Origin of the sequence: Streptomyces sp. NPDC006193, assembly GCF_040613915.1 — a bacterium.
Classification (GTDB): domain Bacteria; phylum Actinomycetota; class Actinomycetes; order Streptomycetales; family Streptomycetaceae; genus Streptomyces.
This window is the reverse complement of record NZ_JBEXTB010000008.1, coordinates 1-57,342: the sequence shown is the minus strand read 5'-3', so window position 1 is coordinate 57,342 and position 57,342 is coordinate 1. Positions and strand designations below refer to the sequence as shown.

General features: G+C 73.9%; 46 protein-coding genes. 29 read left to right on the top strand and 17 right to left on the bottom strand.

Translation table 11 applies throughout. From position 1 onward, the window contains the following. Window positions 1-260: 260 nt before the first annotated feature. The gene (locus ABZ261_RS11110; protein WP_356857666.1) at window positions 261-1,244 is read right to left on the bottom strand and encodes a hypothetical protein; all 984 of its coding nucleotides are present in this window, start codon (window positions 1,242-1,244) and stop codon (window positions 261-263) included. Window positions 1,245-1,318: 74 nt separating this feature from the next. Then, window positions 1,319-1,783, bottom strand: coding sequence for a hypothetical protein (locus tag ABZ261_RS11105; RefSeq protein WP_356857664.1), 465 nt, complete (start codon window positions 1,781-1,783; stop codon window positions 1,319-1,321). 262 nt (window positions 1,784-2,045) lie between these two features. On the opposite strand from ABZ261_RS11105, the gene ABZ261_RS11100 reads away from it, so the two are divergent. From ABZ261_RS11100 to ABZ261_RS11090, 3 genes are all read left to right on the top strand, one after another. Further along, the gene (locus ABZ261_RS11100; protein WP_356857662.1) at window positions 2,046-5,825 is read left to right on the top strand and encodes a helix-turn-helix domain-containing protein; all 3,780 of its coding nucleotides are present in this window, start codon (window positions 2,046-2,048) and stop codon (window positions 5,823-5,825) included. A 111-nt stretch (window positions 5,826-5,936) separates the two neighbouring features. After that, window positions 5,937-6,494 carry a hypothetical protein gene (locus ABZ261_RS11095; protein ID WP_356857660.1) on the top strand — a complete coding sequence of 186 codons (558 nt, stop codon included), beginning with the start codon at window positions 5,937-5,939 and terminating at the stop codon, window positions 6,492-6,494. Window positions 6,495-6,619: 125 nt separating this feature from the next. Further along, window positions 6,620-8,134: a serine/threonine-protein kinase gene (locus tag ABZ261_RS11090; protein WP_356857658.1), complete on the top strand. Its 1,515-nt coding sequence runs from the start codon at window positions 6,620-6,622 to the stop codon at window positions 8,132-8,134. A gap of 172 nt (window positions 8,135-8,306) precedes the next feature. Here ABZ261_RS11090 and ABZ261_RS11085 read toward each other — a convergent pair whose 3' ends face one another. Next, on the bottom strand, window positions 8,307-8,747 hold the full coding sequence (locus tag ABZ261_RS11085) for a MarR family winged helix-turn-helix transcriptional regulator (RefSeq protein ID WP_356857656.1): 441 nt from the start codon (window positions 8,745-8,747) through the stop codon (window positions 8,307-8,309). Between the two features lie 758 nt (window positions 8,748-9,505). Between ABZ261_RS11085 and ABZ261_RS11080 the strand changes: the two genes are divergently transcribed. The 6 genes from ABZ261_RS11080 (at window position 9,506) to ABZ261_RS11055 (ending at window position 21,510) form a co-directional block, all read left to right on the top strand. After that, a complete protein-coding gene (locus ABZ261_RS11080) occupies window positions 9,506-11,335 on the top strand; it encodes a non-ribosomal peptide synthetase (protein WP_356857654.1) in 1,830 nt (609 codons plus the stop codon). 70 nt (window positions 11,336-11,405) lie between these two features. Continuing rightward, complete coding sequence (locus tag ABZ261_RS11075) at window positions 11,406-16,016, top strand: amino acid adenylation domain-containing protein (RefSeq protein WP_356857652.1); 4,611 nt, start codon at window positions 11,406-11,408, stop codon at window positions 16,014-16,016. A gap of 116 nt (window positions 16,017-16,132) precedes the next feature. After that, entirely contained in the window at window positions 16,133-17,353 is a 1,221-nt protein-coding gene (locus tag ABZ261_RS11070) for a 3-deoxy-7-phosphoheptulonate synthase (protein ID WP_356857650.1), read from the top strand. After that, window positions 17,350-19,335 carry an anthranilate synthase family protein gene (locus tag ABZ261_RS11065; protein ID WP_356857648.1) on the top strand — a complete coding sequence of 662 codons (1,986 nt, stop codon included), beginning with the start codon at window positions 17,350-17,352 and terminating at the stop codon, window positions 19,333-19,335. Before ABZ261_RS11070 ends, ABZ261_RS11065 begins: the two co-directional genes overlap by 4 nt. Then, entirely contained in the window at window positions 19,332-19,934 is a 603-nt protein-coding gene (locus ABZ261_RS11060) for a flavin reductase family protein (RefSeq protein WP_356857646.1), read from the top strand. Before ABZ261_RS11065 ends, ABZ261_RS11060 begins: the two co-directional genes overlap by 4 nt. Before the next feature lie 4 nt (window positions 19,935-19,938). Continuing rightward, window positions 19,939-21,510 carry a 4-hydroxyphenylacetate 3-hydroxylase N-terminal domain-containing protein gene (locus ABZ261_RS11055; protein ID WP_356857644.1) on the top strand — a complete coding sequence of 524 codons (1,572 nt, stop codon included), beginning with the start codon at window positions 19,939-19,941 and terminating at the stop codon, window positions 21,508-21,510. Between the two features lie 78 nt (window positions 21,511-21,588). Here the strand turns inward: ABZ261_RS11055 and ABZ261_RS11050 are convergent, their stop codons facing one another. After that, entirely contained in the window at window positions 21,589-22,257 is a 669-nt protein-coding gene (locus tag ABZ261_RS11050) for an O-methyltransferase (RefSeq protein WP_356857642.1), read from the bottom strand. Window positions 22,258-22,286: 29 nt separating this feature from the next. Between ABZ261_RS11050 and ABZ261_RS11045 the strand changes: the two genes are divergently transcribed. The 8 genes from ABZ261_RS11045 (at window position 22,287) to ABZ261_RS11010 (ending at window position 30,373) form a co-directional block, all read left to right on the top strand. Beyond that, a complete protein-coding gene (locus ABZ261_RS11045) occupies window positions 22,287-22,457 on the top strand; it encodes a hypothetical protein (protein ID WP_356857640.1) in 171 nt (56 codons plus the stop codon). 53 nt (window positions 22,458-22,510) lie between these two features. Beyond that, window positions 22,511-23,011 (top strand): VOC family protein, encoded by a 501-nt coding sequence (locus ABZ261_RS11040; RefSeq protein WP_356857638.1) that lies wholly within the window; start codon window positions 22,511-22,513, stop codon window positions 23,009-23,011. After that, entirely contained in the window at window positions 23,008-23,961 is a 954-nt protein-coding gene (locus ABZ261_RS11035; protein ID WP_356857636.1) for a hypothetical protein, read from the top strand. Before ABZ261_RS11040 ends, ABZ261_RS11035 begins: the two co-directional genes overlap by 4 nt. Before the next feature lie 47 nt (window positions 23,962-24,008). After that, window positions 24,009-24,908, top strand: a complete 900-nt coding sequence (locus ABZ261_RS11030) for an LLM class flavin-dependent oxidoreductase (protein WP_356857634.1) — start codon at window positions 24,009-24,011, stop codon at window positions 24,906-24,908. Next, window positions 24,905-25,780, top strand: coding sequence for a PhzF family phenazine biosynthesis protein (locus tag ABZ261_RS11025; RefSeq protein ID WP_356857632.1), 876 nt, complete (start codon window positions 24,905-24,907; stop codon window positions 25,778-25,780). The genes ABZ261_RS11030 and ABZ261_RS11025 overlap by 4 nt, the downstream gene beginning before the upstream one ends. A 136-nt stretch (window positions 25,781-25,916) precedes the next feature. Beyond that, window positions 25,917-27,710: a gamma-glutamyltransferase family protein gene (locus ABZ261_RS11020; protein WP_356857630.1), complete on the top strand. Its 1,794-nt coding sequence runs from the start codon at window positions 25,917-25,919 to the stop codon at window positions 27,708-27,710. A gap of 65 nt (window positions 27,711-27,775) precedes the next feature. Beyond that, window positions 27,776-30,073 (top strand): excinuclease ABC subunit UvrA, encoded by a 2,298-nt coding sequence (locus tag ABZ261_RS11015; protein ID WP_356857628.1) that lies wholly within the window; start codon window positions 27,776-27,778, stop codon window positions 30,071-30,073. Window positions 30,074-30,166: 93 nt separating this feature from the next. Further along, window positions 30,167-30,373 (top strand): 2-hydroxymuconate tautomerase, encoded by a 207-nt coding sequence (locus ABZ261_RS11010; protein WP_356857626.1) that lies wholly within the window; start codon window positions 30,167-30,169, stop codon window positions 30,371-30,373. Between the two features lie 31 nt (window positions 30,374-30,404). Here ABZ261_RS11010 and ABZ261_RS11005 read toward each other — a convergent pair whose 3' ends face one another. Further along, window positions 30,405-31,565: an FAD-dependent monooxygenase gene (locus ABZ261_RS11005; protein WP_356857624.1), complete on the bottom strand. Its 1,161-nt coding sequence runs from the start codon at window positions 31,563-31,565 to the stop codon at window positions 30,405-30,407. Window positions 31,566-31,891: 326 nt separating this feature from the next. Beyond that, on the bottom strand, window positions 31,892-33,337 hold the full coding sequence (locus tag ABZ261_RS11000; protein WP_356857622.1) for an NAD(P)/FAD-dependent oxidoreductase: 1,446 nt from the start codon (window positions 33,335-33,337) through the stop codon (window positions 31,892-31,894). A 203-nt stretch (window positions 33,338-33,540) separates the two neighbouring features. Between ABZ261_RS11000 and ABZ261_RS10995 the strand changes: the two genes are divergently transcribed. The 3 genes from ABZ261_RS10995 to ABZ261_RS10985 all read left to right on the top strand — a co-directional run bounded on the left by ABZ261_RS10995 (window position 33,541) and on the right by ABZ261_RS10985 (window position 36,734). Further along, the gene (locus ABZ261_RS10995; protein WP_356857620.1) at window positions 33,541-34,383 is read left to right on the top strand and encodes an SDR family NAD(P)-dependent oxidoreductase; all 843 of its coding nucleotides are present in this window, start codon (window positions 33,541-33,543) and stop codon (window positions 34,381-34,383) included. A gap of 304 nt (window positions 34,384-34,687) precedes the next feature. After that, complete coding sequence (locus ABZ261_RS10990) at window positions 34,688-35,605, top strand: Ku protein (protein WP_356857618.1); 918 nt, start codon at window positions 34,688-34,690, stop codon at window positions 35,603-35,605. Window positions 35,606-35,720: 115 nt separating this feature from the next. After that, complete coding sequence (locus ABZ261_RS10985) at window positions 35,721-36,734, top strand: hypothetical protein (RefSeq protein WP_356857616.1); 1,014 nt, start codon at window positions 35,721-35,723, stop codon at window positions 36,732-36,734. A 405-nt stretch (window positions 36,735-37,139) separates the two neighbouring features. On the opposite strand, the gene ABZ261_RS10980 is transcribed toward ABZ261_RS10985, so the two are convergent. Both ABZ261_RS10980 and ABZ261_RS10975 read right to left on the bottom strand, forming a co-directional pair. Continuing rightward, the gene (locus tag ABZ261_RS10980; RefSeq protein WP_356857614.1) at window positions 37,140-37,403 is read right to left on the bottom strand and encodes a hypothetical protein; all 264 of its coding nucleotides are present in this window, start codon (window positions 37,401-37,403) and stop codon (window positions 37,140-37,142) included. A gap of 238 nt (window positions 37,404-37,641) precedes the next feature. Then, window positions 37,642-38,265, bottom strand: coding sequence for a TetR/AcrR family transcriptional regulator (locus ABZ261_RS10975; protein ID WP_356857612.1), 624 nt, complete (start codon window positions 38,263-38,265; stop codon window positions 37,642-37,644). A gap of 111 nt (window positions 38,266-38,376) precedes the next feature. Between ABZ261_RS10975 and ABZ261_RS10970 the strand changes: the two genes are divergently transcribed. After that, complete coding sequence (locus ABZ261_RS10970) at window positions 38,377-39,435, top strand: aldo/keto reductase (protein ID WP_356857610.1); 1,059 nt, start codon at window positions 38,377-38,379, stop codon at window positions 39,433-39,435. A gap of 201 nt (window positions 39,436-39,636) precedes the next feature. On the opposite strand, the gene ABZ261_RS10965 is transcribed toward ABZ261_RS10970, so the two are convergent. Continuing rightward, a complete protein-coding gene (locus tag ABZ261_RS10965) occupies window positions 39,637-40,848 on the bottom strand; it encodes an MFS transporter (RefSeq protein WP_356857608.1) in 1,212 nt (403 codons plus the stop codon). A 55-nt stretch (window positions 40,849-40,903) separates the two neighbouring features. Here ABZ261_RS10965 and ABZ261_RS10960 point away from each other — a divergent pair, with 55 nt between their 5' ends. After that, window positions 40,904-41,779, top strand: coding sequence for a helix-turn-helix transcriptional regulator (locus tag ABZ261_RS10960; RefSeq protein ID WP_356857606.1), 876 nt, complete (start codon window positions 40,904-40,906; stop codon window positions 41,777-41,779). 117 nt (window positions 41,780-41,896) lie between these two features. Then, complete coding sequence (locus ABZ261_RS10955) at window positions 41,897-42,535, top strand: HD domain-containing protein (RefSeq protein ID WP_356857604.1); 639 nt, start codon at window positions 41,897-41,899, stop codon at window positions 42,533-42,535. A 161-nt stretch (window positions 42,536-42,696) separates the two neighbouring features. Here ABZ261_RS10955 and ABZ261_RS10950 read toward each other — a convergent pair whose 3' ends face one another. Then, window positions 42,697-43,083: a hypothetical protein gene (locus ABZ261_RS10950; protein ID WP_356857602.1), complete on the bottom strand. Its 387-nt coding sequence runs from the start codon at window positions 43,081-43,083 to the stop codon at window positions 42,697-42,699. Between the two features lie 507 nt (window positions 43,084-43,590). Here ABZ261_RS10950 and ABZ261_RS10945 point away from each other — a divergent pair. Further along, complete coding sequence (locus ABZ261_RS10945) at window positions 43,591-44,313, top strand: helix-turn-helix domain-containing protein (RefSeq protein WP_356857600.1); 723 nt, start codon at window positions 43,591-43,593, stop codon at window positions 44,311-44,313. A gap of 27 nt (window positions 44,314-44,340) precedes the next feature. Then, complete coding sequence (locus ABZ261_RS10940; RefSeq protein WP_356857598.1) at window positions 44,341-45,255, top strand: helix-turn-helix domain-containing protein; 915 nt, start codon at window positions 44,341-44,343, stop codon at window positions 45,253-45,255. A gap of 15 nt (window positions 45,256-45,270) precedes the next feature. On the opposite strand, the gene ABZ261_RS10935 is transcribed toward ABZ261_RS10940, so the two are convergent. Next, window positions 45,271-46,311: a vWA domain-containing protein gene (locus tag ABZ261_RS10935; RefSeq protein ID WP_356857596.1), complete on the bottom strand. Its 1,041-nt coding sequence runs from the start codon at window positions 46,309-46,311 to the stop codon at window positions 45,271-45,273. A 424-nt stretch (window positions 46,312-46,735) separates the two neighbouring features. Between ABZ261_RS10935 and ABZ261_RS10930 the strand changes: the two genes are divergently transcribed. Then, window positions 46,736-47,698 carry an alpha/beta hydrolase gene (locus ABZ261_RS10930; protein WP_356857594.1) on the top strand — a complete coding sequence of 321 codons (963 nt, stop codon included), beginning with the start codon at window positions 46,736-46,738 and terminating at the stop codon, window positions 47,696-47,698. A 297-nt stretch (window positions 47,699-47,995) separates the two neighbouring features. Here ABZ261_RS10930 and ABZ261_RS10925 read toward each other — a convergent pair whose 3' ends face one another. Continuing rightward, complete coding sequence (locus tag ABZ261_RS10925; protein WP_356857592.1) at window positions 47,996-48,928, bottom strand: alpha/beta hydrolase; 933 nt, start codon at window positions 48,926-48,928, stop codon at window positions 47,996-47,998. Here ABZ261_RS10925 and ABZ261_RS10920 point away from each other — a divergent pair. Further along, a complete protein-coding gene (locus ABZ261_RS10920) occupies window positions 48,923-49,915 on the top strand; it encodes a MerR family transcriptional regulator (RefSeq protein ID WP_356857590.1) in 993 nt (330 codons plus the stop codon). The genes ABZ261_RS10925 and ABZ261_RS10920 overlap by 6 nt on opposite strands. Window positions 49,916-50,050: 135 nt before the next feature. On the opposite strand, the gene ABZ261_RS10915 is transcribed toward ABZ261_RS10920, so the two are convergent. Further along, window positions 50,051-50,794 carry a VOC family protein gene (locus ABZ261_RS10915; protein WP_356857588.1) on the bottom strand — a complete coding sequence of 248 codons (744 nt, stop codon included), beginning with the start codon at window positions 50,792-50,794 and terminating at the stop codon, window positions 50,051-50,053. Between the two features lie 205 nt (window positions 50,795-50,999). Next, complete coding sequence (locus ABZ261_RS10910; RefSeq protein ID WP_356857586.1) at window positions 51,000-51,377, bottom strand: STAS domain-containing protein; 378 nt, start codon at window positions 51,375-51,377, stop codon at window positions 51,000-51,002. A 395-nt stretch (window positions 51,378-51,772) separates the two neighbouring features. On the opposite strand from ABZ261_RS10910, the gene ABZ261_RS10905 reads away from it, so the two are divergent. Next, window positions 51,773-52,417, top strand: a complete 645-nt coding sequence (locus ABZ261_RS10905) for a dihydrofolate reductase family protein (RefSeq protein WP_356857584.1) — start codon at window positions 51,773-51,775, stop codon at window positions 52,415-52,417. Window positions 52,418-52,532: 115 nt separating this feature from the next. Here ABZ261_RS10905 and ABZ261_RS10900 read toward each other — a convergent pair whose 3' ends face one another. After that, window positions 52,533-53,711, bottom strand: a complete 1,179-nt coding sequence (locus ABZ261_RS10900; protein ID WP_356857582.1) for a Cmx/CmrA family chloramphenicol efflux MFS transporter — start codon at window positions 53,709-53,711, stop codon at window positions 52,533-52,535. A 378-nt stretch (window positions 53,712-54,089) separates the two neighbouring features. Beyond that, on the bottom strand, window positions 54,090-55,580 hold the full coding sequence (locus tag ABZ261_RS10895; protein ID WP_356857580.1) for an MFS transporter: 1,491 nt from the start codon (window positions 55,578-55,580) through the stop codon (window positions 54,090-54,092). 126 nt (window positions 55,581-55,706) lie between these two features. On the opposite strand from ABZ261_RS10895, the gene ABZ261_RS10890 reads away from it, so the two are divergent. Beyond that, complete coding sequence (locus tag ABZ261_RS10890) at window positions 55,707-56,702, top strand: Lrp/AsnC family transcriptional regulator (RefSeq protein ID WP_356857578.1); 996 nt, start codon at window positions 55,707-55,709, stop codon at window positions 56,700-56,702. Window positions 56,703-56,760: 58 nt separating this feature from the next. Here the strand turns inward: ABZ261_RS10890 and ABZ261_RS10885 are convergent, their stop codons facing one another. Continuing rightward, window positions 56,761-57,138: an antibiotic biosynthesis monooxygenase gene (locus ABZ261_RS10885; RefSeq protein ID WP_356857576.1), complete on the bottom strand. Its 378-nt coding sequence runs from the start codon at window positions 57,136-57,138 to the stop codon at window positions 56,761-56,763. Window positions 57,139-57,342 lie beyond the last annotated feature (204 nt).

Sequence of the window (57,342 nt, the reverse complement as noted above, 5' to 3'; positions counted from 1 at the left end):
GGACGACGACGAACGGCCAGACCGTCTGCCTGCGGGGTGACGTGCCGGCGGGGGTGGAGGACGGCCACGCGAGGGCCGCGGCGAACGAGCCGGTGCACGCGCACCTCGACGCCGCACCGCCCCACCGGACGGGCGGCCTGCGCGTCGGCCCGCACCCCGGTACGGACCCCGGTCGGTCGGCCGGCGCTGCGGCGGCATGCGCCTCACGCCCGTCCGGACGCCGGGGGCTCGACAGCGCCCGGTGCGGCTCCGGGCGTACCTCAGGACGTCCCCTCGCCGCCGCGGTGCGTCAGCCGGCCGATGGCGCGGACGGTGAGGTCGCGGTCCTTGGCCACCTTGCCGAGTTCCGCGCCGTGCCGGGCGATCGCGGCCTCCTGGTAGGCCGACTCGACCGCGAACCAGACGCCCACCAGATTGGTGCGGGCCTTGCAGGCGACGTCCGCCCGCGCCTGGGCGATCTCCGGCCGGGACGGACGCGCGGAGTTCGCCGACGGCACCTCGTCCATGGGGGTGGACATCGTGAAGCCCCGGGCACGCAGGCACGCCGACCAGGCGGAGAAGACCTTGCGCACGCGCGGGTCGGCCATGGACCGCTCGAAGCCGTCGGCCTTGATGCGGGTGACGATCCCCTCCGGATCGGTGCCCGGCCCCTGCGGACCGGCGGCGCCGAGCAGCCGCTCGGCCTCGCCGAGGCACCCGCCCTGCGGGACCGGCCGGCCGCGGTACGACGTGAGGGGCGCGCCCGAGGTGTCCGTCCCCGTCAGGACGCCGCGGGAAGCCCGCGACGGCGGCTTCGGCTGCGACGGCCCCGCCGCGCCGGAGCCGGCGGCCACCCGGGTGGGGGCGTGGTATCCCCAGGTCCGCGCCTCCACGGCGTCCGTGAGCCCGTACCGCCGGTACAGCACCGTGTAGGCGTCCAGGGCCTCCCGCTCCGCCGCCGATCCGGCCGGAAGGCGGACCGCGGGCGGGTACGGCATGGACAGCCGCCGCATGCAGGCCCGTACGGCCGCGTCGCTCGCGCGGTCGAAGTCCAGCGCCTGCCGGGGCGTCAGCATGTAGCGCTCCACGGGCAGGCGGAGGTGCGCGACCCCGACCGTGCGCGGGACGGCGCCCAGCGCGGGCGGCCCGGCGGGACGGGACGAGGGGGACGAGCAGGCGGTCAGGGCCGCCAGCAGCAGCGCGCCACCGGCGAGCGCGGCGCGCCGCGCTCGCCGTGCGCGGGCGGGAGGGGAGAGGTACGCCATGGTCATCGCTTCCTTCACGGGCGATGCGGTGCCCCGTCCGCGACGGGGCACCGCGTGTTCTCGCAACTACCGGTTCAGTGGCCGATGCCGGGGCAGCGGGTGTGGTCCGAGATGGCGATGGACGCCTCGTTGTTGCGCAGCCAGCTGGTCAGGTTCCCGCCCTTGAGCGGCGACAGCCAGTTGGAGTCACCGCGGTACTGCGGGGAGTACCAGATGCCCACGTTGCACTTCGTGCCGTTCTGGGCGGAGGCGGCGTTGTTGCGGACCTTCTTGCCGTGGCCCGGCTTGCTGCCGGTGAACCGCTTGGTGCCCAGGTCGCCGATCTTCGTCGACGTGCTGCGGTAGGGGGCATTCTTGGCGTTGGGGGAGTAGTAGAGGCAGAAGTTGTACCGGCTGTTGAGGTCGCAGTCGGACCTGCTGTTCCAGCTGGAGATGTTCGCGCTGCGGGCCTCGGCGTGCGTGGCCACTCCGGCCAGCGCCATCGCCGCCGTGGCCATGAGCACGCCGGCGCGGGTCGTGGCCTTCCTGGTGATCGTCATGTTCGCTTCTCCTGGCGTCCGTGTGTCGGGTTCCGCACGGGACAGCGGTGCGGAAGCGGCCCTCCGGTGGAGGCCCGTGACGACGACTACAGCCGCCGGCGCGTTGTTCAGCAGCCACCGATCGCCGGACAGAACAAAACGACGAGGCGAGGTCGCGTCGGCCGACGACGCCCTTGCGGCCGGTCCGGGCGGCTTCCTAGGGTGGCGGGCCGGGGGAGGCGCCGTGCCGCGGGCGCCGACGGGGGAACGGGGGCGGTACAGCATGGGCCGTAGGGAGAATCCCGTCGATCCCGCCGCCGGGCCGGTGCAGCGCTTCGCCTACGAGCTGCGCAAGCTCCGCCAGGAGGCCGGCGGCCTCACCTACCGCGAACTCGCCCGCCGGGCGCACTACTCGGTGACCGCCCTCTCGCAGGCCGCGGCCGGCGACCAGCTGCCCTCCCTCCAGGTGACCCTGGCCTACGTCCGCGCGTGCGGCGGCGACCCGGAGGAGTGGCAGCGGCGCTGGCGGGAGGCGGACCGCGAGGTCCGTGAGGCGGCGGCCGGCGCCGACGACGGCGCCGAGCCGCCGTACCAGGGCCTGGCACGGTTCGAACCCGGCGACCACGACCGTTTCTTCGGCCGCGACCGGCTCCTGGCCGTCTTGCGGCGCCGGGTGGCCGACCAGCGGTTCACCGCCCTCTTCGGCCCGTCCGGAAGCGGCAAGTCGTCGCTGCTGCGGGCCGGACTGATCCCCGCCCTGCGCGCCGGGAGCGACCTGGCGGTGATCCGCGTCATCACCCCGGGCGAGCACCCGGCGCGCACGCACGCCGCCGTCCTGCGGCCGGGCGGAAACGGCGACACGCTGATCGTGGTCGACCAGTTCGAGGAGGTCTTCACCCTCTGCCGGGACCCGCGGGAGCGGCGGGAGTTCATCGACCTGCTGCTCGCCGCCCGCCGGCCGCGGTCCCGGCTGCGGGTCGTCATCGCCGTGCGGGCGGACTTCTACGGCCGCTGCGCCGAGCACCGCGCCCTCGCCGACGCCCTCGGCGACGCCGGCCTGCTGGTCGGCCCCATGGAACCGGACGAGCTGCGCGAAGTGATCGTCAGACCGGCCCAGGCAGGCGGCGCCATCGTCGAACGCGCCCTCACCGCCCGCCTCGTCCAGGAGGTCGCCGGCGAACCGGGCGGCCTTCCGCTGCTGTCGCACGTGCTGCGCGAGACCTGGCGCCGCCGCCGCGGCCGGGCGCTGACCCTGGAGGCGTACGAGGCGGCGGGCGGCGTCCGCGGCGCCATCGCCCAGACCGCCGAGGACGTCTACACCGCGCTCTCCGCCGAACACGCCGCACTGGCCCGCCTGCTCCTGCTGCGGCTGGTCACCCCCGGCGAAGGATCCCCGGACACCCGCCGACCCGTGCACCGCCGCGAACTCGACCTCGCCGGCCCGGCCACCCCCGCGGACGTCTCCCTGGTCCTGGACCGCCTGGCCCGCGCCCGGCTGATCACCCTGGACCGCTCCACCGTCGACCTCGCCCACGAGGCGCTGATCACCGCATGGCCCCGGCTGTCCCGCTGGATCGACGAGGAACGCGAGAACCTGCGGCTGCACCGGCGGCTGACGGAGGCCGCCCACGCCTGGCACGAACTCGGCCGCGATCCCGGCACCCTGTACCGCGGCGCCCGGCTCGCCGCGGCCCTGGAACAGCTCGCCGCGCCGGCCCTCACCCCGCTGGAACAGGCGTTCCTCACGGCCAGCCGCACCGCCCGCCGCAACGAACTGCGCCGGCGGCGCGTACTCGCCGGCGCCCTCGCGACGCTGGCCGTCCTCGCCCTCGTCGCGGGAGCGGTCGCCTGGCAGCAGAACCGCACCGGCGACCGCCGCCGCCTGGAGTCCGAGGCGCGCCGCGTCGCCGCGGTCGCCGACGGCATGCGGTTCTCCGACCCGGTCACGGCGATGAGGCTCAGCGTGGCCGCATGGCGGCTGGCCGACACCACGGAGACACGGTCGGCGCTGATCGCCGCCATGGCGCAGCGGGAGGACGACGTGTTCCCGGTGCCGGGCGCGGACTCGGGGCCGAACGACCGGTCCGGCAACGAGGTGCGCCGGCTGACGGCGGACGGCAGGCACGTCGTGTCCGTCACCGCGGACCGGGTCGCGATCTGGGACCTGCGCACCCACCGCCTCGTCCACTCCGCCCGCGCCCCCGAGGACGTGGCGGACGGGGCCTTTCCCGCCGTGAGCCCGGACGGCCGGACCCTCGCCGTGCCGGCGGACGACGCGATCACCCTGCGCGACGTGCGCACCGGACGGCTGACGGGCAGGCTCGGGGGAGTCCTGGCGACGGAGGTGTACTTCAGTTCCGACGGGCGCACGCTCGTCGCCGAGGACTGGACCGGCGACCTGGACAACGACGTCCTCGTGTGGGACCTGCGCACCCACCGCCGCATCCTGCGCGTGCGGGAGCACGGCGACGAGACCCTGCAGGCCGTCGCGCTCAGCCCCGACGGGCGGACGCTCGCCCTGTGCACCGGCGAGCGCGGACTTCAGACCTGGGACACGGCACACCGCCGGAGGCTCCCCGCGCCCAGGACGGTGCCGGCCCGCCCCGCGGACTGCGGCTCGGGCAGGCTCGCCGTCTCGCCGGACGGCCGGACGCTGGTCCTCCCCGGCGACACCGGCGTGCGCAGATGGGACGTCCGCACCGGGCGGCCGCTGCGGACCCTGGACGCGGACGGGGTGAGCGACGTCCGCTTCAGCTCCGACGGCGACTACCTCGTGGCCACCGGGAGCAGGGCGCTGTACATGTGGCGGCCCGCGCGACCCGACACGCCCGTGCTGACCCAGCGGCTGCAGGGCGAGGCGCTCGGCGACCTCGCCTTCGACCGGGCGACGGGAGCCGTGCGCTACCTCAACGCGACGGGAACCGTGGTGCGGTCGCTGACCCTGGGGCGGCCGCCGACGCGCCGGTGGGAGACGCAGCCGGCCCACCTGGCGCAGCTCTCCGCGGACGGCGGGGTGCTGGCCCGCTTCCGCACGGCGGACGGCGCGCTGCGCCTGCAGGCCGTGGACACCCGCAGCGGGCGGGTCCTCTTCCAGAGTCCCGAGGACACCTGTCCCCGCAAGGAGCAGGAGGACGGGGTGACCTGCTCCGACCTCATGGCGCTCAGCCCCGACGGCAGATACCTGGCGTACAGCAGGGGCTGGGACGCCGCCGGTCCGGGCCACCCGGACCGGGTGGACGTCACCGTCTGGGACGTGCGGACCCGCCGCGTGCACGCCGCCGTCGGCATCCGGCCCGCGCGGGCGCGGCCCGGCGCCGCGTTCGGGGTGAACGGCCTGGCCCTGGACGGCCACGCCCGCACCCTCGTGGTGTACCGGGCCACGGACCCGGCGTCCGCGGAGGTCTGGGACCTGCGCCGGGAGAAACGCGTGCGCGCGGTGCGCGGCCGCCGGGCCGGCGGCTCCGTCAGCTTCAGCTCCTTCGGCGTCGGCCCGGTGCTGAGCCCCCGCGGGGACAGACTGGTCACCACGGAGGGCGTGGTGGCCGAACTCAGGGCGGGAGGGCGGGTCGAGCCCCGCCTCCTCGGGGAGGACATGAACACGGCCGCCGCCTTCAGCTCCGACGGCCGCTTCCTCGCCGCGGGCGACGGACTGGGCCGCGTCACCCTCTGGGACGGCGCACTCCGCAGGCGCCTCGGCGTGCTGGACGGCAACGCGGCGGACACCGAGGCGGACCTGGTCGGCTCGGTGACCGCGCTGGCCTTCTCCCACGACGGCCGCACCCTGGCGGTCGCCGGGGACGCCGGCACCGTGCAGCTGTGGGACGTCGCCTCCTCGCGGCTCCTCGGCTCCACGCTGCCGACCCCGGACGACCAGGCCCTGGCACTCGCCTTCGGCCGCGGCGACCGGACCCTGTACCTCGCCGGCCGCGACGTCCCCGTCCAGACGTACGACCTGACCCCCGGGCACCTGGCCGCGTCGGTGTGCGCACGCACCGGGTCCGCCCTCTCCCGGGGCGACTGGAGGACCTACCTCCCCGGCATCCCCTTCCGGCACACGTGCTGACGGAGACACAGGGGGCCGGTCGGACGGCGCGCGGCCGAGGGCGCGGCCGCGGAACACCGGGCATGCGACAGTGGGAGGCCGGTTACGCCGAGCGGCCCAGGGGGGACTGCGATGGGCATCGAACTCGTCATCACGCTGGTCAGGGGGGCGGGGACCGTCGCCGCCGTGCGCAGGCTGCTGTTCCAGCCGTCGTTCGCGCGCCAGGCCGGCCAGGCCCTGGCGGCGGTCGGCCAGGAGTCCGCGACCAGGCTGTTCCAGGAAGCGGTGGTGCTGCCGCCGCGCGAACAGCAGTCGGCGCTCCACCAGGTGGCGGCGCTGCTCGAGGCCGCCTCGACAGCCGACGACCCGGCGGGGCCGGCGCCGGTGCTCCGCACCCCGGCAGCGCACGTGTTCGCCCTCCGGCGCCACATCGAGCGGCTCATGTGGCTCGCCGTCGTCTACCGGGCACTCGGCCACCGGGCCAGAGCCGACCGCCGTGTCGAACAGGTCCGCCGCACCCTCCCGGTGCTCGCCGAGGCGATGGACGCGGAGGTGTACGCCCTGTCCTTCCTGCCGGGCACACGCACCGGCTCGGACGTGCCGGCTCGGCTGGAGGCGGCGGAAGCGCGCCACCGCAGGACGCTCGACGACCTCACCGGCCTGTGCGACGGCCTCGCGGCACTCGCCTGACCGCGCCGTGCACCGCCCCTCGCCGCGGGCGCCCGCCGTCGGGGCCGGGCGGGCCGGTCAGGGGATAGTCCGGCGGCCGGCGGGTACCTGCGTGCGGCACGGCCTTCGATGGATGGGGAGATGGAATGAGGCTCCGCGAGTCGGCCCGGGCGCTGGCTTCCCGGTGTTCCGCCGAGATACTGGCCGGCCGCTACCGCCTGGACGCCGTCATCGGCTCCGGCGGCGCGGCCGACGTCCACCGTGGCTTCGACCTGCGTCTGCGGCGACCGGTGGCGGTGAAGGTCTTCCGGCCGGGCATCGGCGTCGAGACGGAACACGGCTTCGAGAGCGAGGCGGTGATCCTGGCCCGGCTGCAGCATCCCGGGCTGGTCACCGCCTACGACGCCGGCCGGCACGACGACCGCGCCTATCTGGTCATGCAACTGATCGAGGGCCCCACGCTCAAGGGCCGCATCGCCGAAGGCCCCCTGCGCCACGAGGACACCGCCGCGCTGGGCGCCGCCCTCGCCCAGGCCCTGGCGCACGCGCACGAGGCGGGGATCGTCCACCGCGACGTCAAGCCGTCCAACATCCTCCTCGACGCGTCGGGCCGCCCCCATCTGACCGACTTCGGCATCTCCCGGCTGGTCGACGCCACCACCCGCACCGCCACCGGCGCACTCGTCGGCACCGCCGCGTACATGTCCCCCGAGCAGGTGCTGGGCCGGTGCGTCGGCCCGCCCGCCGACGTCTACGCCCTCGGTCTCGTGCTCCTCGAATGCCTCACCGGCAGGCTCGAATACGACGGCGGCCCCCTGGAGGCGGCGATAGCGCGGCTCCACCGCCGGCCCGTGCTGCCCAGCTCCCTGCCGGCCGAACTCGCCGACCTGCTGCGGAAGATGACCGCCCAGGACGAACACGTCCGCCCGTCGGCACCCGACTGCGCCCGGACACTGGCCGCCCTGGCCGGCCCTGCCCTCACCACGCCCGCCCTCGCGTCCGCGGGCGGCACCACGCCCCTCGTCGGCGGCGGGGAGCGTACGCAGGACGGCGACGCCACCCACAGGAATCCGCTGCCCGCCCCCGCCCGCGCCGCTGCGAAGCCCGCCCCCGCCCGCGCCACTGCGAAGCCCGCGCCCGCACGCGGCCGCGCGCTGGTGGCCGGCGGCACCGTCGCGCTGGCCGCCGTCATGGCCGCCGCTCTGCCCGTCGGCGACGGCCACCGGGGAGGCGACGGGAAGGCCGACCGGGCGGTCAGCCGCACCACCGGGACGTCCGAGGGCCCCGCAGGCACCCCCACCCGCGGGACCGGCACCTCCCCGGCGCCCGCCGCCCCGCCGTCCACCGCCCGCGGGGCGTCCGCGGAAGCGCTCCGTGCCACCGCCCCGGAGCACAGCTCCCGTCCCGCCCCCGACCGGTCGAGCCGGCCGCCGGCCCGCTCGACCGGCATCCCGCACGACGGCACCCCCGCCGGGGGAGCACAGGCCGGGGCGGCGCAGGCCGGTACGGACCGGGCCGTGCCCGGACAGCAGCAGCCCGGCGAGGCGGAGAAGCCCGGCGGGGCGCAGAAGGCCGACGGGGCGGAGAAGCCCGGCACCGCGGACAGGGGCGGCACGGCGGAGAAGAAGGCGCACAAGAAGCCCAAGAAGCAGGCGGGCTGAGCAGGGCGGCGACGCGCAGAGGCCCCTGGCGGCCGCCCGCGAGCGCGGACGGCCGCCAGGGGCGTGCGGCGTCGTCGTTCTACCGGCCGACCGGACGCGGCGCGCCCTGCCGATGACGGACCGCCGGCCGGGAGGGCCGGCGCGCTGTGCGCCGACGTCCGTGAGCGGCGGCTCAGCGGTGCGCGTCCAGCGGCTCGAGGTACGGCTCCAGGGCGCCGGCGACCTTGTGGCACAACTCGACGAACATCGCCCGCTCGCCCGGGCTCAGGGTGGCCCCCACGATGCGGGCGTTGTCGCGCCGCTGCTCCGCGACGCGGGTGAGGAAGGCTTCGCCGGTCGGCGTGAGCGAGGTGGTCAGTTCACGCCGATCCTCGCCGAGCGTCTGCTGCCCCACGAGCCCGAGGTCCTTCAGCACCCGCAGCGCCTTGGACGTGGTCGCCCGGGACACCCCGAGCGAGGAACTCAGGACCGAGGGCGTCATGGGACCGCGGATGCGCAGCAGTTCGAGCACGTCGTACTGCTGCCAGGTGACGCCTTCCGGATTGGAGCGGGTGCGGCGGGCGACCAGGATGCACTGCAGGTGGGAAAGCGCGTCCTCGAGTTCGCCTGGCACGGCCGAGGTCTCGGACGCGCGCTGTGGACTGTCGGTTCGGGTCATCAGCGCCCTCGGATGATGCGGTCGGGAAGAGGCACGGCGGTCCGCCCGGGGCGGGAGCGGTCGGCGGCGGCCTCCGATTGGTTACCCATTATCAACGATCGAGGGGTGCGCGTATACCTCTGTCCGCGCCAAACGGCTCCCCATCCCAAAAATGATTACCCTTCGGAAATCAGTTTGCGCGCGGTCGAGCCGGCGCGGCCGTGGGGGCCGGGAGTTCGCCGGACGGCACGGACTTCGGGCCCCGTGACGGGAAGCGATCCCTCCGGATATGGCGCGAGGCGTGTCGCGCCTTCGGGGATCGGACGGAATGCTTTCCTCCAAGAAATGAGTTGTTGAAGATTTTGTCAACATTCCACTTGCTTTCCGGCCGGAAAGCAAGTGGCCGAAAGTGGATGCGGGGTGCGGCGGCTCACAGCGTGCGAAGGTGGGTCGTAGTAGCTGTGGCCCTTGGATTCCATGAGAGTTCGACGGCTCAGGCATGGCCGCCGGGAGTGGGGGCAGGAGCACACCGGACGGGGAACGGGTGCTGATCCGGCCGCTCCAAGATCGGGGTTGACACCTCGAAGAGTCCGGACCTAACGTGATTTCCGAACAGCAATCATCCCCTTTCAGGTGATTTGTGCTTATCCCTTGAAAAGCCAGTCACTGGACGTCGAGATGTGCTCGTCGCTGTGGACGCCCGGTGGCCCCCGCCAGCGAGGCAAGGAGCACGTGTGCTCACGGAAGATGCATTAGGCGAGACGCGTCCCGCTGTTTCCCTGACCCTCACCGACGGTTTCGACCGCACGGTGCGCAGCGCCGGCCACGAGGTGGCCCTCGTCTCCGGCGCCGAGACCGTGACCTACCGGCAGCTCGACGAGCGGGCGGAGCGCGTGGCCCGCGCGCTGATCGCCCGCAAGGTGGAGCCCGGCGACCGGGTCGGCGTGCACCTGCGCCGCTCTCCCGACCTCTACGCGGTCATGCTCGGCGTCCTCAAGGCGGGCGCCTGCGTGGTGCCGATCAACCCGGACCACCCCGCGCCGTTCGTCTCCCGTGTCGTGGCCGAGTCGGCGCCCCGGGCCGTCGTGCACGACACGGGAGCACCGGGCGTCACGGCCACCGCCGGCGGCCCCCTGTCCGTACCGGTCGAGGAGCTCACCACAGGCGCCGAACCGGACGACGGCACTCCGCTGCCCACGGTGTCCGACCCGGAGAGCACCGCCTTCGTGATGTTCACCTCCGGATCCACCGGCCGGCCCAAGGGCGTGCGCATCGCCCACCGCGGGCTCGCCCGGCTCGGCCCGTACTGCGGGGAACTGCGCATGAGCCCGCAGGACTGCCTCATCCAGTCCGCGGCGTTCTCCTTCGCCGCGTCCACCATCGAGATCTGGCTCGCCTTCCTGCACGGTGCACGACTCGTCGTGATGCCGCACGGACTGCCCAGCCTCCCCGCCCTCAAGGACGCGATCGTCCGGCACGGCGCGACCGCCCTCTCCCTGCCCTGCGGTCTGTTCAACCTCCTGGTGGACGAGGAGCCGGAGTGCCTGGGCGGCCTGCGGCTGATCCTGCTCAGCGGCGACTTCCCGTCGCCGGAGCACCTGAGCCGCGCGGCACGGTCGACGCGGGCGGTCGTCTACAACGGCTACGGCTGCACCGAGAACTCCTCCATCACCGCCCTCCACCCCATCCGCAGCGCCGACGACGTCACCCGCGAGGAGCGGGTGCCGGTCGGCCGCCCCCTGCCCGGGGTCACCCTGGAGGTCCTCGACGAGGCGCTGCGGCCCTGCCCGCCCGGCACACCCGGACAGCTGGCCGTCGGCGGCCTCGGACTCGCCCAGGGCTACCTCGGCGACCCCGAACTGACCGCCCGCAAATTCGTCACGGGGCCCGACGGACGGCCGCGCTACCTGACCGGCGACCTGGCCCGCACCACCGCCGACGGCGACGTCGTCCTCGTCGGCCGCGCCGACAGCATGGTGAAGATCCGCGGCTACCGCGTCGAACTGACCGCCGTGACCCTCGCCCTGCGCGCCCTCGACGGGGTCGGCGACGCCGTGGTCAAGGCGTTCCCCGAGGACGCCGGCGACAAGTCGCTCACCGCCTTCTACACCACCCCCGACGGACGGCCGCTCGACGCCGCCGACCTGGCGCGCCGGCTGGGCGGCGAACTGCCCTCCTACATGGTCCCCTCCTCGTTCCACCACCTCGACGACCTGCCGAGGAACGTCAACGGAAAGGTCGACCGGTCCGCGCTCACGGACCCGTCGGCGACCTCCCACAAGCCGAAGAAAGGTGACACAGCCATGCAGAACCCGCTCGAGACCGTCGTCCTCCAGGCGTGGAAGGACATCTCCGGCGCCGAGGACTTCACCACCACCGACTCCTTCCTCGGCCACGGCGGGAACTCCCTGCACTTCGTCCAGCTCGCCTCCAGGCTGCAGAAGATATTCGGCGTCGAGGTGAGCACCGAGGACGTCTTCCGGCACGGCACCGTGGAACAGCTGGCCCGTTTCGTCGAGCAGTCACGGGACGCCGGGCGCGACCACGCCGCGCAGGCCCAGTAGGCGTCACCCGGCTGCGGCCGTGCGGCGCCCGGCGCTGACGGCCGGTGGATCTCGCAGAGGACAACGACCGGTGAAATCCCCCCTCGAAACCGCCGTACTCGACCTTGCCCGGACCACCCTCGGCTGTGCCGGCCTCACCGCGCACGAACCGCTCGCCGACCGGTGCCCGCACCCCGGCCTGCTCGACGGCCTCGCCTCCACGCTGACCGCCGTCTTCGCCGTCGAGGTGACCGGCGCGGAGCTCGCGGCCGGCGCCACCGCCGCCGACGTGGCCGAACGCCTGGCCGAACGGCGCGGCACGCCCCGGCAGCCGGAGCTGCGCGCCGGGCTCGCCCGGCGCGACGGGCAGGCCGTGGAGGCGTCCTTCGGCCAGAGCGGCATCTGGCTGATCGACCAGTACCTGCCCAACCCGGCCGCCTACAACGGCCCCTTCCACGTCCGGCTGCCGTTCACCGCCGACCCCGAGCGGCTGCACGCGGCCGTGCGCGGAGTCCTGCGCCGCCAGGACATCCTGCGCACCACCTACGCCCTGCGCGACGGCGTGCTCGTGCAGACCGTCTCGGAGGACGACGACGCCGTCGTCTTCGAGGTCGCCCGCTACGGCGACGACAAGGAACTCGACGCCCTCGTCCACCGGGTGGCCAACCTCCGCCTCGACCTGGAGCGGGGACCGGTCATCGCCGTGACCTGCGCGCTGGGCCCCGCGGACCGGTCGGCGCTGATCTGCAACATCCACCACATCGCCTCCGACGCCGCCTCCGCCGGCATCTTCCTGCGCGAACTCCTCGACGCCTACGACCGCCTCGGCCGCGGCCTGCCCGTCGAGGCCGATCCGGCACGGCCCACCTACGCCGACTTCAGCCAGTGGTACCGGGACCGGATGACCCCCGAAGCCCTGACACGCTCCCTCGACCACTTCGCCGACCGGCTCTCCGGGGAACTGCCGGTGCTCGACCTGCCCACCGACCGCCCCCGCCCCCCGGTGCAGCGCCATCGCGGCGGCGCCCTCCCGCTGCACCTCCCGGCCGCCCTGGCCGACGACTTCGAGGCGCTCGCCCGGGCCGAGGGGGTCACCCTCTTCATGGCCCTCGTCGCCGCGTACGCCGTCTTCCTCTCCCGGCACACCGGACAGCGGCGGGTGCTGATCGGCAGCCCCGTGTCGCTGCGCGACGAACCGGCCACCCACGACCTGATCGGCTACTTCGTCAACCTGATCGTCCTGCAGCAGGAGATCGACGACCGGATGACCGTCCGGGACGTGCTCCGCCGGGCCGGTCAGGAGGTGAGCGACGCGCTGCGGCACAAGTGGGCGCCCTTCGACAAGGTCGTCGAGCGGCTCCAGCCGCCCCGCAGCAGCGGCTACACCCCGCTCGTGCAGACCATGCTCGTGCTCACCCAGAGCGGCTCCGGCCGCATCCCGCACGGCGGCGCCGAACTGCGCATCGAACGCGGCGCCGCCCACGGCGCCAAGTACGACCTGTCCCTGGTCTTCGAACGCGACGTCGACGGCCTGCACGGCCTGGTCGAGTACGACGCCGACCTCTTCGACGAGGCGACCGTACGGGCCCTGGGCGGGCGGCTGCGGCACCTGATGGAGCAGTTCGTCCGGCGTCCCGACGCGTCCCTGCACGAACTCGAGGCGCTCGGCGAGGACGAGCGGCGCACCGTGCTGGCCCGCGGGGACCGCACCGCGTTCGCCTCGCACGACGCGCCCGTCACCGAACTCTTCGAGGCCCAGGCCGAGGCGACCCCCGACGCCGTGGCCCTGGAGGACGGCGACACCGCCCTGACCTACCGCGAGCTCGACGAACGCGCCAACCGGCTCGCCCACGTGCTGCGCGCCTCGGGCGCGGCGGCCGGAACCCGGATCGGCGTCTGCCTGCCCCGCGACCAGACCATGATCGTCGCCCTGCTCGCGATCCTGAAGACCGGAGCGGCGTACGTGCCGCTCGACCCGTCCTACCCCAGACAGCGGATCACCCACACGCTGCGCGACGCCGGCGTCCGCCTGACCGTCACGGACAGCTCGCTGGCCGGCGAACTCCCCCCGGAAGAGCCCCTGTTCGTGCTGGACCGGCACGGCGAGCGGATCGCCGCGGCGCCCGCCACCGGACTCGGCCGAACCAAGACGCCCGACGACGAGATCTACGTCGTGCACACCTCCGGCTCCACCGGTCTGCCCAAGGGCGTGGTCATCGCCGACCGGACCGTCGCCAACCTCGTGCGGGCCCAGCACACCTGCTCCCCGAACGGCGCGACCGGGCGGACCCTGCAGTACATGTCGCTGTCGTTCGACGTCTCCGTGATGGAGATCGTCGGCACCCTGTGCGTCGGCGGCACCCTGGTGCTGGTCCCCGAGGAATTGCGCAAGGACCTGCACGCCCTCGCCGGGTTCCTCGCCGAACGGCGTGTCACCCGCGTGTACCTGCCCTACATCGCGCTGCAGCAGCTGGCCTCCCTGGCCACCGACGCCGGGCTGCGCCTGGACGACCTGCGCGAGATCACCTCCGTCGGCGAGGCCCTCGTCGTCTCCCCGCAGATCAGGGAGTTCTTCACCCGCCACCCGGCCGCCCGCCTGGTCAACATGTACGGCCCGTCGGAGACCCACCTGGCGAGCTGGCACCCGCTCACCGGCTCGCCCGCCGCCTGGCCCGACACCCCGCCGATCGGCCGCCCGGTGGACGGGGTGCGGCTGGTGGTCCTCGACGCCCACCTGCGGCTCACGCCCCCCGGCGTCCCGGGCGAGCTGTACATCGGCGGACCCGTGCTGTCCCCCGGCTACCGCAACCGGCCCGGGGAGACGGCCCGCCGCTTCCTCCCGGACCCGTTCGGCGGCCCCGGCGACCGGCTCTACCGCACCGGCGACCTGGTGCGCTGGAACGCCGCCGGCGACCTGGAGTACCTCGGCCGGACCGACGACCAGATCAAGATCCGCGGCTACCGGATCGAACCCGCCGAGATCGAGGCCGCACTCGACGACCTGGACGGCGTCGCCTCCTCCGCGGTCGCCGCGGTGGACGTCGCCCCCGGCGACCGCAGGCTCGTCGCGGTCCTGGAGTCCTCCCGCACCTGGGACACCGCGGAGCTGCGCCGCGCGGTGTCCGGCACGCTCCCCGACTACATGGTGCCCGCGCTCGTGGTGCAGGTCGGGCACATGCCGACGACCCCGAGCGGGAAGATCGACCGCCGGGCCGTCGCCGGCCTGGCCGCCGCCCGGGCGAGCGAGGCGCACACCGCGCCCGCGGAGCCCGCCCGGCCGCCCCGGCCGGGGCTCGAGGAGCGGATCGCCCGCGAGTGGGCGGACGTGCTGAAGGTGGCCGCGGTCGGCCGGGACGAGGACTTCTTCTCCATCGGCGGGAACTCGATCATCGCCACCGAACTGGTCTACCGGCTGCGCCGGTCGTTCGGGCAGGAGCTCTCCCTGCGCGCCCTGTTCGAGAACCCGACGGTGGAGGGCATGGCCGCCCGGCTGGGCGGCGGCGACGCCGGCGGCGGCACGCCCACCGCCGACGCGCTGCGGGCGGACGCCACGCTCCCCGACGACCTGCCCGTCGTGACCGGCACACCCGTGCCGGTCGCGCAGGCCGGCGACGTCCTGCTCACCGGCGCGACCGGATTCCTGGGCGTCTTCCTGCTGCGGGAACTGACCTCGCGGCCCGGCGGCCCGGTGCACTGCCTGGTGCGGGCGGCGGACGCACAGGCCGGCATACGGCGGCTGCGGGCCACCGCCGGACGCTACCGGCTCCAGGAGCGGATCGACTGGGACCGGGTGCGCGCCGTGCCCGGCGACCTGAGCCGGCCCCGGTTCGGCCTGCCCGGCCAGGAGTACGACGCGCTGGCCGCCGCCGTCGACGTCGTCTACCACGCGGCCGCGCACATCAACTTCGTGCTGCCGTACGCCTCGGTGAAGCCGACGAACGTGGACGGCTTCCGCCACGTCGTCCGCTTCGCCGCGACCGGCCGGCCCAAGCACCTGCAGTACATGTCCACCATCGCCGTGTTCGCTCCGGGCGAGGCGCCCGACGGCACGGTGCTCACCGAGGACGACGTGCCCGAGGCGTGCGAACGGCTGGGCATCGGCTACACCCAGAGCAAGTGGGTCGCCGAACGCATCGCCCACGCGGCCCGCGCCCACGGCGTGCCCGTCACGGTCCACCGCATCGGGCGCATCTCGGGCGACAGCGTCACCGGCGCCTGCCAGAGCGACGACTTCCTGTGGCGGCAGATCAAGAGCTTCGTCGAGCTGGGCTCGGCCCCGCCGGCCGAGGACCTCACCACCGATCTGCTGCCCGTCGACTTCGTCGCCCGCGCCGTCGTCGCCCTCTCCCGCCACCCCGCCGCCCACAACCGCACCCTGCACGTCTTCCACCCCAGCGGATCGGACTTCACCCCTGTCCACGCGGCCCTCCGCGCGGAAGGCCGCCCCCTCGAGATCGTCCCCGCCGACACCTGGCTGTCCCGGCTGGAGGAGTCCGCCCGGCGCCCCGGCGGCAACGCCCTCGCGGCAGCCGTGCCCCTCTTCCGCGAGGGCGCCCTGGAACTGGGCGACAACGCCTACGGCAACGCGGCCACCACCCGCCTGCTGACGGAGCTGGGGCTGTCCTGGCCCGCCATCGACGAGCAGGCGATCGCGCGGATGATCCGGTACTTCCGCTCCGTCGGAGAGCTGGCCGGCGACTGAGGAGACCCCTGCGTCACCCGGCCGTCCCACGGCGCCGCACACCCGCCGGCGCCCCCGACCATCCATCCCAGGGCAATCGCCGAGGCGGTCGCCGGACACCGAAAGCACGAGCAGCCATGCCCACGAGCTCTCGCACCGACACCGAACACGACACCCTCGTACAGTCCGTCGTCGCGGCGCTCCCGGCCCAGCAGCAGCCGGAGTGGCCCGACGCCGGGCGCCTCGCCCTCGTGCACGCCGAACTGGCCCGCGCGGATCCGCTGGTGACGTACGACAGCGTGCGCGCCCTGCGCCGGCTGCTGGCCCGTGCCGCCGAGGGCGAGCTGTGCGTCCTGCAGGCCGGTGACTGCGCAGAGGACCCCGCCGAGAGCGGCCCGGCTGAGCTGGCCCGCAAGGCCGAGATGCTGGACGTCCTCAGCGACATCGTGCGCACGGGCGCCGGACGCCCGGTCCTCCGGGTGGGCCGCCTCGCCGGCCAGTACGCCAAACCCCGCTCCCAGCCGGAGGAACTGCGCGACGGCGTCCGGCTCCCGGTCTACCGCGGCCCCATGGTCAACGCCCCCGACTTCGACGCCGACGCCCGACGGCCCGACCCCGCCCGCATCCTGAGCTGCCACCGGGCCGCCCGGCGGGCCATGGAGTCCCTGGACCGCCTGGGCCGCGGCGAGGGCGCGCCCGCCGACACCCGGGTGTGGACCAGTCACGAGGCACTGCTGCTCGACTACGAACTGCCGCTGGTACGCCGGCACCGCGACGGCGGCAGCTACCTGGCCAGCACCCACTGGCCGTGGGTCGGCGAACGCACCCGGCAGCCGGACGGAGCCCACGTACGGCTGCTGGCGGAGGTGGACAACCCGGTCGCCTGCAAGATCGGCCCGACCACGACCGTGGAGCAGGTGCTCGCCCTGTGCGCCGCGCTCGACCCGGAGCGCTCACCGGGCCGGCTCTCCCTCGTCGCCCGGTTCGGGGCCGCCCGCATCGACGCCCTGGCCCCCCTGGTGCGCGCGGTGCGGCGCGCCGGTCACCCGGTGCTGTGGCTGTGCGACCCGATGCACGGCAACGGCGAACGCACCGCGCAGGGACTGAAGACGCGCCGGCTCACCGCCGTGATGGCGGAGATCAGCCGCTTCGTGGACATCGTCACCGCCGAGGGCGGCCGCGGCGCCGGACTGCACCTGGAGGCCACCCCCGACGACGTCGCCGAGTGCACGGGCGCCGGATTCACCCCGGCCCCCGGCCCGGCCTACCGCACCCTGTGCGACCCCCGGCTGAACCTCATCCAGGCCGTCGCGGCGACCGCCTACTGGCGGCTGCCCGCCCTGGAGGCCGCCGCATGAGCGCGCCGTCCACGCACCCGAGCGGCCTCGCCGCCCTGCTGCCCCCACCGGGCGCCCCCTTCGCCGTCCTGCACCGGCCGGGCGCCGGACACCCCGGCGTGGAGATCCTCAGCGGACCCGTGCGCACCGCCGCCACCCTCGACGAACTGCGCCTGGACGACGGCTCCGGCGCGCCCCCGGGGCCGAACGGTCCCGAGCCGGCGCACCGCGTGCTCGCCCTGGTGCCGCACCGGCAGATCGCCGAACGCGGCTTCGCGGCCCCCGACGACGGCACCCCGCTGCTCGCCATGGACATCACCGCCCAGCACACCGTGCCCCTGGAGCGGATGCTGGAACTCCTGCCCGACCGCACCCTGCACGTCGAGCAGCGGGGCTTCGACCTCGACGACGACCGGTACGCGGCCGGTGTCGAGGCGCTCACCCGCCGGGAGATCCAGCGGGGGGAGGGCGCCAACTTCGTCCTCGCGCGCAGCCTGTACGGCCGGATCCGCGACTTCGACCGGACCCGGGCCCTGGCCGCGCTGCGCCGGCTGCTGACCGCGGAGAGCGGCGCCTACTGGACCTACCTGGTCTGCACCGGCGACCGGTACCTGGTCGGCAGCTCCCCCGAGCAGCAGGTGCGGGCGGTCGGCTCACGGGTGTCGATGAACCCCATCAGCGGGACGTACCGCTACCCGCGGGGCGGCGGCCCGGACCGCGAGGGCCTGCTCCGGTTCCTCGCCGACCCCAAGGAGATCCACGAGCTGTACATGGTCGTGGACGAGGAACTGAAGATGATGACCGAGCTGTGCGGCCCCCGGGTGCGCGTGTCGGGCCCCACGCTCGCGTGGATGTCACGCCTCGCCCACACGCAGTACCACCTGCACGGCGAGTCCCCGCTGCCCCTGACGGACATCCTGCGCGGCACGCTGCCCGCGCCCACGGTGACGGGCAGCCCGGTGGAGAACGCCTGCCGGGTCATCGCCCGGTACGAGCCGGGCGGCCGGGGCTACTACAGCGGTGTGCTGGCGCTGGCCGGCCGGGAAGGGGGACACCGCGCCCTGGACGCGGTCATCGTCCTGCGCACCGCCGACATCGCCGCGGACGGGACCGTACGGCTGACCACCGGCGCGACCGTGGTGCGCGACTCGGCGCCCCGCGAGGAGGCCGCGGAGACCACCGCGAAGGCCGCGGGGCTGCTCACCGCGCTGACCCGCGACGACACCGGCCGGCCCCCGGCGCCGGCTCCCGGCGCGCCGGACGGCTCGCTGGGCGACGATCCGGCGGTGCGCTCGGCGCTGCGCTCCCGCAACGACGGCATCGCCTCCTTCTGGCTCGGCGGCGCGGCGCGTCCGACGGCGCCCTCACGCCGCGGGCCCCGGGTGGTGGTGATCGACGCGGAGGACCGGTTCACCAGCATGCTCGCGCAGCAGCTCCGCGCCGTCGGCTGCGAGGTCGGCGTCCACCCCTGGTGGTCGGTCCCCGGCGAGGCCGACGACCCCGGCGCCGTGCTGCTGCTGGGGCCGGGGCCCGGCGACCCCCGGGACGTGGCCGACCCGCGCGTCGCACGGCTGCGGTCCCTGGCCGCCCGGCGGCTCGGCCGGCGGCTGCCGCTCGCCGCGGTCTGCCTCGGCCACCAGGCCGTCTGCGGGGTGCTGGGCCTCAGCCTGGTCCGGCTCCCGCAGCCCCGCCAGGGCGCGCGGATGAACGTCCGCCTGTGGGGCCGCGACCGGCGGGTCGGCTTCTACAACAGCTTCACCGCACGCTCCGACACCGACCGCTGCGCACTGCCCGGACCGGACGCCACGGCCCGCGTGTGGCGGCGGGACGGACCGGACGTGATCGCGCTGGACGGCCCAGGGCTGGCCACCGTCCAGTTCCACGCCGAGTCGCTGCTCACCGAGGACGGCCCGCAGATCCTGCGCGAACTGGTCGACCGGGCCGGCCGGACCGAGCGGCGCACCGGGGTCCTGACGTCCCGCCGAGCCGAGGAGCACGCGTGAAGACACCCGCAACCGCCGTCGCCCCGGCCGGCGCCGCCTGCGACCCGCGCGAACTGCGGCGCGCCCTGGGCCACTTCGCCACCGGCGTCACGGTGGTGACCTGCCGGCGCGGCGCCCTGCTGCACGGGGCGACGGTGAACTCCTTCACCTCGGTGTCGCTCGATCCGCCGCTCGCCCTGGTCGCCCTGGGCCGCGGCACCCGCGCCGCGGCCCTGCTGGACGCCGGTCCCTTCGTCGTCAACCTCCTCGGCGAGCACCAGCAGGACCTGGCCCTGCACTTCGCCGGCCGCCCGTCGGCGCGTGCCGTGCCGTGGGTGGACGGCGACGGCGACCGGCCCCGGCTGGAGGGCACCCTCGGGTACCTCGTGTGCCGCCCCTGGCGCACCTACGACGGAGGCGACCACACCCTGCACGTCGGCCGCGTCGAGGAGTTCGCCGCCACCGGCGGCCGGCCGCTGCTGTTCTACCGCGGCGTCTTCCCCCGTCTGATGCCGGACGGGCCCGGACCGGAGGGACCCGCCGCGGCGTGGTCGCTCTGCCTGGACGGGCCGGGACCGGCCATGGAGCAGTTCGTCACCGATCACGAGACACGGAAGTAGGGACATGGCACCCGACAACGGACAGCCCGCAGCGCCCGGCACGGCCGGGGCGGCCACCGGAAAGGCCCGGGTCACCCGGCCGCTGACCGGGGACGAGTACATCGAGAGCATCCGCGACGGGCGGGAGATCTGGGCGTACGGCGAGAAGGTCGACGACGTCACCAAGCACCCCGCGTTCCGCAACACCGTGCGCATGACGGCCCGGCTGTACGACGCCCTGCACGATCCCGAGCACCACGACACGCTGACCGCGCCCACCGACACCGGAAGCGACGGCTTCACCCACAAGTTCTACCGGGTGCCGCGCAGTGTGCAGGATCTCGTGGGCGACCGGGACGCCATCGCCGACTGGGCCCGCCTGACCTACGGCTGGATGGGCCGCAGCCCCGACTACAAGGCCAGCTTCCTGGTGACCCTCGGCGCGAACCCCGACTACTACGGCGACTTCGCGGACAACGCCCGCCGGCTGTACGCCACCGCGCAGGAGAACGTGCTGTTCTGGAACCACGCGGTGATCAACCCGCCGGTCGACCGGCACCGCCCCGCGGACGAGGTGGACGACGTCTTCGTGCACGTGGAGAAGGAGTGCGACGACGGCCTCGTGGTGAGCGGTGCGAAGGTGGTGGCGACCGGGTCCGCGCTCACCCACTTCAACTTCGTGGCGCACTACGGACTGCCCGTGAAGAAGAAGGAGTTCGCCCTCGTCGCCACGCTGCCCCTGGGGGCGCCCGGCGTGAAGCTCATCTGCCGCCAGTCCTACGAACTGGCCGCGAGCCGCACGGGCAGCCCGTTCGACTACCCGCTGTCGAGCCGGCTCGACGAGAACGACACCATCTTCATCCTGGACAAGGTGAAGATCCCCTGGGAGAACGTCCTCATCTACGGCGACACCGCCAAGGCCGGCACCTTCCTGCAGACCTCCGGCTTCACCCACCGGCTCACCTTCCACGGGGTCACCCGGCTGGCCGTGAAGCTGGACTTCCTCGCGGGCCTGCTGCTCAAGGGCGTGGAGGTCACCGGCACCAAGGACTTCCGGGGCATCCAGACCCGGGTCGGCGAGGTCCTCGCCTGGCGCAACATGTTCTGGGCGCTGAGCGACGCGATGGCGCACAACCCCGACCCGTGGCACGACGGGGCGCTGCTGCCCAATCTCGACTACGGCATGGCCTACCGGTGGTTCATGACCATCGGCTACCCGCGGGTCCGGGAGATCATCATGCAGGACCTCAGCAGCGGGCTGATCTACCTCACCTCGCACGCCAAGGACTTCGGCGAACCGGAACTCCGCCCCCACCTGGACCGCTTCATGCGGGGCTCCAACGGCTACGAGGCGGTGGAGCGCGCCAAGCTGATGAAGCTCATCTGGGACTCCGTGGGCACCGAGTTCGCCGGGCGGCACGAGCTGTACGAGCGGAACTACTCCGGCAACCACGAGAGCGTGCGGATCGAGCTGCTGCACGCCCAGACGGCCTCCGGTCTCGTCGACCGGTACCGGGGCTTCGCCGAGCAGTGCATGGCGGAGTACGACCTGGACGGCTGGACCGCCCCGGACCTGGTGCCGCCCGACGTCGACTGACCGGCGCCGTGCCGCCCGGCCCGCGGGCGGCACGGGCGGCACGGCGCGGGGCGGGGGAGGACCGCCCGCCCCGGCCGGTCAGCCGGTGATCAGGGCCAGCGTGAAGCCGTCGTACCCCTTGGTGCCGACGGTCTGGATCGAGGTGGCGGTGACGTCCGAGCGGCCGGCCAGCATCTCGTGGAACCGGCGCACCCCCTGCACGCCGGCGTCGGTGTGGTCCGGGTCGGCCACCGCTCCGCCCAGGACGACGTTGTCCACGACCACCACGCCGCCCGGCCGCGACAGCTTTAGGGCCCAGGTGAAGTACTCGGGGATGTCGGGCTTGTTGGCGTCGATGAACACCATGTCGAAGGGGGCGGTACCGGGCCGGTCGAGGGTCGGCAGGATGTCCAGCGCCCGGCCGACGTGCTGTTCGACGAGGTGGGCGACCCCCGCCTCGGCGAGACGCGACGCGGCCGACTCGGCGAAGGACCGTTCCCACTCGATGGTGACCAGCCGGCCGTCCGGCGGCAGCGCGCGGGCCAGCCAGATGCTGCTGTACCCGCCGAACGTGCCGATCTCGAGGATGTGCCGCGCCTGCCGCATACGCGCCAGCAGGTGCAGGAGTTTTCCCTGCGGGGCGCTGACGGCGAGATCGGGCAGATCGAAATCCATATGGGCTCGGGCGGCTTTCGAAAGTGCGTCGTCCTCCTCCACGAGAAGGGAGCTGAAGTAGGCGTCGACACTGTTCCACAGCTCTTGTTCCATGGCTGCCATAATTCACCAGGAATCCATGGATGGCAAGAGTTGATTACGCAATCCGTGATGCCGTGAACCAGGAAAGTTACCAGGTCAGCGGCATGATCAAGGCTGCTCGGCAGCACGAGAAAAGCGTCGGTGAAATATTCGGAGGGCAGGCGGCGATTATCGCGGAGGTGGCATTGACTGCCGTCCTCGCCGTTGCCTAGCCTGTCATTCCGGAACCTTGTGGAAAACCCTTCCCAAATAGGAGTGTCACCACATGCGAGAAGGCTCCGTCACCACCCTGGACGCGCCCCCGGTGAAACTGGTGCCGGCGATGCACCACCTGGGCGTCCAGACCCGCGACCTGGACAACTCCCTGGCCTGGTACAAGGACTTCTTCGGCTGCACCGAGACGTGGACGCTCACCACGTTCTCGGACCTGACCCGCAGCAGGCTCCCGGGCATCACCCGGCTGACCGAGATCAGCGTCGCCGACGTCCGCTTCCACCTCTTCGAACGCGCCGGGCACGACCCGGTCCTGCCCGGCGGCAACAAGGCCCAGTTCCAGCACGTCTGCCTCGCCACCGGCTCCCCGGAGGAGCTGCGGGCCTGGCGGGACCGCTGGATCGAGCTGTACCGCTCCGGCCGTTACGAGTTCGCGACCGACGAGCAGCCCACGGACATCGTGGTGGACGCCGACGGGGTGCACAGCTGCTACCTGTTCGACCCCAACGGCCTGGAGTTCGAGCTCACCTGGATCCCGGGCGGTGCCGCATGAGCGCGGGACCGCACCGGACCGTCACCGAACTGCCGGTGCCCGAAGGATGGGACTTCGGGGACTTCCCGTACGGCCTGGAGCCGCTGACCCTGCCCGAGCCCCCGCACCGGCCCGCGGCGGACGTGCCGGACGTGCTGTGCGCCGAGCCCGCCCCCGGCGCGGCCCAGTCGCCGTGCCCGCGCACCGGCCCGACGCCCGGCCTCGCGGAACTGTCCCACCAGCTGTTCTGGTTCCGCTGGATCACCGGTCACCAGGTGACGTTCGCCGTCTGGCAGCTCCTCGGCCACGCGCTGCACCAGGCCCACGCCCGGCCCGACCCCGCCCCCTCGCTCAGGGCCATGACGGACCTGACCCGGGCCTACACGGCGATGCTGCTCTACACCAGCTCCTGCCCCAAGGACGTCTACAGCGACGTCATCCGGCCCAGCATGTTCCTGCAGCACCGCGGCTTCAGCGGCACCTGGGCGCCGGACTTCCACCCCGTCCGGCAGCTGCTGCGGGGCAGGAAGACGCCGTGGCACGACACCCCGGAGGGCGGCAGGCTGGCCGGCGAGGTCCGGCTCTACCACCTGGTGCACTCGGGCGTCGCCGCGAAGCTCGTGCCCGGCGGCAGGTCCCTGCTGCAGGACACCGCCCCCGCGGCCCGGCCGCACGACCCCCGGCTGCAGGCGCTGGTCTACGACAACTACTTCCTCACCCTGCGCGCCGACGTCCCGACCGCCGAGGTGATCGGCCAGCTCCGGCGCCGGCTGGCCGCGGTGCGCCTGGACGTGTCGGTCAACGGCCTGTACCCCGGGCTGACCGACAAGGAGGACGCCGAACTGCCCGAGGAGCTGCGCAGCGAGGAGGCACGCGCCTGCGAGCGGGACTTCACCGCCGTCCTCGCGCGCGTCGACGGCCTGGCCGCCGCACTCGACCGGCGGCTGCTCGACGGCACGATCGCCCGCTGAGCCGCCCCGCTCCCCGACCGACGCGACAGGAAAGGAGCTGACGGACCGTGCGGCACGGAGTCGTCGTCCTGCCGGAACGCCGCTGGCGGCAGGCCCGTGAACAATGGGTGCGCGCCGAGGAGTTCGGCTTCGACCACGCCTGGACCTACGACCAGCTGATGTGGCGGTGGCTGCGCGACGAGCCCTGGTTCGGCGCCGTGCCCACCCTTGCGGCGGCGGCCGAGGCCACCTCGACCCTGACCGTGGGCACCATGGTCGCCACACCCACCTACCGGCACCCGGTCACACTGGCCAAAGAGGTGATGACCCTCGAGGACATCGCCGGCGGCCGGTTCGTGTGCGGGCTGGGAGCCGGGGCCGGCGGTCTCGACGACCGCGTCGTCGACCCGGCCGTCTACACCCCGCGGCAGCGCGCCGACCGTTTCGCCGAGTTCGTCGAACTGCTCGACAAGCTGCTGAGCCGGCGCAGCACCACGCACACGGGCGCCTACTACGACGTCCGCGACGTGCCGATGCGGCCGGGCTGCCTGACCGCGCCCCGGGTGCCGTTCGCCATCGCGGCGACCGGACCGCGCGGCATGCGGCTGGCGGCCCGCCACGCCGAGCTGTGGATCACCGCGGGGCAGCCCGGCAACTTCGACGCCCTGCCGTACCAGGAGACACTGCCGGTGATCAAGGAGCAGCTGGCGCGTCTGGACGAGGCGTGCGAGCGCACCGGGCGGGACCCCGCCACCCTGCGCCGGCTGCTGCTCACCGGCGCCATGGTGGGCGGCGTCCTGGACTCCGTCGAGGCGTACCGCGACGCGGCCGGCCGCTTCGGCGAACTCGGCGTCACCGACTTCGTCGTGCACTGGCCGCGGCCCGGCTTCCCCTACCAGGGCAGTATGAAGGTGCTCGAACGGATCGCGCAGGACGTGCTGACCGTCCGGCGGGAGGAGCGGCCGTGATCGACTACGAGATCGTCGACATGTTCACCGGCACGCCGTTCGAGGGCTGCGCGCTCGGGGTGGTCCCGGACGCGACCGCACTCGACGACGGCGGCATGCAGGCCGTGGCCCGCGAGACCGGCTGCACCGAGACGGCGTTCGTCCTGCCCCCCGAGTCGCCCGGCGCCACCCACCGGGTCCGGGTCTTCACCCCGCAGCGGGAGTCACCGTACGGCGGGCACTCCGCCGTCGGCACGGCCACCACCCTGGTCCGCCTCGGCCGCCTGCCCGCGGGGGAGCTGGTGCAGGAGTGCGGTGGGCGCCTGACGGCCGTGCGCGCCGGCGCCCGGGAGGCCACGCTCAGCGTGCGCGCGGAGCCCGTGCCGCCCGCGGCCTTCGACGCCGCGCCGCTGCTCGACGCCTGCGGTCTCACCGAGGACGACCTGGTCGCCGAGCCCTGCCTGACCGGGTTCGGGCCGGCGTTCCACGTGCTGCCGGTCGGCCCCGAGGCGGTCGCCCGTGCCGTGCACCACCCGGCGCACCCGGTGTGGTCCACCTGCCCCGACGCGGTGGTCGTCGCCTACGACAGCCGCGAGCACCGGGCCGAGGTGCGGGTGTTCGCACCCGGTTACGGCATGCCGGAGGACCCGGCGTGCGCCTCCGCCGCCCTGGGCCTGGGCGCCTGGCTCGCCCGGGCGGGCCTGACGCCGCAGGCGGACGGCGTCCTCGCCTACCGGGTCCGGCAGGGGCAGAACCTCGGCCGCCCCGCCCGGCTCGACTGCGCCGTGACCGTGCGCGCCGGCCGGCCGGTCGCCGCCGAGGTGACCGGGCAGGTGACGGCCACGGCCCGCGGCCGGATGACCCTGCCCCGCACGGCGGCCCTCGCACACTGAGACCGAAGAACAGACCGAAGAACAGAACGCGGCACGGACCGCGGCACGGACCGCAGAAAAGACTGCACGACAGACTGCACAACGCACTGCAGGACAGAGCCCGGAACACGAACACGAAGAGGAGAGGAACCCGACTGTGTTGTTCCGTCCAGAGCTGCGCGGCAACCGGGGCGCGGTCGCCTCGACCCACTGGCTGGCCTCGGCCGCCGGCTTCCGCATGTACGACAAGGGCGGCAACGCGTTCGACGCGGCCGTCGCCGCCGCGTTCGTCATCCAGGTCGTGGAACCCCACCTCAACGGCCCCGGCGGAGACGTGCCCGTCCTCGTCCACCGGGCCGGATCGGGACGGGTCGACGTGGTCTGCGGTCAGGGACCCATGCCGCGAGCGGCGACCATCGACCGGTTCGAGGAGCTCGGCCTGTCGGTGGTCCCCGGCTCCGGTCTGCTGCCCGCGGTGGTGCCCGGGGCGTTCGGCGCGTGGATGCGGGTCCTCGCCGAGTACGGCACCCTGCGCCTGGAGGACGTCCTGGAGCCGGCGATCGGCTACGCCGAACGCGGCTACCCGCTGCTCCCCAAGGCCGCGGCGATGATCGCGGCGCTCCAGGAGCTGTTCCGCGACGAGTGGACGGAGTCCGCCCGCACCTACCTGGTCGGCGGGGCCGCGCCCCGGCCCGGTCAGCGCATGACCAACCCGGACCTGGCCCGCACCTACCGGCGCCTCCTCGACGAGGCGAGGGCGGCCGGCGCCGACCGGGACAAGCAGATCGACGCCGCCGTGCGCGCCTTCTACGAGGGCTTCGTGGCCGAGGCCATCGACCGCTATCTCGCCACGGCCGAGGAGATCGACGCCACCGGCCGCCGCCACCGCGGCCTGCTGACCGGCGCCGACCTCGCGGACTGGCGGCCCACGGTGGAGCCCTCGCTCTCCTTCCGGCACCGCGGACTCACGGTGCACAAGGCAGGACCCTGGTCCCAGGGCCCGGTCTTCCTCCAGCAGCTCGCGCTGCTGCAGGGGTTCGACCTCGCCGGCATGGGGCCGCACAGCGCCGAGTTCCTGCACACGGTCACCGAGGCGGCGAAACTGGCGTTCGCCGACCGCGAGGCCTGGTACGGCGACCCCGCCCACGCGCAGGTGCCGGTCGACGACCTGCTGGACCCGGCGTACACCGCGGCCCGCCGCGAACTCATCGGCCCCGAGGCGTCCGCGGAGCTGCGGCCGGGCTCGCCGGGCGGCCGGACGCCGCTGCTGCCGCCGGTCCACGACGAGTCCGCCGGCCCGGCCGGTCCCGCCTGGCTCGGCGAGCTGGAGGAGGGCATCCCGGCGGTGGTGCGCTCGACGGCCGCCCGGGGCGACACCTGCTGCGTCACGGCCACGGACGCCGCCGGCAACATGGTCGTCGCGACACCCAGCGGGGGCTGGCTGAAGAGCTCCCCGGTGGTGCCGGGCCTCGGGTTCCCGCTGGGCACCCGCGGACAGATGGCCACGCTGACCCGGGGGCACGCCAACGCGCTGGCTCCCGGCAAGCGCCCGCGCACCACCCTCAGCCCGACCCTGGTGCTCCGGGAGGGCAGGCCCGTCCTGGCGTTCGGCACCCCGGGCGGCGACCAGCAGGACCAGTGGACCCTGCAGTTCTTCCTCCGGCACACCGAGCACGGCATGGGGCTGCAGGAGGCCGTCGAGGCGCGGACCTTCCACACCGACCACGTACCGACCTCGTTCACCCCGCGGCGCTTCTCGCCCGGGACGCTGGTCGTCGAAGAAGGCATTGCGGCGGAAACCATCGATGAACTCAGGCGACGCGGGCACCAGGTGCGCACGGTCGCCGACTACAGCCTGAGCAAGGTCTGCGCGACCGGGCTGAGCAGCGACGACATGGTCGTCGCAGCGGCCAGCCCGCGCGGTGCCCAGGCCTACGCCATCGCCGATTGAGGAAGCGATCCCGATGGGATAAATTTCCGTACAGAAACTATTACGGCCGATGGAAGAGGAACGGCATGGTGTCCCACCCGTCACCGGACCCGGGTGACCACATCGTCCTGGGCGAGGCTCGGCAGAACAACCTCAAGGGCGTCAGCCTGCGCATCCCCAAGGGGCGGCTGACCGTCTTCACCGGCGTGTCGGGTTCCGGCAAGTCCTCCCTGGTGTTCGGGACGATCGCCGTCGAGTCGCAGCGGCAGCTCAACGAGACCTACCCCGCGTTCATCCGCAACCGGCTGCCCAAGTTCGAGCGGCCCGACGCGGAGGTCATCGAGAACCTGTCCGCCGCGATCGTCATCGACCAGCGTCCGGTCGGCGGCAACGCCCGCTCCACGGTCGGCACCATGACCGAGATCCACTCCATGCTGCGGGTGCTGTTCTCCCGGCACGGCACCCCCAGCGCGGGCCCCTCGCACATGTACTCCTTCAACGATCCGCGCGGCATGTGCCCGGAGTGCGAGGGGCTCGGATCCACGGTGCGGCTGGACCTGAACCGGCTGCTGGACGAGGACAAGAGCCTCAACGAGGGCGCCATCCGCTTCCCGCCCTTCGCCGTGGGCACCTTCCAGTGGCAGCTGTACGCGGAGTCCGGGCTGTTCGACCCCGACCTGCCGCTGCGGGAGTTCTCCGCAGAGGACCGCGAACTGCTCCTGCACGGCTCGGGGTTCAAGGTCGACCGGGCCGGCCGGCACGGCGTCTACAAGAACGAGTACGAAGGGATCGTGCTGCGCTTCACCCGCCGCTACCTCAAGCCGGGCCTGGACGCCCTCAAGGCGAAGGAACGGGCGGCGGTGGAGCAGGTCGTGACGGAGGGTCCCTGCCAGGCCTGCGGCGGTGCCCGGCTGGGCCCCGCCGCACTCGCCTCGCGGATCGCCGGGGACAACATCGCCGACTACTGCGCACTGGAGGTCACCGATCTGATCGGCCGGCTGGAGCGCATCGACGCCCCGGCGGTCAAACCGGTGGTGCAGGCGGCGCTGTCCGCGCTGCGCAGGATCGAGGCCGTGGGACTCGGCTACCTCAGCCTCGACCGCCAGACCGCCACGCTCTCCGGCGGCGAGGCCCAGCGTCTGAAGACGGTGCGCCACCTGGGCAGCAGTCTGACCGGGCTGACGTACATCTTCGACGAGCCGAGCGTCGGCCTGCACCCGCGCGACGTGCGGCGGCTGAACGAGCTGCTGCTCGCGCTGCGCGACAAGGGCAACACGGTGCTCGTGGTGGAGCACGACCGGGACGTCATCGCCATCGCCGACCACGTCGTCGACATGGGCCCGGGCGCGGGCAGGCAGGGCGGCGAGGTGGTCTACGAGGGGACCCTGGCCGGGTTACGGGCCGCCGGCACCCCGACCGGACGCGGCCTGAACGCGGTGCCCGGGCTGAAAGGCCGCGTCCGCACGCCGCGGGGCCGGCTGACGGTCCGCGGTGCCCGGCTGCACAACCTCAAGGACGTCACGGTCGACGTGCCCACCGGAGTGCTCGTCGCGCTGAGCGGCGTCGCCGGCTCGGGCAAGAGCTCGCTCGCCCGGGAACTGGTCGCCCGGTACCCGCAGGAGACGGTCGTGGTCGACCAGTCCTCGATCGGGATCTCCTCCCGTTCCACCCCCGCGACCTACACCGACGTCATGGACACCGTGCGGCGGCTCTTCTCCCGCGCCTCGGGGGCCGACCCCGGCCTGTTCAGCTTCAACTCCGCGGGCGCCTGCCCGGAATGCCAGGGGCGCGGTGTGATCGAGACCGACCTCGCGTTCATGGACCCGGTCACCACGGTCTGCGAGCGCTGCGAGGGGCGCCGCTTCAACGACGAGGCGCTGCGCCACACCCTGAACGGCCGGACCATCGTCGACGTGCTCGCCATGACGGCCGAGGAGGCGATCGGATTCTTCGACGACGAGGCGTCCGTCCGCCGCAAACTGGCCCTGCTGACCGAGGTCGGCCTCGGCTACCTCACGCTCGGCCAGCCCCTGTCCACCCTCTCCGGCGGGGAACGCCAGCGGCTGAAGCTGGCCCACCGGCTGCACACCTCCGGCAGCGTCTACGTCTTCGACGAGCCGTCCACCGGCCTGCACATGACGGACCTGGGCAAGCTGCTCGCCCTGTTCGACCGGCTCGTCGACGGCGGCAACACGGTCGTGGTGATCGAACACGACCTGGACGTGCTCAAGCACGCCGACTGGATCATCGACCTCGGCCCCGAGGCCGGCCGGCACGGCGGCCGGGTGGTGTTCGAGGGCACCCCGGCGGACCTGGTGCGGGCCCACGACTCGCACACCGGCCGGTGCCTGGCCGAGGACCTCGCCGCACACGGCCGCCTCTGACGGCCCGGAGCGCCCGGCCGCGCGCCGGGTGCTCCGGGCCGCGTCCCCGTACCGCCCCGGCACCCCACGACACGGACGGACAAGGAGTCCCAGATGCCCCTCATCCACGTCACCCTGCTGAGCGGCCGCAGCGAGGAGGAGATCACCGCACTCGGCCGCGCCCTCACCGAGGCCGTGCACACCACGCTGGGCACCCCCCGGGAGGCGATCCGGGTGACGGTGGACGAGTGCCGGCCCGGGCACTGGTTCGTGGGCGGCGCCTCGATGGCCGAGAGGAAGAAGGAGACCCGGGGCGGCTGAGCGGCCCGCGGGCCGCCCCGGGCGCCGGGGTTCAGGCCGCGTCGGCGAACCGCCGGCGGATCCGCCCGACCTGCTCGGCGTCGACCGCCGGGAGATCGTCGCGGGTGAGCCGGCCGCTGCGCGTGAGCAGGTGCGCGTTGAAGGCCTCCGGCGGCAGCCCCACGCAGCGGTCGATGTTCTCGAACCACTCCAGGCTGGTCGACGCGGTCCGCTGCATCCGCTCCACCGCGGGCCGCCGCTCGTCCTGGTACGCCGCCAGCGCCTCCGGAACCGTCCGGTGGTCGTGCAGGGCCGTGGCGAGGGCGAGCCCGTCCTCCATGGCCAGCTTGGTGCCCGAACCGATCGAGAAGTGCGTGGTGTGCGCGCTGTCCCCGAGGAGGACCAGGTTGCCGTGGCTCCAGTTCCGGTTGCGCACGGCGGCGAAGCGGCCCCAGTACGACCGGTTGCCCCACAGCCCGTGCCCGTCCAGCAGGCCGGAGAAGTGCTCCGCCACCCTGCCGATGCCGTCCCGGTCGCCCACCGGGTCCTCGGAGCGGCGGAGCGCGGCCGTGAAGCCGGCCGCCTCCCACACCGCGTCCGCGACCTCCACGATGAACGTGCTGCGACCCGGGGCGTACGGGTAGGCGTGGGCCTGCATGGGGCCGTGCTCGGTCTCCACGACGGCGAAGGTGAGCGCGTCGAACGGCCGGTCCGTGCCGAGCCACATGTACCGCGACCCGGCCTCCTGCCGCTCCGTGCCGAACGCGGCCGCGTACCGGGCGCGGGTGCGCGATCCCACGCCGTCCGCCGCGACGACGAGGTCGTGGGAGGCGCGCAGCCGGGCGACGTCCGGCGCCCGGGTGCCGAAGTGCAGCCGCACCCCGAGGTCGGCGCAGCGCTGCTGCAGCAGCCGGAGCAGGGTGTGGCGGCTGATCGCGGCGAACCCGTATCCCTCGTTGCGCTGGGTCGCGCCCCGGTAGAACACGTCGATCCGCGTCCACCGCGCGAACTCGGCCGTGATCGCATCGAACAGAGCTGGGTCGGCGGCCTCGATGCCGCCGAGCGCGCCGTCGGAGAAGACGACACCGAACCCGAACGTGTCACGGGCCGTGCTGGCCTCCCAGACCTCCACGGTGTCGTGGGGCCGCAGGCGCTTGACGAGGCAGGCCGTGTACAGCCCGCCGGGGCCGGCTCCGATCACCGCTATCCGCATGGCACCTCGCTGTGGCTTGGAGGGGGACTGAATGTGCAGGGACCCAGCAAATGATATCCAAAGGGAAATGAAGCAATCCTGAACTCCCGGACGATCCACCCCACTTGACCACCCGGACGAGACGGCCCGTTTCCCTCGCGTAATCACCTCCCCGACGAAGGGGCGCCATATGCAGCACGTCCCGACGCCGACGCAGACGCCGACGCCCACACGTCTCACCGCGACCGGCCTGGCCGGCCGGTCCTCCGCTCCCGACCCGCCGCCGTTCGCCCGGCCGCCGGGCCGGCCGACCGCTGTGGCCTGACCGGCCGCCGGCCGCAGGAAGGTCACTCGCCTGCCGCGCGCCCCAGTTCCAGCAGGGTGCGAGCCGCCGATTCCAGGGCGAGCGTCATCGACCCGCCGTTGGGCTCGAACGAGGTGTGGTCGCCGGCGAAGTGCAGCCGGCCCTCGGGCCGGCGCATGGCCGGCATCAGCGCACTGTGCCCCAGCTCGGGCAGGATGTAGGCGCCTTCGATGTACGGCTGCCGGTCCCACACCACCGACGTGCCGGTCTCGAAGTGCTCCCGGGCGCCGGGCAGCATCGTCTCGACCTGGTCCAGGGCGAAGCGGAGCCGCTCCTCGGGGCTGAGCACGGCCAGCGCCCGGGCCCGCCACCCGGTTATCAGGCACTCCAGTATCTTGCGGGGCCCGGGCAGCCGGGGCGTGGCGTCCCGCACCCACCGCACCGGCAGATCGGTGGAGAAGCTCGCGTTGTCCTGGGGCCAGAACTGGCGGCGCATCTGGAGGTAGACCCGCACGATCGACGAGTACTTCACCCGCCGCATCGCGTCCCGTTTGGCCTCGGACAGCCCGGCGTCCGTGAAGTCGATGTGCCGGATCGCGCTGAACGGCACGGTCACCACCACACGGTCGGCCTCCAGGGTGTGCATGCGGGTGCCGTCGAGGAAGGTGACCCGCGCGCCCTCGTCGTCCTGGGTGACCCGCACGACCGGGGCGCGGTAGCGGATGCGGTCCTTCAGCCGTTCGGCGAACGCCCGCGGGAAGCGGTCCGTGCCGCCCTTCACCTTCGACCAGCGGGGATCGGCGTTGGCCAGCGAGTGCGGGCTGGACTCGTGCCGCAGCCAGGACAGGGCGGAGGCGGTCTTGAGGTCGCCGCCGCGCATCTCCAGGAAATGCGGCTCCACCAGGTCGATCGCCGTCGGCGACGCGCCGCGCTCGGACAGCACCTCGTACACCGACCGCCGGTCGTACGGTTCGAGCAGCGGGGTCGGCGCCCAGTCCGCCGCCGTGATGTCCGGCTCCAGTGCCTCGTAGGTGCGGCGCACATAGCGGTCGATCATGTCGGTGACGCCCAGCCCCTTCTCGTGCGGGGCCAGCGGGAGCCCGGCGCGGTCCAGGGATTCGGCGTCGGGGCCGAAGAACCGGCCGCCGGCGAAGTAGGAGAACTGGGTGCCGACCAGGTCGGCGGTGTCGAGTTCCACTCCCAGCTCGCGCAGGTAGTGCATGGCGTAGTGGCAGTGCGGGGTCAGGGTCATGGCGCCGGCCTCGGCGTACAGGCCGTCCGCGAAGGGTGCGCGCAGGGTGTACGCCCGCCCGCCCGGGCGGTCCGACGCCTCCAGGACCGTGACGTCGCCGCCCCGCTTGGCCAGTTCGTACGCCACGGCGAGGCCGGACAGACCCGCACCGATCACGACGACCCTGCCGGGCGTCCTGAGCCCCGGCATCCCGCTGTCGAACTCACGCCGCACGTCGGTCTGCGTGACCTCGGCCATCGGCTCTCCCCCTTCCACCGCGACCGCGCGCGGTTGTCGCCATATGATTGAAGGAAGGAAATCATATGTGAGTCAGGCGGAGATCAGAACCCGCCAAAATCAGATCCCTTGCGGACGGCAGGCGAAACATCGCATGCCCGGCGGCAACCGTCGCGGTGCGGCCCAGCCGTTTCCTCCGCCGCGCGGCGGTCGTTCAGGAAGGCATGAGCACCACCCCGATCCTGGTCCTCGGAGCCACCGGCTCCGCGGGCCGGCGCGTCGCCGCGCACCTGCGGGCCCTGGCCGCACCAATCAGGCCCGCCTCCCGGCGCAGCGCCACCCGTTTCGACTGGAACGACCGGAGCACCTGGGAACCGGCCCTGCAGGGTGTCGGCCGCATGTTCCTGATGGCCCCCGACGGCGTCCCCGTCGACCCGGACTTCGTCGCCCTGGCGGCGGACCTGCGGGTCGAGCACATCGTGCTGCTGTCCAGCCGTGCCATCGAGACCATAGGAGACCAGCGGCTGCTCCGGGCCGAGGAGGCCGTCAAGAAGTCCGGGTGCGCCTGGACGATCCTGCGCGCCGACTGGTTCGACCAGAACTTCGACGAGGGTCCCTTCCGTCAGGCGGTCCTCGCCGGGGAGCTGGCGGTGCCGCTCGGGGACTGCCGTCAGGGGTTCGTGGACCTGGAGGACGTCGCAGCCGTGGCCGCCCGGACCCTGACCGGGAGCGGGCACACCGGCCGGTGCTACGAACTGACCGGGCCGCAGGCGCTGACCTTCGCCGAGGTGTGCGCCGTCATCCAGGACGTCACCGGGCGCCCCATGCGGTTCCACGGCGGCGAGGACGCCTACCGGGCCGCGCACGCGTCCGTCGGCCGGTCGGGGGCGTCGGTCGAGCGGGAGATCACCGCCTACGCCGCACTGCGCGCCCTCGGCGACACCGAGCTGTCGGACGCGGTGCCCCGCCTCCTCGGCCGCCCGGCCCGCACCTTCCGCCGGTACGCCGCCGAGGCGGCGGCCCACGGCAGCTGGCCGCCCACCCCGGGCGCCACCGGAACACCCTGACCGCCCCGGCCCGGTCCGCTCCCGCACGCCCGGACAGACCCGCCGGACGCCGACTGACGGCACGCGGGACCCGGCCGGGCCATCGCCCGCCCGGCCGGCGCGATCACCCGTTCGGAGTCCTCGACGCCGCCCCGGGCGCGACCCGCCGACGGCCGCGGCCCGGGGGCCGGTCCAGCGGCGCACCGTCGGGGGACCGGCTCCGGCGGAAGCCCGCCACGACGCGTCGGACGGGCGAACGCGGCGCGAGAAGTGAAGCCTGCAAACTTAGACTGGTGGTGCCGGGGGCGACTGCGGAAGGTGGGCCATGCCCCGAACGATCTGGTCCGGTGCGATCTCTTTCGGCCTGGTCACGGTGCCGATCCAGGTGGTCAGCGCCACCGAGGACCACAGCATCCACTTCCACCAGTACCACCTGGAGGACGGCGGCCGGGTTCGCTACCGCAAGGTGTGCGAGCTGGAGGACCGGGAAGTGTCCCAGGAGGAGATCGGCAAGGGGTACGAGCTCACCCGGACCCAGGTCATCCCGATCACGGACGAGGACCTGCGCAACCTGCCCCTGCCGACCGCCAAGGCGATCGAGATCGACGCGTTCGTACCGCTGGAGTCGGTCGACCCGATCCGGATCGGCGAGGGCTACTACCTGCAGCCGGCCGGGCAGGTCGCGGTCAAGCCGTACAAGCTGCTCGTCCAGGCGCTCGGCCGCTCCGCCAAGGTGGCCGTCGCCAAGTACGCCTGGTCGGGCCGCGAACGCCTCGGACTGCTCCGCGTCCGCGACGACGTCCTGGTCCTGCACTCCATGCGCTGGCCGGACGAGATCCGCGACCCCGCCGAACTGCTCCCGCCGCCCGTGGAGGTATCCGAGCAGGAGATCGAGAGCGCGCTCGCCCTCATGGACACCATGACCGTCGACGAGCTCACGGGCGAAGAGTTCCACGACCGGTACACCGAGGCGATCGCGCAGATCATCGAGGCCAAGCGGGAGGAGAGGCCGCTTCCGCAGGCGCCCGAGCCGGAGCAGCCGGCCCAGGTGCTGGATCTGATGGCGGCGCTGCAGGAGTCGGTGCAGAAGGCCAGGACCGCCCGTGGCGGCGCCGACGGCCCGGCGGAGGTCCACGAGCTGCCGAAACCGAAGAAGACGGCCGCGAAGAAGCAGCCGGCCAAGAAGGCCGCGGCGAAGAAGACCGCCAAGAAGACACCGGGCCGCCGCCCCCGCACCGCCTGACCCGGCGGGCTCGGCCCTCGGCGTCGCCTGGGCGGGCGCCACGGCGACGGTCTCCTCCCCGCACTCGCGTGTTCGATTTTTTGTTCGATAACGTGGAGGGGGAGAGGTGAGCGGCATGAACGAGGCAACGACGCAGGAGGCGCGGTCGACGGTGATGCATGTGCGCTGTCCGGACCGGCTGCCGGAGGAGACCTACCGGCAGGTGCTGGAGCTGCTGGGCGACCTGTCCCCGGTGGTCCAGGCCCTGCCGCCCACCGCCGCCCTGGTCGAACTCAAGGGAGCGCTGCGCTACCACGGCGCCGACGCGGCCCGCCTGGGCGAGATCCTCCGCATCCGGTCCATCTCCCGCCTGGGCGTCGACCTCCGGATCGGCGTCGGCCCCACGATCACGGTCGCCGCGACCGCCTCCGCCCGGGTCGCCGGACCCGGCGGTGTCCTCGCAATCGCCCCCGGTCAGGTCGCCGACTGGCTCGAACCGCTGCCCGTCGAGGCCCTGCACGGCATCGGCCCCCGCCAGGCCGCCGCCCTGCGGGACTACGGCATCCACTCGGTCGGCCTGCTCGCGGCCGTGTCCCCGGCCACCGTGCAGCGCCTGCTCGGCAAGACCGCCGGCCGGCTCGCCGCCGACCGGGCCCGCGGCATCGACCCGCGCCCCGTCGTCCCCAGAGCGCTGCCGCCCTCCGCGGCCGTACGCCACCGCTTCGCGCACCACACGCTGGACGGCGCCGCCGTCCGGGCCGCCCTGCTGGACCTGGTCGTCCGGCTCGGGCTGCTGCTGCGCCGCCGCGAGCAGGCCGCCCGGGCGCTCACGCTGACGTTGACGTTCGCGGGCGGCACCGGCTGGGACAGGACCCGCCGCCTGCCCGAACCCTCGGCCCACGACGAGGACCTGCGCACCGTCGCCTACCAGTTGATGGACGCCGCCGGCCTGCAGCGCGCCCGCCTGACCGGCATCGCGCTGAAGGCCGAGGACCTCGTCGACGCCGACCGGGTCGCCCAGCAGATCAGCCTGGACGGCGCCCGCGAGTCCCGTCTCGTCGCGGAGGAGGCCATGGACCGCATCCGGGCCAGGTTCGGCCCCGCCTCCATCGGCCCGGCCGCCGCCCTGCCCTTCCGCCGCGCCTCGTGACCGGCCGTGCTCCGACCGGCCGTACCGGGCCGTACCGGCAGGCCCGCGGCCGACCGCCAGCTTCTCCTCGTGCGCACCCGGCCGGGTCAGGGCCGCACGAGGCGGCGCAGGGCGAGGCGCGCGAAGGGGGGGGCGTAGGGCGAGGCGCGCGAAGGGGGCGTAGGCCCGCCCGGCATGGGCATGAGGCCGTGCATCAGGGGCTGGCGGTGCCGCGCATCCCGCGGCCGTGGTCCGGCCGTCGGGCGTGGACGGCCTTGCTGTGCGGCGGCCGCGACGCCCACCGGCCGACGTGCGCACAGCGCTGCCGCACCGTCTGCGGCGGCGCCGGGCCCGCGGCGCGCGTGGTCCGGCAGCCCAAGCAGCGGCAGGCTCCCGCCGTGTCGGGCGGACGGCGGCCTTCGGTGCTCATCCGGTCTCGTCGCGGAGGTATTCGGTGAGCGCCTTGCCCGGCCGGAACGCCGCCGCGCCGTCGGCGGCGTGGAAGCTGCCGAAGCTGCCCAGGGCGACCGTCTGCCGGGACTTGAGCGCCTCGGCGATCGTCCCCGGATGCTCCACCGTGCCGAAGAGCGTGTCGAGGACCTGGTCGATCTCCTGGGCGTCGAGCTCCCGGCCGTCCGCGTGTTCGGCGGCACGACGAGCGGTCATTTCGATCAGCTGGGACCTGTTCATGATCACATTCCCGTGCGTCGGAGTGACGAGTCGCAGTGACGAGTCGCAGTGACGAGGGGCATCCCCTTCCACCATCGGGGCAACCCGCTCCTGCCGCATCTTCCGGCCGCCGCCCGGGCCGCTCGTCCAGGGGGCATGTCCGTGGCGGGACCAGGGCGCATGTCCGTGGCGGGGCCGGCCCCGCGCACCGCCGGCAGTCCTGCACGGCGGTGCGCGCCCGGCGACGACCGCGCCCCGGTCAGGCCCGGTCCCCGCGCAGGAACGCCCCCGCGCGCGCCGCAGCCGCCGCCGCCTCGGCGGCCTGGTCCGCGGCGGCCTCGTCCAGGACGCCGCCGCTCGTCAGCAGGCGGTAGTAGAGGGGGGCGGACACGGCACGGATCACCTCATGGGTGTCGGTGCCCTCGGGCACCTCGCCCCGGTCGACGGCCTGCTGGACGCAAGGGGCCCACTCCGCCACCCGGACGGCGTAGAAGTCCCGCAGAGCCTCGGCCGTCCTCGCCTCACAGGTCGCGGCCGCGATCACGGCCTTGAACAGCGCCCCCTGCCGCGGGTCGGCCAGGGTGCGCTGCACCAGCCGGGCATTGGCCCTGAGGTCGCCGAGCAGCGAGCCGGTCTCGGTCCGCGGCAGCGACTGCTCGGCCATGTCCCTCAGCAGGTCGGCCACCAGGCCGGTCACCGTGCCCCAGCGGCGGTAGACGGTCGTCTTGCCCACCTCGGCGCGGCGCGCGACGTCGGCGAGGTCGAGGTGGGCGAAGCCCCGCTCGGCCAGGGCGTCCCCGGCCGCCCGCAGTACCGCCGCCCGCACCCGAGCCGTACGCCCACCCGGCCGGACGGACCCCGGCTCCGCACTCGTCGCATCCATAACGGGACTCCAGTTTCGTTAATTGCTCTGCGTGTGCTACGTTGGCGCCACCTTAACGGAACACCAGAACCGTTAGCCATTCGTGGGGCTGCGGAGAATGGGGGAGCGGCCATGGAATACAGGCGACTCGGTGCGTCCGGGCTCGAGGTTCCCGCGCTGAGCTTCGGCGCCGGCACCTTCGGCGGCCAAGGGCCGCTGTTCGGGGCCTGGGGCAGCACCGACGCGCGCGAGGCGCGCCGCCTCGTGGACATCTGCCTGGACGCCGGGGTCACGATGTTCGACACCGCCGACGTCTACTCCGGCGGCGCGTCCGAGGAGGTGCTGGGCGAAGCGGTCAAAGGCCGCAGGGATCGGGTGATCCTGTCCACCAAGACCGGCCTGCCGACGGGCGACGGCCCCGGCGAGGCGGGCTCCTCCCGGTCACGCCTGATCGCCGCGTGCGAGGCCGCGCTGCGCCGGCTCGGCACCGACCACATCGACCTGTTCCAGTTGCACGCCTTCGACGCCGGGACGCCGATCGAGGAGGTCCTGTCCGCGCTCGACGATCTCGTCTGCGCGGGGAAGGTCCGCTACGTGGGAGTCTCGAACTTCTCCGGCTGGCAGACGATGAAATCGCTCGCGATCGCGGAGAGGCGCGGCCACCCGCGTTACATCGCGCACCAGGTGTACTACTCCCTCGTCGGCCGGGACTACGAGTGGGAGCTGATGCCCCTCGGACTCGACCAGGGCCTCGGGGCGCTCGTCTGGAGCCCGCTCGGCTGGGGGCGGCTCACCGGCAGGCTCCGCCGCGGCCAACCCCTGCCCGCCGGCAGCCGGCTGCACCGCACCGCCGACTACGGCCCTCCGGTCGAGGACGAGCACCTCTACCGCGTCCTGGACGCCCTCGACGAGATCGCGCAGGAGACCGGCAAGGCCGTCCCGCAGATCGCCATCAACTGGCTGCTGCAGCGGCCGACCGTCTCCTCCGTCATCATCGGCGCCCGCAACGAGGAGCAGCTCCGCCAGAACCTCGGCGCCGTCGGCTGGACGCTCACGCCCGACCAGATGGCGAAACTCGACGCGGCGAGCAGCAGGACAGCGCCCTACCCGTACTTCCCCTACCAGCGGCAGGAAGGTTTCGCCCGCCTGAACCCGCCGGTGGCCGGCCTCACGCCCGCGACCGCCGCCTGACGCCGCCTCCGCCCGGGCTCGCGCGGACGCCCCGCCCGGCTGCGTCGGCCGGCGGGGTCCCGGCCCGCCGGTCCAGGCGCGGGCGCGACGGACGGCCGCCGCCCGGCGGAAGCACCGGGCGGCGGCCGGCGGAAGCACCGGCCGGCACCGCCTCGCCGCCGGCCCGCACAGCGGCATCGCGGGCCGGCGGCCCCGGGCAGGTCAGGCGCCCGTGCGCTCGGCGGGACGGATGCCGGTCTCCTGTGCCGTCGCCCCGCCGCGGTCTCCCGACAGCGGTTCAGCAGCCGGTTCCGGCAGGGTGCGGAACAGCAGCCAGCTCAGGGCGGGCAGCGCGATCAGCGGGGTCAGGGCGGTGCGCAGCGAGGTGGCGTCGGCGATGCGGCCGATGAGGGGACTGGTCAGACCGCCGACACCGACCGTGAGTCCGAGGGTGATCCCGCCGGCCGTTCCGACGCGCGACGGCAGGTAGTCCTGGGCGAGCGTCACCTGCAGCGAGAACGGGACGTACAGGCCGATCGAGGTCAGCGCCACGAACGCGTACATGGCCGGGCCGGGCACGAACACCACGCCGGCGACGGCCGCGACCGTGATCAGGTACGACATGCGCACCACCGTGACCCGGTCCCAGCGGTGAGCCAGGTTGCTGCCGGCGACCGTGCCGACGGCGCCCCCGAGGTAGAGCACGCACAGCGCGAGCGTCCCCGCGGCCGTACCGCCGCCCGTCCGCTCCCGGGCGAGGAAGGCGACGAACGTGCTCATCCCGACGAAGACGATCGACCGGCACACGGCCGCCAGCGACAGCCGCACGAACGACGCCCAGTCGTCCCGCCCCCCGGCCGCGCCCGTGCCGCCGTCGGCGGACGGGGGCTCGCCCAGCGCCCGCAGCACCGGCAGCGTCAGCACGCTGCCGGCCAGGGCGGGCAGGACCAGCAGGGGCGTGAACCGCAGCCCGCCCGTGGCGATCACGGCGGTGACCAGGAGGGGAGCCATGGCGAAACCCACGTTGCCGCCCAGGGAGAACCAGCCCATCGAGCGGTGGCTGCCCCTGCCGGCCACCCGCGCGACCCGTGCCGACTCCGGATGGTAGGCGGCGACCCCGATCCCCGACAGCGCCACGAACAGCAGCGTGAGGGCGTACGAGCCGCCGACCCCGCTCAGGCCCACGCCGAGCCCGCCGAGGACCGTGCTCACCGGCAGCAGCCAGGGGACGGGGCGCCGGTCGGTGAGCACGCCGAACAAGGGCTGCGCCACCGAGGACAGCAGGCTGGCGGCGAGGACGATGCCCGAGGCCGCGGCGTAGGTGTAGGCGCGCTCGGCGACGAAGAACGGGACCATGGCCGCCACCGCGCCCTGGTAGACGTCCACACAGGCATGTCCGACCGAGAGCAGCACGATCGACTTGTTCCTTGGCATGGCGTTCATGGTCGTCCGTGGCCGCCCTGTCGCACTTCCGATAATCTGCCGATCAATGAAGAAGATCCGCCACGAGCCGGTGGCGCCGACCAGCGCCCGCCGGCTCGCCCCCGGCACAGGGATCGGCGCCCACCGGCACGACGACCACCAGATCGTCTACGCGGCCCGGGGCGTGCTTGCGGTCACCACCGGCGCCGGCTCGTGGACGGCCCCGGCCACCCGGGCGATCTGGGTGCCGGCCGGCACCGTGCACTCCCACCGGGCCCACGGCGAGATCGAACTGCATCTGGTCGGCCTGCCCGCGGACACCAACCCGCTCGGCCTCGACGAGCCCACCGTGCTGACCGTCGGCCCCCTGCTGCGGGAACTGATCATCGCCTGCACCCGCGACCCGGCTGACGACAGTCCGGAACACCGGCGCCTGCGTGCCGTCCTGTGCGACCGGCTGCGCGTCTCCCCCCAGCAGCCGCTGTACGTGCCGGCGCCCACCGCACCCCTGCTCGAGGCGCTGTGCGCGATCCTGCACGCCGATCCGGCCGACAACCGCACCCTGGCGGCCCTGGGCAGGCAGGTCGGCGCCAGCGACCGCACACTGTCACGGCTGTTCCGGGCCGATCTCGGCATGACGTTCCCGCAGTGGCGCACCCAACTGCGCCTCTCCCACGCCCTGGTGCTGCTCGCCGAGGGCACGCCGGTGACGGTGGTGGCGCACCGGTGCGGCTGGTCCTCGGCCAGCGCCTTCATCGACGTCTTCCGCCGCGCCTTCGGCCACACCCCGGGCCGCGCCGCGGACACGGCGCGCACGGCGGGACGGCACGGGCGGCGGCCGGCCGCCGGCCGGCGGGCCGGTGCCGCGTCGCGCTCCGGGACGGCCGGGCCGGACGGAAGGAGCCGCCCGCGCACCTTCGCCGACGGCCCTGTGGAACCGTGACGCCCGGCGCCGGCCATGACCGTGATCGGCGTGTCGGCCGTCCGGTGGCGGACGCGGGAGAGGCGTCCGGCGGAGGCTGGAGGCACCGAGGCACACGACGCCCCCAGGGAGGCCACCATGACCGAGGAGATCGCCGGTGTCGGGATCCCCGACAGCAGACTCGCCCAGGACGCCACCGAGCTGATCCGGGACACCACCCCGCCGCTGATCTTTCATCACTCCCGGCGGGTCTACCTCTTCGGCAGCCTCCAGGCGCGGGCCCTCGGCATCCAGCCCGACCCGGAGCTGCTGTACGTGGCGGCGCTCTTCCACGACACCGGACTGGTGCCGCCCTACCGCGGCGACGACCAGCGGTTCGAGATGGACGGCGCCGACCAGGCGCGCGCGTTCCTGCTCGGCCACGACGTCCCGGCCGGCGACGCCGACACGGTGTGGACGGCCATCGCCCTGCACACCACCCCCGAGGTGCCGTACCGGCTGGCTCCCGAGATCGCCGCCACCACCGCGGGCGTGGAGACCGACGTCCTCGGCCTGAACCTGGCGAACGTCACCCGCGCCGAGATCGACGAGGTCACCGCGGCGCACCCCCGTCCCGGCTTCAAGCGGCAGATCCTGCAGGCGTTCACGGACGGTTTCGGACACCGCCCCGAGACCACCTTCGGCACGGTGAACGCGGACGTGCTGGAACACTTCCTCCCCGGCTTCCGCCGCACCGACTTCGTCGAGGTGATCCAGAACTCCGCTTGGCCCGAGTAGGCCGCGCCGGGGCCGCCACGAGCACCGGGCGGTGTCCCGGCCGGCCGTGACAGGCACCGGGGGAGTCCGGGCGGGCCCGGGACCACCGCGGCGACCGGGGCCGGCGGGGCGGCCGGACGGCGCCGCACCGGCCCCGTGATCCCCCCGTGCGGGACCGCCCGTCAGCGCAGGTCCACCCAGGCGTGCTCGTAGCCGTCCTGGGGGTTGCAGCTCATCGACGACTTCTGGCCGGGTTTGCGCCACGGTCCCCACCGCGTGTACTTGACCAGGGGGTTGCGATGGCTGGTGCAGGTGGCACGCGCACGGTGCCTGCGCCAGGAGGGCTGTCCGGAGCAGTACGTGTGCACGCCCAAGCGGATGTAGCCGTGGCGGTAGATCCTGCACGGGGGACGGGGAGCGAGCCGGGCCGTCCCGGACGCCGCCGGAGCGGCTTCCTGAGCCGTGGCGCCGGCGTGGGCGGGCGCTGCGACGCTGACCCCGCCGAGCATGGCGACCGCCATGGCGGCGGCTGCGGCACCGCGCCGCACGGTCATCCTGCGTGCCTTCATTTCCGTCTTCCTTCCACGCTCGTCGATTCCCTGCCGGGCCCCTGCGGGCCGCCGGTGAACAGCGCTGCACCGTTGGCCCCCGGGGGGGAGAGGGACAGCGAGCCGATGTGATCCGGTGATGCGGTGGCACACCCGAGAGGCGGAGAACCGGGGAAGGCGACGAGACGGGCGGCGGACCGCTCGCCGCGTGCGTTCCCGGGCCTGGCGCCTGGTGCCGGCAGGAGCGTGCCGGATGCGCGGGGCACGCTGCCACCCGTGCCGAGCAGCGTGGGACGTCTCGGGACCTCCCACCCGGTGACCTGCGCAGACGCGGCGGTGGGAAAGGGTTCACGGGACATGCGCGGTCCCCTCGGGCCGGCTGCCGGCATGACCGGAACCGAGCACACGAAAGAAGCAGGAGAAGGAAAACGCACCATCCGCGCGGCCGGACGAGTCCACACTGACGACAGGTCAAGGCCGTGCGGTGTTCCGCAGCCGCCGGGGGACCAGGTGGCCGCAGGAGGCTTGGTGAGGTGGAAGACGCTGCCCCAGTCCATGGACGCGCCTGCGCGGCAGCTCGTGGTGGAGCTGCGGCGGCTGAAGGATCACAGTGGGCTGAGCCTGGAGTCGCTCCGGGCCAAGATCCCGTTCAGCAGGTCCTCGTGGGAGCGGTACCTCAACGGGAAGGCGCTGCCGCCCCGGACCGCGGTCGAAGCGCTCGCCCGGATGACCGGTGCGGACGCCGCCCCGCTGCTGGCGCTGCGGGACGCCGCCGCGAGGACGTGGACCGCCGCCGCGGCGACGCCGACAGGGCGCCTCCCGGCACCGGAGGGAAGTCAGCGGCCGCCGCAGGTCCGGGCGGCGGCGCTGGCCGTCGCGGCCGGTGCGCTGCTGCTTTCCGCGACCGCCTCGGCACTGCTGATCACCGACCCCTGGCGGGAGCCCGCGACCGGTGCGACGGGCGTGGCCGGGGTGGGGAAGTACACGTGCAGGTACGCCCGTCACGGCGACCGGCTGTTCGCCGGGAACAGCGGCACCTCGTCCCGCCTGGTCGTGCGCAACTCGACCGGCCCCGACGCCGCGGAAGTGCAGTGCCTGCTCCTACGTCACAGGCTGTCACCCGGTGACGTGGACGGGTACTTCGGCGAGCGCACGGAGACGGAGGTCAGACGGCTGCAGCGGCTGAACCACGTGCCTGCCGACGGGATGGTCGGCGAGCAGACATGGGCGTTGCTCCGTCATGTGGAATAGAAGACGATGCGGATGAGGACCGGGACAATGGCGTACTCCGCGGCTCGCTGGCGCGAACTGTCTCCAGAACTGCCCGCCGCCTGCTCACGTCTCGTCGCCGACCTGCGCGACCTGAAGGACGCGAGCGGCCTCACTCTCACCGAACTCGCGCGGGCGACGGCCATCAGCAAGTCGTCCTGGGAGCGGTATCTCAACGGCAAGCAGTTCCCGCCCCGGCACGCCGTCCAGGCCCTGTGCAGGACAGCACGCCGCGGCGAGGGCCCGCTGCTGGCGCAGTGGGCGCTGGCGGACGCGGCCTGGAGCGGACGCGGGCGCACCGGCTCCTCCGCGAGGCCCTCCGGAGACCGCACGGCACCCGCCTCCGGTACCGGTCCCGCCGTACTCGGCAGCCCGTCCCCGCCCCCGCCCCCGCCGACGCCGGTCAGCCGCGCGCGCCGAGCGCTGCTCGCGGCGTCCGCCCTGATCGACGAGCGGCCCGTGGGCACGGCGGCCGGGGTCCTGCTGCTGTGCGCGGCGATGGTGGTGCCCGCCGCCCTCGTCCACGCGTCCCGATCCACCGCCGCACGGCCGGCCGCCCGCCCGCCCGTATGCCGGCTGCAGTCGTGTGAAGGGCGCAACCCGCGCACGACGGCGTGCGAGGATCCGGTCACCACGGCCTCCCACACGGCCGCCGACGGCACCCGGCTGGAGATCCGGCTCAGCCCGAGCTGCAGGGCCGGATGGGTCCGGGCCCGGCCCACGCACCCCGGCTTCCGCATCGAGATCACCGGCCCTGGCGGACACCCCCAGAGCGTCGTCGGGACCGCGCGGCCGGCCGGCGGCGAAGCGACGATGACGGCGATGACGACGATGATCGCCGCCCCCCGGCCCGAGAAGCTGCGCGTCTGCTACCACCCGTCCCTCGGGCATCCCGGAAGGGAGTGCTTCACCGGCACCGGCTGACAGTGCCACGAGCCGTCAGTTCATGAGCAGCAGCCGCGTGTTGGGCACGAGCTTGCGGTTCACGCTGGTGCTCTGCACGAAGATCGTGAAGTCGTCGTTGTGGTCCGGCTTGACGCGGACCTCCACGTCCGGCAGGCCGAGCAGAGCCCGGGCCTCGGGCCCCGTGTACACCTTGTCCGTCTTCTTCTCCAGCACCGCGATCCGCTTCCGCGCCTGGATCTTCTCCGACTTGCTCAGCTGGTAGAACGCACCGCCGGTACGGTAGGTGTGCCCGCACTCGACGACCCAGTCCCGGATCGCGACGTCACGAGCCACCGGGATCAGCTGGTACTCCGACGGGTCCACCGGGGTGAGGCCGGCCGCCTTGATGGTGTCCTCGTTGACCGCCTCCGCACCGATGGAGAACACCGCCCGCGATCCCCGGATCCCCTTGCTGCGCCCCACCATGAACTTCTCGGTGGCCTGCTGGATGACCTGCCCGGCCTCTTCCAGGCCCCGGGTGCTCGTGGCGTCCCAGATGGCGATGTTGTCCTGCGGGAAACCGCACTGCATGGCCTCGCGCTTGCCCATCTGGTCGGGCACGAGGACGGCCAGCGTCCAGTTGTCGTCCTGTATCTCGATCATGTCCGCCACGGCCTCCACCAGTTCCCGCGGATTCCTGGCCGGGGCGTCCGGGCAGCGGTGACTCGCGTTCTCCTGCCCGTCGGTGAGCACGAACGTCAGGAAACTGTGGTCGCCGTACAGTTGCGCCGTCTGCGCCAGCTCCCGCTGCGACTTCAGCGCGGCCGCCAGCAGGGCCGTCATGCCACCCACCCGGTAGAGCTGCTTCAGCGACGGCATGCGCAGCACGTCCTTGTCGTAGATGACGCACTCCACCTTGTCCGCGAAGACGTACACCGTCACGCGGGTCTCCTGGTCCAGCTCCCTCGATCGGCGGGCCAGGTAGGCGATCTGCTGGTCGGCGACTTCGACGACCTTGCGGCTCAGGTGCGACATGGACGAACTGGCGTCCAGGACGAGAGCGACGTGGTTGATGTAGTTCTGGGTTCCGGACATGACGGCTTCACCCACCCCTCTTGCGGAATCGATGGTCCTACCGTCTCACCCACCACTGACAATCGATCATGGTTGCCGGAGACCGGTCACCGCACCGGCGGCCGACCGCGGTTCGCCGCCCCGGGTGTGACCGGGCCGCCGGCCGTCGCACACGCCCGGCTGCCCGGCTGCACGGCTGCCCGGCCGCCACCGCACCGCCTGCCCGCCCTGGCCGCGACGAGGCGGCGCAGGGACGGGTGTGACCAGCGGGATGTCACAACAGCCCAGGTGGCCGGGGCGGCGCAACCCCGGCAGCCCCAGGGCACGCGGTGTCGGCAGCAACACCGGTGATCATCGTGGCAGCCGGATCGAACGCAGGGTCACCCGAGCGAAGGATGGTGCGTGTCCACCCACCAGCACCCACGGCTCCCGAGGATGACCTCCGATGAAGAACTCCCCGCGCCGCCGGCGCGCGCGCCTGGCGCTGCCGGCGACGCTCCTGCTGGCCGTCACTGCCGGGACGCTCACGGCCTGCGGCGGTGCCGCTTCCGCCCCGGCGCGCTCCGCCTCCGCCGCCTCCGCGGCCTCCGTGGCGTCGGCCTCGTCGCCCGCAGCCCCGCCTCCGCCGGCCTCACACCGGCCGGCCGGCTCGACGCTGCACATGATCGACAACGGCGGTCACCGCCTGGCCTTCCACGTCACCCCCGGTCGCCTCCCCGCCATCGTCCTGGACGCGGGCGGCGGACTGGACTCCTCCTACTGGAAGGACCTGGTGCCGAAGCTCGCGGCGGCCACCGGCTCCGAGATCATCACCTACGACCGGGCCGGGCTCGGTGACAGCGACGCCGTGCCCGGCCCCTGGAACGTGCAGAGCGCCGTCGGCGATCTGCGGACCGGTCTGCGGGAACTCGGCGTCACCCACGACGTGATCCTGGTGGCGCACTCCCAGGCGGGCGAGATAGCGACCTACTTCACCCGCGCCGACCCCCGGCTGGTCTCCGGTGCGGTACTCGTCGACGCGAGCCTGCCGGAGCTGTACACCGACGAGGAGATCGCCCGTCTCGTCGCCGCGAGCGAGCCGCAGGTCGAGGCGGCGAAGAAGAATCCGTCCACCAAGAAGAACCGCCAACTGATCGCCACCGCCGAGAGTTTCGTCCCGCTGCACCGGGCGTACCACCGGGCTTCCTGGCCCGACGGAGTCCCCGCCACCGTCATCGTGTCGGAGAAGACCCCCTTCGAGGGGTCGCCCAAGGACGCCCGGCGCTGGCGCGAGGCTGCCGCCGCGTTCGTGAAGGCCGGCCCCGAGCGGACGCTCGTCACCGCAGACGGCAGCTCGCACGACATCCCGGTCGACCGCCCCGGCCTCGTCCTCGGCGAGATCGAGAAGATGGCAGCCGCGCGCGGGTGAAGCGTGCCGCCCGGCACGCAGGCCGCGCCACTGTCCGCCGCACGGCCTCTCGCAGGTCGTCGGCGTACCGGCGAGCCGCCGGCCCTCCCGCCGGCCGAGGGGCTGCGCACCGGGTGGGAGGACGTGCACCACAAGACCCGGCGGCGTGCCCGCCCCGGCGGGCCGAGAAGCCGGATCTCCGGGGCCATGGGATTCGGAGGGCTGAAGATCTGCCACGCGCGGCGTTGAGGTCCCGTCCGCCACGGGGACGGCCCTTCCGCCTGCCGTCCCCCCGGCCTCGGACCAGGCCACCAGGTGCTAGCCGGTTCGCAGCGTCGCCGACCCCGGCTCCCCGGTCAGGTGGGCCACCACCGAACGCACCGCGTGGCGCAGGGCCGGACGGACCTCCTCGGGGGCGTCGAGGGTCTCGAAGCCGTGGCGGCCGTTCGGGACGTCGATCAGTTCCAGGTGCGCTCCGCCGTCCTCGGCCGCGGTCACGAACGCCTCCACGGTGGCGGCGATCTCGGGTGACTCCCGCCCTGCACGCAGGAGGACGACGGGCAGGGAGCCCGCGTGCGCGACGGCCCCGACCGGGTGGAACCGGCTGCCGGTCAGCCCCCAGTTGGGCAGCGGCGCCAGGATCGGGTAGGAGGCGGCCAGGCAGCGCAGCCAGGCCGGGGGCTCGGTCAGCCAGTCCGCGGCCAGCAGCCCGCCGGCGGAGAAGAACCACAGGGCGATCCGGCCGGCGTCCACGCGGGGGTCGGAGCGCACCAGCTCCACCGCGGCGGTGACGTCCGCGGCGGCGCGCTCGTAGTCGGCGACGTCGTGCAGCCGGTGGTCGAGCGTCACGCCGATCACGCCCTCGGCGGCGGCCAGGCGGGCGTACCCCACCAGGGTCGGCCAGTCGCGCGGCTTCGGCCGGGCCCCGGCGGGCACCGGACCGCCGTGCACGAAGATCACGGCCGGTCGCGGGCCCGCGGCGTCGGGGACGTACAGGTCGACATGTCCCCTCCTGTCCCGGGGGAGTTCGGGCACGTCGAGCGGGAACGGGCGCAGGTGGGCGGGCGGTGCGCCGTCCCTGGCCGGCCGCAGGCGGCGTCCCTCGCCGGCCGCGGCCCGCAGCAGGACGTCCGCCAGTTCGGCGGGCTGGGACAGCATCGGCCAGTGTCCGGTGGGCAGTTCGAAGAAGGTCACCCGCGGGTTCGTCAGCGCCGCCGCCGCGGGGTCGCCGAGGTCGACGAGCCGTTGCACCAGGTCGACGCTGACGCCGTTACGGGTGCACAGCACCCCGGTGGTGGGCACCGCCGCGGCCGCTCCGGTCAGCCGCAGCGGCTGGAGCAGGGTGCCCAGCGGCTGCGGAGCGGCCAGGGCGGTGAGCCGGTCCAGTGCCGCGTCGCAGACGTCGGCGGTACTGCCCCAGCGCTGCCACTCGGCGGCCCCGAGGCGCTGGAGCGGCTGCGGCTGATCCGCTCCCTGCGCGCCCTCGACCTGCCGCTGCCCGAGGTGCGCCGGGTCCTCGCGGACGAGGGCGCGGCGGGCCGTGCGCTGGAGGACGCCGTCGCTGGCCGCCTGCGCGATCTGGGCGGTGAACTGAAGGCGTTGCGCTGGCGGCAGGCCGCGCTGCGGCTGGTGCGGGAGTGCCCTGCCGGGGAACGGGCGGACCGGCTGCGGCTGATCGGCGCGGTGAGCATCCCGCCGAGCACGGCGCCGCTGGCCCGGTTCTGGCGTGCCTGGCTGCCGCCGCGGATGCCGGCCCGGGCGGTGTCGGCGTTCCTGGAGGCGGCCGTTCCGCAGCTGCCCGACGAGCCGGACCCGGCGCAGGTGCTCGCGTTCGCCCGGCTGCACGCCATGACGACGGCTCCCTGTCCGGCCGGCCGGCAGCCCCAGCCGGAGGTGCACCGGATGGCCGGCGCCCGCGGGGCGGCCGCACTGTACGCGGGCCTTGCCGAGGCGTACGAGCTCGCGGGCCCGCAACTGCGCGGGGCACGGGATCCGCACCCGGGCGAGGCACTGGACGCCTATGTGGCGGCGTACGCGGGCGCCTACGGCAGCCGGGACACACGGCAGTTCCGCCGCCTGCTGGCCGCGCGGCTCGCGGCCGGGCCGCGTCTGGACCGGTACTGGGAGCTGACGGCCGTGGTGCTCACGCCGCCGGGCGGCCGGCCGGAGCCGACCCCGGGTTCCGCGGACGACTGGCTGCGCGCGGCACTGGAGCGGGACGACACCGACGCGACGTAGCCGACGCGAGGGCCCGCGACGTGGTGGGCCGGGGCCGGCTGCGACTGTCCCCGTCGGCGCCGGTCGGCGCGGGACTCGTCGGTGCGTGCGGCGGCGAGCCGGACGGTCCCGGCGGAGCGGACGGGAGGACCCGCCTCAGGCCGGGCCGAGGACGCAGAACTCGTTGCCCTCCGGGTCGGCCAGGACCTTCCACGGGAAGTCGCCCCGGCCGGCGCCGGCGGCCGTCGCGCCGAGGGCTTCGAGCCGGGCCACCCCCGCCGCTTGCCCGTCGCGGTCGAAGGGGTAGGGCGCCAGGTCGAGGTGGGCGCGGTGCCGCGTCTCCTTCAGGTGGGGCGTGCGGACGAACTCCAGATACGGGCCGACGCCCGCGGCGGAGCGCAGCCGCGCACGATCGTCGCTCACCTCGTGCAGGGTCCAGTCCACCGCCTCGCCCCAGAACCGTGCCATGGCCCGCGGGTCCGCGCAGTCGACCACCACGGCGGCGATCGGCCCGGTGTCCCGGTAGACCTCCTGAGGCCGCAGGACGCAGAACACGTTGCCCTCCGGGTCGGCCAGCACCGTCCGCCGGAGGCCGTCCTGGCCTCCCTCGACGGGTGTCGCGCCGAGTTCCTTCAGGCGCGCGACCAACTCCGCGTGACGCGCCTCGGAGGCGGTGGCGAGTTCGATGTGCGCGCGGTACTCCACCGTGCCCGGGTCCGGGACGGCGATGACGTCGACGCGGACGGCGGCGGGGTCCGGCCAGGCGGCGCCCACGGGCCTGACGCTGGTCGCACCGGGTTCCTCGCCGACAGCACGCCGGCCGAGCGCCTCCGCCCAGAACCGGCCCGACGCCGAGTCGTCCCGGACTTTGATGTTCACCGAAAACAGCCGCAGCGTCATGCGGGCAACCGTATACGGGTGGGACGAACCGACGGTCAGGGTTCTTCCATCGGACGAGGGGCCGTGTCGTCGATCACGGCTTCCCGTCGCGCGGGGCCGAGCCGGGGCCGCGCGGGGCCGGACCGGGGCGAGGGGCACGCCCGGACGCCGCGCCAGGTGTCCGGCACGTTCCCCGCACCGGGAGCCCCGCCCGGCGTGTGCGGGATCAGGGAGTCAGGGCCTCGTGGAGGGTGGGGCGGCAGGCGATGACGTCGTCGACGCCGACGAGCTGCAGCACCCGGTGGACGGAGTCGGTGGGCGCGGCCAGGCGGAGCCAGCCGCCGGCGTCGGTGACGGCCTGGTAGGCGTTGATGAGGATGTTGATGCCGCTGGAGTCCATGAAGGTGACCCGGCTCATGTCGATCACGATGCGGGGCCGGGCGGCGTCGGTGACGTCCAGGGCGTGGCGCAGCCGGTCGCCGGTGTGGTGGTCGATCTCCCCGGCCAGTGTCAGCACGCGGATGCCGTCCGTGGCGGTGGCCACGACCGACAGCCCGCCGGCCTGTTCGGCTTGCCCGGTGTCCGTCATTCGTCCCTCAGCCATTCGGTGATACTCGCACACCGACACCCTCGGCCTGAAGTGCCGCCCTGAACGGCACGGGCGAGGCCGCTGCGCCGGCGGGGGAGCCGGTACCGGCGCGGGGAGCGTGTACGGCACGGGCGCGGCTGCACCCGGAGCGAGGGTTGTTGTGGAACTGTCCTGATATGAGGCGTCTCGTATCCCGGACAGCAGGACCAGTCGCTCGTGGCGGGGCGGGCGGCGCCGCGCCGGCGGTCAGGCGCGGGGCACGCCGGCGGTCCGGGCGGCTCGAAGCTCGTGCGGAACCTCACAGATCCGGACTCTGATCGGCCCGCTTCCTGGCCGGTCATGGACGAAGCGATGACTTCTCCCGGCCCGGAGAGTCTCACCACCGTCATCCGACAACACGGGAGGAACACGTGACTCAGCTCTTGAGGGTCCAGAACTTCAACGTCTCCAGTGACGGCATCGGCGCCGGTGAGGACCAGAGCCTCGAGCGACCGTTCGGTCTCGACCGTCCCGAGAGGCTGTTCGCCTGGGCCCGCGCCACGGCGAGCTGGCCCATGCGCACCGACCCCGGCGGCAGCCGGGGCCTCGACGACTACTTCACCCGGGACTACGCCCGCGACATCGGTGCCGAGATCATGGGCCGCAACAAGTTCGGGCCCCAGCGCGGGCCCTGGCAGGACCATGAGTGGCGCGGCTGGTGGGGGGACGAGCCCCCGTTCCATACTCCGGTGTTCGTCATGACCCACCATGCGCGTCCCTCGTTCACGCTCTCCGACACCACGTTCCACTTCGTCGCCGGCGACCCGGCCGCGGTCCTCGAGCAGGCGCGGGAAGCGGCGCAGGGCAAGGACGTCCGACTCGGCGGCGGGGTGAGGACCGTCCGGCAGTTCCTCGACGCCGGCCTCGTCGACACCATGCATGTGGCGGTCTCGCCGTTGGAATTCGGGTCCGGACTGCGGCTCTGGGAATCACCTGATGAGCTGCTGGACCGGTTCCACCTGGAGGTCGTGCCCAGCCCGAGCGGCGTGACCCACCACCTGTTCTGGCGGAGGTGACCAGTTCTCAGGGCCGCCCCGGCCGGCCGTTCCGCCTCCCGGGGCAGCTCTGATCCGGATCACCGCGGGCCGGTCGCGTCCACCGGGGACCGGCCCGGGCGGGCGGTCGCAGGTGTCACCGGAGCGCTTCGGCGCTTCGGTCAGCGGCGATCACGGTGCGGAGGGCGAACGCGATGAGCAGAGCGACGGCGACGAGGAGTCCGCTCGACCAGAACGGCCCGCGGTCCCCGACCGCGCTGCCGAGAGTGGCCGCGGCGACGAGCGGCCCCACCGCGGCGCCGGTGTTCAGAGCCGCGGTCGCGTAGGAGCCGGCCATGGTGGGGGCTCCCGCGGCCTCGTACAGGACCCGCGTGATCAGGGTGCTGCCCACCGCGAAGGACAGCGCGCCCTGCACGCACACGAGCAGGAGCAGAGCGACCGGCCGGTCGGCCAGCGCAGCCAGGGCCGGCCAGCCGATGAGCAGCAGCGGACCGCCGACCGCGAGGACCGCACCTGGGCGCTGGTCGGACAGCCGGCCGGCGACGGCGACCCCGGCGAAGGCGCCGGTGCCGAACAGCACCAGGACGACGGAGACCCACAGCTCACTCAGCCCGGCGGCGCCGGTCACGACGGGGGCGAGGAAGGTGAAGCCGGCGAAGGTCGCCGCGTTCACCAGTGCGCCGAGCAGCATGACCAGGAGCAGCCGCGGCCTGGTGAGCTGTGCGAGTTCCGAGCGCAGGGCGGGCCCGTCAGCCGCTTCCTGCCGCACACGGTGCGCCGGGACGCCCGCGAGGATGCCGACGGCCGCCGGCAGGCAGCAGGCGGCGACCGCCCAGAACGTGGCCCGCCAGCCCAGCAGCGTGCCCAGCGCCGACCCCGCGGGGACCCCGGCGATCGTGGCCGTCGTGGTGCCCGACAGCAGGACGGCGAGCGCGCGTCCCTTCTTGTCGGGGGAGACCAGCGCGGCGGCCGTGGTCAGGGCGACGGCGAGGAACCCGGCGTTCGCGAGCGCCGCGGCCACCCGGGACGCGAACAGGACCGGGAAGCTGGAGGTGGTGGCGCCCACGGCGTGAGCCGCCGAGAACACGAGGAGGGACCCGAGCAGGCTGGAGCGCCCGGGCCGGTTGCGGGCGAGCCCGGCCGTCAACGGGGCGCCGACGGTCATGCCGACCGCGAACGCCGTGGTGAGGGTGCCCGCCGTCCCGGCTGAGACGTCCAGGTCCGAGGCGATGCCCGGCAGGATGCCGGCGAGCATGAACTCCGAGGTGCCCATGGCGAAGACCGCCAGGGCGAGCAGGTACAGGGGAAAAGGCATCGAGTGGCTCCGAGGCGAGGAGAAGCACGAGAAGGACATCTCGTCACCGCGGTCAGCACCCGGGGGCGCGGCCGTCCGGCCGGAGAAGGCAGCGGAACGGAAGGACTGCGCACTAGTGGTTCAGGGGGCTGACGGCGTGACCGAAAGCCCCCACCTCGTCCGACTCAGGACTCGACACGGCCCGCACCCTATCCGACCGGTGCCCGTCGAGGCACCTCGTTTCCACAGTCACCGGGCTGCCACTACGTCCCGGCAGCGCGGCAGCTCCCGATGAGCGACAATCGGCGGCCCTGAAAGCCGGGAGCCGGTGCGGCGGTGCCGGCGCCGTGAGGCTGCGGCGGGAGCGCCCCGACGGAGTGACGGCCGGTGCGCGGGCGGTCAGCCCGCCTCGCCCCCGGTGCCACTGCCCGGCACGGCGGGCCGGGTCCGGCGCGCCGTCAGCACGGCGGTGGCCGCCGCAGTGGCGGCCAGCAGCGCGGCGGCCGCGCCGAGCGCGACCTCGGCCGCGCTGCGGCCGCCGTCGGCCGTGCCCAGGTAGATCCCGCCGATGAGGGCCGTGCCGAGGGTGCCGCCGAGTTGCTGGACGGCGTTGAGCAGTCCCGCCGCCGAGCCGGTCTCCTGCTCCCCGACGGCCCCCAGGGCGGTGGTGAAGAAAGGCGGCGTGAACAGCCCGGTGCCGAGCCCCGCCAGCGCGAGGGCGAGGGGGAGGCCCGACGGGTAGGCGCCGGGGGCGGCGATGCGGCAGGCCAGCGCCGCGGCGGCCAGACCGCCGGCGAGGGCGGCGATGCCGGCGTGCATGACGCGGGCGCCGTACCGGGGGACGAGCCGGCTTCCGGCGGCCCAGGAGGCGACGGCCAGTCCTGTGGACCAGGGCAGCAGGGTGAGTCCGGCGGTGAGCGGCCCGTCGTGCAGGCCCAGTTCGAGGTGGAGGACGACGGTGGTCATGACGCCGTTCACGACGGCGAAGAACAGCGTGGAGACGGCCAGCGCGGCGGGAAAGGCGCGGCCGCGCAGCAGACCGGGTTCGATCAGCGGGGCTCGGCCGCGGCGGGCGGTGCGACGCTGCTGGGCGACGAGCACCGTGAGGACGACGGCGCCGCCCGCCGCGGCCGCCCACGCGGCGGGCCCGGGGCGGCCGGTGGCGAGCGGGCCCACCAGCAGAGCGGTGCCGAGCATGGCCAGTGCGGTGCCGGCCGGGTCGAGGCGGGGCCGGACGGGGGCGCGGTCCTCGCGCAGCCGCGGCGCGGCGGCCAGGACGGCGGCGGCGAGGGGGAGGTTGACGAGGAAGACGGCGCGCCAGGAGGTGCCGAGCAGGTCGACGTGGGTGAGGACGCCGCCGAGGGCGGGGCCGGCGACGGCGGACAGTCCCATGACAGGGCCGATCATGCCGAGCGCCTTGGGGAGTTCGGCGCCGGTGAACATGGCGCGGATCAGCCCGAAGGTCTGCGGGATGATCGCCGCCGCTGCGGCGCCCTGCAGGACGCGCACAGTGATGAGGACGGCGGCGGTGGGAGCGAGCGCGCACGCCAGGGAGGCCGCGGCGAACGCGATGACCCCGGCACGGAAGACGCGCTTGCGGCCCCGGGCGTCGCCGAGACGGGCGCCGGTCAGCAGACCGAGAGCGAAGGCCAGGGTGTAGGAGGCGCTGAACCACGGGACGGTGGTGTCGGCTCCGCCGAGGTCGGTGTGGATGACGGGGGCGGCCACCTGGACGATCGTGGCGTCGAGAAGGTTCATCGCCTCGGCGGCGAGGAGCGCGGCGAGCGCGGTCCAACGCCATCGGTAGGGTGCGGACGTGCCGGTGGAGGCGGTACTACCCGCCGCGTCCGACGCGGTGGCGGCGCCGGGCGTGCCGTTGCTGCGCGACATGCGGTCTCTCCAGGGATGCGGGTGGTGGGGAAGCGGTGACCACCGTGCCCGCCGACCGGCGCGGGCTTCCATTTCTCCCCGGCGCAGAGGCGATTACTTCCATTTCGGTGGGCTAGTTTGCTCGTCATGCTCGTACTGGACGATCTGGACCGGGGGCTGATCCATGCCCTGCAAATAGACGCGCGAGCGCCGTTCACGCTCATCGCCGAGGTGCTCGGCTCCTCGACGCAGACCGTCGTGCGCCGCTACCGGCGCCTGTACGCGCAGGCCGGACTGCGCGTGGTGACGCTGCCCGCGCCGCGCAGTGCGGGCACCCACCAGTGGTTCGTGCGACTGACGGCCGCCACGCGCAACGCACATGACATAGCGTCGGCGCTGGCGCGCCGGCCGGACACCTCCTGGGTACGGCTGACGTCCGGCGGCACGGAGATCGTGGCGATCATCCACACGGCGCCGTCCGGACCGGACGCGCATGCGCTGCTCCTGCGTGACATCCCGCGCACAGCCGGGATCACCTCCGTCTCCGCGCACCAGCTCCTGCACACCTATCTCGGAGGACCGACCGTCTGGCGGGGGCGGGTGAACGTCCTGGACGAGGACCAGCAGGCCCGGCTGCGCGCCGAACGGGACCCGGCCGGCTCCGGCGAGGGCGCCCCGGGCGCCGACGAGGAGCCGTATGTGCTGACCGGCGCCGATCGGCTGCTGCTGCGCGCGTTGCGCGAGGACGCGCGGCTCAGCTACGCGGAACTGGCGGCGGCGACCGGGACGACGGCGTCGACGGCGGCCCGCAGGCTCGCCGTACTGCGGGCGCGCGGCGCCCTGTTCTTCGACGTGGACGTGGATCCCGCGCTGCTGGGCGTCACGGTGTCCGCGCTGCTGTGGATGCAGGTCGTGCCGGCGCACCTGGACACGGTGGCGACCGCGCTCGCGGACCACGAGGAACTGGCGGTGGTCGCCGCGACGACCGGCCCGACGAACCTGATCGCCCAGGCCCTGTGCCGGAACGCCGACGCGCTCCACGTCTACCTGACGCAGCGCGTGGCGTGGGAGGCGGTGACCCGTATCGAGACGGCCCCGGTGCTGCGCACCTACAAGGCGGCGGCCACCTTGCGCGCACACTGACGGCCGCCCCGGTCGTCCGCGGGCCGGACCGCCGCCGGCCGGCCGGGGCCGTCCCGGCTCACCCGCTCGCCGCCCCGCCGGCAGGCCCGCGTGTGAACCCGTGGCTCCGCTCCACCTTCGCCACATGCAGGGTATAGCTCTGGTACCACTGGGCCCGCCCGCGCTGCTGTGCCGCACGGTGCTCGGCGTTGGACCGCCATTCAGTGAGGGCGTCGGCGTCGCGGAAGTACCCGACGGTGATGCCCAGCCCGCCAGGAGTCTGCGCGTGGTCCATTCCCAGGAACCCCGGGACGTCCTTCACCAGCTGTTCCAAGCGTGCGTCGGTCTCGCTGTAGCCGCTCTGGTCCTGCGTCCGCACCGTGGTGAACACGGCCATGTAGTAGGGGGGTTCATGGGCCGCGACGGGTGCGACAGGCGCTGTGGGGAGTTCGCTCACAGCGCCACCGTAAGGCGGGCGGCGTCCGGTGATCCAGACGCGCGGCCGGAATGGCAGGACGCGGAACCGGCCGCCGGGGGGCTCGGCGGCCGTTCGAGCGCGGGCCGGGACGGCGCGCCGGACAGCGCGACGGCTCCTCGCCGGGTGGGGCGAGGAGCCGTTCGGGGTGGGGTGGCCGCGGGATCAGGCGTGGCGGTGGGAATG

Excerpts from the sequence above, each read along its gene's own strand:
- ABZ261_RS11110 (WP_356857666.1), bottom strand. The coding sequence starts at position 1,244 with ATGGCGTACCTCTCCCCTCCCGCCCGCGCACGGCGAGCGCGGCGCGCC.
- ABZ261_RS11105 (WP_356857664.1), bottom strand. The coding sequence starts at position 1,783 with ATGACGATCACCAGGAAGGCCACGACCCGCGCCGGCGTGCTCATGGCC.
- ABZ261_RS11100 (WP_356857662.1), top strand. The coding sequence starts at position 2,046 with ATGGGCCGTAGGGAGAATCCCGTCGATCCCGCCGCCGGGCCGGTGCAG.
- ABZ261_RS11095 (WP_356857660.1), top strand. The coding sequence starts at position 5,937 with ATGGGCATCGAACTCGTCATCACGCTGGTCAGGGGGGCGGGGACCGTC.
- ABZ261_RS11090 (WP_356857658.1), top strand. The coding sequence starts at position 6,620 with ATGAGGCTCCGCGAGTCGGCCCGGGCGCTGGCTTCCCGGTGTTCCGCC.
- ABZ261_RS11070 (WP_356857650.1), top strand. The coding sequence starts at position 16,133 with ATGCCCACGAGCTCTCGCACCGACACCGAACACGACACCCTCGTACAG.
- ABZ261_RS11065 (WP_356857648.1), top strand. The coding sequence starts at position 17,350 with ATGAGCGCGCCGTCCACGCACCCGAGCGGCCTCGCCGCCCTGCTGCCC.
- ABZ261_RS11055 (WP_356857644.1), top strand. The coding sequence starts at position 19,939 with ATGGCACCCGACAACGGACAGCCCGCAGCGCCCGGCACGGCCGGGGCG.
- ABZ261_RS11050 (WP_356857642.1), bottom strand. The coding sequence starts at position 22,257 with ATGGAACAAGAGCTGTGGAACAGTGTCGACGCCTACTTCAGCTCCCTT.
- ABZ261_RS11045 (WP_356857640.1), top strand. The coding sequence starts at position 22,287 with ATGGCAAGAGTTGATTACGCAATCCGTGATGCCGTGAACCAGGAAAGT.
- ABZ261_RS11040 (WP_356857638.1), top strand. The coding sequence starts at position 22,511 with ATGCGAGAAGGCTCCGTCACCACCCTGGACGCGCCCCCGGTGAAACTG.
- ABZ261_RS11035 (WP_356857636.1), top strand. The coding sequence starts at position 23,008 with ATGAGCGCGGGACCGCACCGGACCGTCACCGAACTGCCGGTGCCCGAA.
- ABZ261_RS11015 (WP_356857628.1), top strand. The coding sequence starts at position 27,776 with ATGGTGTCCCACCCGTCACCGGACCCGGGTGACCACATCGTCCTGGGC.
- ABZ261_RS11010 (WP_356857626.1), top strand. The coding sequence starts at position 30,167 with ATGCCCCTCATCCACGTCACCCTGCTGAGCGGCCGCAGCGAGGAGGAG.
- ABZ261_RS11005 (WP_356857624.1), bottom strand. The coding sequence starts at position 31,565 with ATGCGGATAGCGGTGATCGGAGCCGGCCCCGGCGGGCTGTACACGGCC.
- ABZ261_RS11000 (WP_356857622.1), bottom strand. The coding sequence starts at position 33,337 with ATGGCCGAGGTCACGCAGACCGACGTGCGGCGTGAGTTCGACAGCGGG.
- ABZ261_RS10995 (WP_356857620.1), top strand. The coding sequence starts at position 33,541 with ATGAGCACCACCCCGATCCTGGTCCTCGGAGCCACCGGCTCCGCGGGC.
- ABZ261_RS10990 (WP_356857618.1), top strand. The coding sequence starts at position 34,688 with ATGCCCCGAACGATCTGGTCCGGTGCGATCTCTTTCGGCCTGGTCACG.
- ABZ261_RS10985 (WP_356857616.1), top strand. The coding sequence starts at position 35,721 with ATGAACGAGGCAACGACGCAGGAGGCGCGGTCGACGGTGATGCATGTG.
- ABZ261_RS10980 (WP_356857614.1), bottom strand. The coding sequence starts at position 37,403 with ATGAACAGGTCCCAGCTGATCGAAATGACCGCTCGTCGTGCCGCCGAA.
- ABZ261_RS10975 (WP_356857612.1), bottom strand. The coding sequence starts at position 38,265 with ATGGATGCGACGAGTGCGGAGCCGGGGTCCGTCCGGCCGGGTGGGCGT.
- ABZ261_RS10970 (WP_356857610.1), top strand. The coding sequence starts at position 38,377 with ATGGAATACAGGCGACTCGGTGCGTCCGGGCTCGAGGTTCCCGCGCTG.
- ABZ261_RS10965 (WP_356857608.1), bottom strand. The coding sequence starts at position 40,848 with ATGCCAAGGAACAAGTCGATCGTGCTGCTCTCGGTCGGACATGCCTGT.
- ABZ261_RS10960 (WP_356857606.1), top strand. The coding sequence starts at position 40,904 with ATGAAGAAGATCCGCCACGAGCCGGTGGCGCCGACCAGCGCCCGCCGG.
- ABZ261_RS10955 (WP_356857604.1), top strand. The coding sequence starts at position 41,897 with ATGACCGAGGAGATCGCCGGTGTCGGGATCCCCGACAGCAGACTCGCC.
- ABZ261_RS10950 (WP_356857602.1), bottom strand. The coding sequence starts at position 43,083 with ATGAAGGCACGCAGGATGACCGTGCGGCGCGGTGCCGCAGCCGCCGCC.
- ABZ261_RS10940 (WP_356857598.1), top strand. The coding sequence starts at position 44,341 with ATGGCGTACTCCGCGGCTCGCTGGCGCGAACTGTCTCCAGAACTGCCC.
- ABZ261_RS10935 (WP_356857596.1), bottom strand. The coding sequence starts at position 46,311 with ATGTCCGGAACCCAGAACTACATCAACCACGTCGCTCTCGTCCTGGAC.
- ABZ261_RS10930 (WP_356857594.1), top strand. The coding sequence starts at position 46,736 with ATGAAGAACTCCCCGCGCCGCCGGCGCGCGCGCCTGGCGCTGCCGGCG.
- ABZ261_RS10915 (WP_356857588.1), bottom strand. The coding sequence starts at position 50,794 with ATGACGCTGCGGCTGTTTTCGGTGAACATCAAAGTCCGGGACGACTCG.
- ABZ261_RS10910 (WP_356857586.1), bottom strand. The coding sequence starts at position 51,377 with ATGGCTGAGGGACGAATGACGGACACCGGGCAAGCCGAACAGGCCGGC.
- ABZ261_RS10900 (WP_356857582.1), bottom strand. The coding sequence starts at position 53,711 with ATGCCTTTTCCCCTGTACCTGCTCGCCCTGGCGGTCTTCGCCATGGGC.
- ABZ261_RS10895 (WP_356857580.1), bottom strand. The coding sequence starts at position 55,580 with ATGTCGCGCAGCAACGGCACGCCCGGCGCCGCCACCGCGTCGGACGCG.
- ABZ261_RS10890 (WP_356857578.1), top strand. The coding sequence starts at position 55,707 with ATGCTCGTACTGGACGATCTGGACCGGGGGCTGATCCATGCCCTGCAA.